The organism is Agarilytica rhodophyticola, assembly GCF_002157225.2.
GTDB lineage: Bacteria > Pseudomonadota > Gammaproteobacteria > Pseudomonadales > Cellvibrionaceae > Agarilytica > Agarilytica rhodophyticola.
In genome coordinates this window covers 2,918,528-2,976,198 of sequence record NZ_CP020038.1, presented here as the reverse complement: position 1 = coordinate 2,976,198, position 57,671 = coordinate 2,918,528, and the positions used below count along the sequence as shown (strand labels likewise).

The 57,671-nt window shown below is 42.6% G+C and carries 38 protein-coding genes (2 of these 38 running past the window's edge); 4 read left to right on the top strand and 34 right to left on the bottom strand.

Features of this window, described 5'->3' with window-relative positions; all coding sequences use genetic code 11:
* The 4 genes from BVC89_RS12615 to BVC89_RS12600 all read right to left on the bottom strand — a co-directional run.
* Positions 1–318, bottom strand: the beginning of a protein-coding gene (locus BVC89_RS12615) for an S-methyl-5'-thioinosine phosphorylase (protein ID WP_086931526.1). Its footprint begins 420 nt before the window's first position; the window shows 318 of its 738 coding nt (coding positions 1–318); the start codon lies at positions 316–318; its stop codon lies off the left edge, out of view.
* 52 nt (positions 319–370) lie between these two features.
* Positions 371–1,483, bottom strand: coding sequence for a mechanosensitive ion channel family protein (locus BVC89_RS12610; RefSeq protein ID WP_086931525.1), 1,113 nt, complete (start codon positions 1,481–1,483; stop codon positions 371–373).
* An 88-nt stretch (positions 1,484–1,571) separates the two neighbouring features.
* Positions 1,572–2,603: a beta-N-acetylhexosaminidase gene (gene nagZ, locus BVC89_RS12605; protein WP_086931524.1), complete on the bottom strand. Its 1,032-nt coding sequence runs from the start codon at positions 2,601–2,603 to the stop codon at positions 1,572–1,574.
* A complete protein-coding gene (locus BVC89_RS12600; protein ID WP_086931523.1) occupies positions 2,593–3,237 on the bottom strand; it encodes a TetR/AcrR family transcriptional regulator in 645 nt (214 codons plus the stop codon). The genes nagZ and BVC89_RS12600 overlap by 11 nt, the downstream gene beginning before the upstream one ends.
* Positions 3,238–3,641: 404 nt before the next feature.
* On the opposite strand from BVC89_RS12600, the gene BVC89_RS12595 reads away from it, so the two are divergent.
* Entirely contained in the window at positions 3,642–3,947 is a 306-nt protein-coding gene (locus BVC89_RS12595) for a DUF6763 family protein (protein WP_086931522.1), read from the top strand.
* A 181-nt stretch (positions 3,948–4,128) separates the two neighbouring features.
* Here the strand turns inward: BVC89_RS12595 and BVC89_RS12590 are convergent, their stop codons facing one another.
* The 6 genes from BVC89_RS12590 to BVC89_RS12565 form a co-directional block, all read right to left on the bottom strand.
* Positions 4,129–6,054, bottom strand: coding sequence for a ShlB/FhaC/HecB family hemolysin secretion/activation protein (locus BVC89_RS12590; RefSeq protein ID WP_158657898.1), 1,926 nt, complete (start codon positions 6,052–6,054; stop codon positions 4,129–4,131).
* A 124-nt stretch (positions 6,055–6,178) separates the two neighbouring features.
* Positions 6,179–19,471 carry a beta strand repeat-containing protein gene (locus BVC89_RS12585; RefSeq protein ID WP_086931520.1) on the bottom strand — a complete coding sequence of 4,431 codons (13,293 nt, stop codon included), beginning with the start codon at positions 19,469–19,471 and terminating at the stop codon, positions 6,179–6,181.
* A gap of 984 nt (positions 19,472–20,455) precedes the next feature.
* Positions 20,456–21,703: a hypothetical protein gene (locus BVC89_RS12580; RefSeq protein ID WP_086931519.1), complete on the bottom strand. Its 1,248-nt coding sequence runs from the start codon at positions 21,701–21,703 to the stop codon at positions 20,456–20,458.
* Positions 21,704–21,717: 14 nt separating this feature from the next.
* Positions 21,718–22,605, bottom strand: coding sequence for a hypothetical protein (locus tag BVC89_RS12575; protein WP_086931518.1), 888 nt, complete (start codon positions 22,603–22,605; stop codon positions 21,718–21,720).
* Between the two features lie 500 nt (positions 22,606–23,105).
* Positions 23,106–23,981, bottom strand: a complete 876-nt coding sequence (locus BVC89_RS12570; protein ID WP_086931517.1) for a hypothetical protein — start codon at positions 23,979–23,981, stop codon at positions 23,106–23,108.
* Positions 23,982–24,348: 367 nt separating this feature from the next.
* Positions 24,349–26,274, bottom strand: a complete 1,926-nt coding sequence (locus BVC89_RS12565; protein WP_086931516.1) for a hypothetical protein — start codon at positions 26,272–26,274, stop codon at positions 24,349–24,351.
* Between the two features lie 694 nt (positions 26,275–26,968).
* Between BVC89_RS12565 and BVC89_RS12560 the strand changes: the two genes are divergently transcribed.
* Positions 26,969–27,430 (top strand): helix-turn-helix domain-containing protein, encoded by a 462-nt coding sequence (locus BVC89_RS12560; RefSeq protein WP_086931515.1) that lies wholly within the window; start codon positions 26,969–26,971, stop codon positions 27,428–27,430.
* Positions 27,431–27,446: 16 nt separating this feature from the next.
* On the opposite strand, the gene BVC89_RS12555 is transcribed toward BVC89_RS12560, so the two are convergent.
* The 21 genes from BVC89_RS12555 to BVC89_RS12455 form a co-directional block, all read right to left on the bottom strand.
* The gene (locus BVC89_RS12555) at positions 27,447–28,430 is read right to left on the bottom strand and encodes an AgmX/PglI C-terminal domain-containing protein (protein ID WP_086931514.1); all 984 of its coding nucleotides are present in this window, start codon (positions 28,428–28,430) and stop codon (positions 27,447–27,449) included.
* A 14-nt stretch (positions 28,431–28,444) separates the two neighbouring features.
* The gene (locus BVC89_RS12550) at positions 28,445–28,945 is read right to left on the bottom strand and encodes an ExbD/TolR family protein (protein ID WP_245929391.1); all 501 of its coding nucleotides are present in this window, start codon (positions 28,943–28,945) and stop codon (positions 28,445–28,447) included.
* Entirely contained in the window at positions 28,942–29,511 is a 570-nt protein-coding gene (locus BVC89_RS12545) for an ExbD/TolR family protein (RefSeq protein WP_086931513.1), read from the bottom strand. The genes BVC89_RS12550 and BVC89_RS12545 overlap by 4 nt, the downstream gene beginning before the upstream one ends.
* 9 nt (positions 29,512–29,520) lie before the next feature.
* Entirely contained in the window at positions 29,521–30,138 is a 618-nt protein-coding gene (locus BVC89_RS12540) for a MotA/TolQ/ExbB proton channel family protein (RefSeq protein WP_086931512.1), read from the bottom strand.
* 151 nt (positions 30,139–30,289) lie between these two features.
* Entirely contained in the window at positions 30,290–30,595 is a 306-nt protein-coding gene (locus BVC89_RS12535) for a hypothetical protein (protein ID WP_086931511.1), read from the bottom strand.
* Positions 30,595–33,732 carry a bifunctional serine/threonine-protein kinase/formylglycine-generating enzyme family protein gene (locus BVC89_RS12530; RefSeq protein WP_086931510.1) on the bottom strand — a complete coding sequence of 1,046 codons (3,138 nt, stop codon included), beginning with the start codon at positions 33,730–33,732 and terminating at the stop codon, positions 30,595–30,597. The genes BVC89_RS12535 and BVC89_RS12530 overlap by 1 nt, the downstream gene beginning before the upstream one ends.
* Before the next feature lie 207 nt (positions 33,733–33,939).
* Positions 33,940–34,695 (bottom strand): Stp1/IreP family PP2C-type Ser/Thr phosphatase, encoded by a 756-nt coding sequence (locus BVC89_RS12525; protein ID WP_086931509.1) that lies wholly within the window; start codon positions 34,693–34,695, stop codon positions 33,940–33,942.
* Positions 34,696–34,821: 126 nt separating this feature from the next.
* The gene (tagF, locus tag BVC89_RS12520) at positions 34,822–35,550 is read right to left on the bottom strand and encodes a type VI secretion system-associated protein TagF (RefSeq protein WP_086931508.1); all 729 of its coding nucleotides are present in this window, start codon (positions 35,548–35,550) and stop codon (positions 34,822–34,824) included.
* Positions 35,550–39,101: a type VI secretion system membrane subunit TssM gene (tssM, locus tag BVC89_RS12515; RefSeq protein ID WP_086931507.1), complete on the bottom strand. Its 3,552-nt coding sequence runs from the start codon at positions 39,099–39,101 to the stop codon at positions 35,550–35,552. Before tssM ends, tagF begins: the two co-directional genes overlap by 1 nt.
* 121 nt (positions 39,102–39,222) lie before the next feature.
* Positions 39,223–40,158, bottom strand: a complete 936-nt coding sequence (icmH, locus tag BVC89_RS12510; protein WP_245929390.1) for a type IVB secretion system protein IcmH/DotU — start codon at positions 40,156–40,158, stop codon at positions 39,223–39,225.
* A 57-nt stretch (positions 40,159–40,215) separates the two neighbouring features.
* The gene (tssK, locus tag BVC89_RS12505) at positions 40,216–41,553 is read right to left on the bottom strand and encodes a type VI secretion system baseplate subunit TssK (protein WP_086931506.1); all 1,338 of its coding nucleotides are present in this window, start codon (positions 41,551–41,553) and stop codon (positions 40,216–40,218) included.
* Positions 41,554–41,834: 281 nt separating this feature from the next.
* On the bottom strand, positions 41,835–43,193 hold the full coding sequence (locus BVC89_RS12500) for a hypothetical protein (RefSeq protein WP_086931505.1): 1,359 nt from the start codon (positions 43,191–43,193) through the stop codon (positions 41,835–41,837).
* A gap of 17 nt (positions 43,194–43,210) precedes the next feature.
* Positions 43,211–44,224: a DUF2169 family type VI secretion system accessory protein gene (locus BVC89_RS12495; protein WP_086931504.1), complete on the bottom strand. Its 1,014-nt coding sequence runs from the start codon at positions 44,222–44,224 to the stop codon at positions 43,211–43,213.
* 113 nt (positions 44,225–44,337) lie between these two features.
* Entirely contained in the window at positions 44,338–45,135 is a 798-nt protein-coding gene (locus BVC89_RS12490) for a hypothetical protein (protein WP_086931503.1), read from the bottom strand.
* A 39-nt stretch (positions 45,136–45,174) separates the two neighbouring features.
* A complete protein-coding gene (locus BVC89_RS12485) occupies positions 45,175–45,768 on the bottom strand; it encodes an imm11 family protein (RefSeq protein ID WP_086931502.1) in 594 nt (197 codons plus the stop codon).
* 32 nt (positions 45,769–45,800) lie between these two features.
* Positions 45,801–46,751, bottom strand: a complete 951-nt coding sequence (locus BVC89_RS12480; RefSeq protein ID WP_086931501.1) for an AHH domain-containing protein — start codon at positions 46,749–46,751, stop codon at positions 45,801–45,803.
* Positions 46,751–47,923 (bottom strand): hypothetical protein, encoded by a 1,173-nt coding sequence (locus BVC89_RS12475; RefSeq protein ID WP_158657897.1) that lies wholly within the window; start codon positions 47,921–47,923, stop codon positions 46,751–46,753. The genes BVC89_RS12480 and BVC89_RS12475 overlap by 1 nt, the downstream gene beginning before the upstream one ends.
* A 9-nt stretch (positions 47,924–47,932) precedes the next feature.
* Positions 47,933–48,391 (bottom strand): DUF4150 domain-containing protein, encoded by a 459-nt coding sequence (locus BVC89_RS12470; RefSeq protein ID WP_086931499.1) that lies wholly within the window; start codon positions 48,389–48,391, stop codon positions 47,933–47,935.
* Between the two features lie 14 nt (positions 48,392–48,405).
* A complete protein-coding gene (locus BVC89_RS12465; RefSeq protein ID WP_086931498.1) occupies positions 48,406–48,894 on the bottom strand; it encodes a DUF6484 domain-containing protein in 489 nt (162 codons plus the stop codon).
* A 2-nt stretch (positions 48,895–48,896) separates the two neighbouring features.
* Positions 48,897–50,903, bottom strand: a complete 2,007-nt coding sequence (locus tag BVC89_RS12460) for a type VI secretion system Vgr family protein (RefSeq protein WP_086931497.1) — start codon at positions 50,901–50,903, stop codon at positions 48,897–48,899.
* Positions 50,904–51,142: 239 nt separating this feature from the next.
* The gene (locus tag BVC89_RS12455; RefSeq protein ID WP_086931496.1) at positions 51,143–51,622 is read right to left on the bottom strand and encodes an Hcp family type VI secretion system effector; all 480 of its coding nucleotides are present in this window, start codon (positions 51,620–51,622) and stop codon (positions 51,143–51,145) included.
* Between the two features lie 754 nt (positions 51,623–52,376).
* On the opposite strand from BVC89_RS12455, the gene lexA reads away from it, so the two are divergent.
* Together lexA and BVC89_RS12445 are read left to right on the top strand one after the other, a co-directional pair.
* A complete protein-coding gene (lexA, locus tag BVC89_RS12450; protein WP_086931495.1) occupies positions 52,377–52,982 on the top strand; it encodes a transcriptional repressor LexA in 606 nt (201 codons plus the stop codon).
* A gap of 10 nt (positions 52,983–52,992) precedes the next feature.
* Positions 52,993–53,397: a cell division inhibitor SulA gene (locus BVC89_RS12445; protein ID WP_086931494.1), complete on the top strand. Its 405-nt coding sequence runs from the start codon at positions 52,993–52,995 to the stop codon at positions 53,395–53,397.
* 818 nt (positions 53,398–54,215) lie between these two features.
* Here BVC89_RS12445 and BVC89_RS12440 read toward each other — a convergent pair.
* The 3 genes from BVC89_RS12440 to topA all read right to left on the bottom strand — a co-directional run.
* Complete coding sequence (locus BVC89_RS12440; RefSeq protein ID WP_086931493.1) at positions 54,216–54,461, bottom strand: hypothetical protein; 246 nt, start codon at positions 54,459–54,461, stop codon at positions 54,216–54,218.
* Between the two features lie 254 nt (positions 54,462–54,715).
* Complete coding sequence (locus BVC89_RS12435) at positions 54,716–55,282, bottom strand: hypothetical protein (protein ID WP_086931492.1); 567 nt, start codon at positions 55,280–55,282, stop codon at positions 54,716–54,718.
* A gap of 60 nt (positions 55,283–55,342) precedes the next feature.
* A protein-coding gene (gene topA, locus BVC89_RS12430) for a type I DNA topoisomerase (protein WP_086931491.1) crosses the window boundary here: on the bottom strand, positions 55,343–57,671 show its 3' portion. 329 nt of this gene lie beyond the right edge of the window; the window shows 2,329 of its 2,658 coding nt (coding positions 330–2,658); its start codon lies off the right edge, out of view; the stop codon is at positions 55,343–55,345.

Below are 57,671 nucleotides of genomic sequence, written 5' to 3'. Positions count from 1 at the left end.
ATCAATAATTTGATCTGGTACAACCATCGTTCCGGGCGCACATTTTTCACCAATGCCACCGACAACGTTAAAAGCAAGTACATGAGTTGCACCGAGCTGATGCAAGGCTTCTATATTTGCACGATAATTTACTTTGTGTGGAGGCGTTTTATGGCCTTCACCATGACGGGGTAAAAATAAAATTTTATTTCCATTTAAGCTCGCCTCCGCTATTGCATTTACTTTGCCATATGCGGTATCGACAGATATAACGTTTGTCTCGCCCAGCTCAGGGTAATTGTAAAATCCAGAACCACCAATTATGCCTATTGTTTTCATTGACTATAAATACCTTACTTATTAAGTATGTAAATAGCTCAAGTGATGAGAATCAAGCTCCGCTATTTTGACTAGTAACAATTTTTTCTGGAATATGTATTGTTGATGTTGGAAAGGCACATTCAGCGCCATGATCATCAATAATATCCAGGATTTTTAGCATTACATCCTGTTTGACTTCATGGAAGCGCGCCCAGTCAGTGGTTTTTGTAAAACAGTAAACGAAAAAGTCTAAAGAGGATGGCGAAAAAACATTAAAGTTTACCATGATCATTTGATTTTGATCGATATCCTCATGAGCTTGCACCATAGCTTTTACAGCGTTGACAACGCCAGACATTTTTTCGGCGTCGTCGTAACGAATTCCTACCGTCTCATAAATTCGACGATTTAACATTCGCGAGGGGTTTTCAACGGCAATTTGTGTGAATGTAGAATTTGGAACATAAAGCGGCCGTTTATCAAAGGTGCGAATACGAGTAAGACGCCAGCCGATATCTTCTACTGTACCTTCAATATCTTTATCAGGAGAACGCACCCAATCACCTACAGTAAAGGGACGGTCGAGATAAATCATTAAGCCACCAAAAAAATTAGCAAGTAAATCTTTCGCTGCAAAACCGACTGCAATGCCACCAACACCACCGAAGGCAAGTACACCAGAAATACTATAACCAAGTGATTGCAACCCAATAAGAACCGAAGTGATAACAACGGAAATACGCAAGAGTTTGCCCACTGCCATAGCAGTAGTTCTATCCATCGGTTTATGTATATAGCCTGGGTTAATTACATTCTTTTCAACACGAGTAATAAAACCATTGAAAAACCAAGTGACGATGACAATGGCGGCAACATGGCGAACAGTTTCAACAGAACTAAAAATAACCGATGCTGAAACATTAGAAATAATGGTTGCCGCATAGCTCAAGCCCATGGCCCAGATAAACCACTTCAAAGGACGGGATAGTGACTCAAACAGCGCATCATCCCATAAGTTTTTCGTTTTTGAAGCCCTTAACTCTAGTTTGGCCATAAAACGGCTCACCACAAAGGCAACAATCAATGTGGCAAATACCACAAAGAAAACTTCAATAACCCATAGGTTTTCCTTACCAGTAACGGCGATTAACCAATCGACTATGTGCTTCCACCAAGACTCCATTATTAACTCCTAACTAAGGTATATATTAACTCTAGAGAGCGACAGGCACTGTAAAAGCCCATCGCTCTTTATAAAAAATAATAAGGGTTTATTTTAAAGTAGATACATGCTCAACGATTTTAATAGCATCATGTCTGCGAATATTTTTTTCTATATCTTGCCGCTGCCATTGTCGACGTTTACTCAAATGAGCCAGGCCTGACGGCTTGTTAAAGTGGCTATCTTTCTCAAGCTCTTCAATCACTTCAATTGCGCCGTCGGGTTTGTTGCAAACAAGTACCACATCACAACCTGCGGATAATGCCGCTTTAGCTCGTTGGCTATAATTACCGCTTCCAGCCGCCCCTTCCATCGATAAATCGTCACTAAATATGAGGCCTTTGTAGTTAAGTGTATTGCGCAGATATTGTTGCAACCAAAATGGGGAGTAACTCACCAGTAGCGCATCAATTTCCGGAAAAACAATATGGGCCGACATAATGCCATCAAGTTTGTCAGCGAGTGATATGAAAGGCAGCAAATCATGCCCTTGCAGCGCATCCATTTGACGCGGATCTACAGGCAGCTCTAGATGACTGTCCGCCTTAATACCACCATGCCCCGGGAAATGCTTACCGGTGGTCGCCATACCAGCGTCATGCATACCGTCCATAAATGCAGCGGCCAATTCAATGGTTATTTGTGGATCGGGCGAGAACGAACGATCACCGATAACATCACTTAGGTCATCATCCAAATCTAATACTGGGGCAAAGCTTAGGTCAACATCGTGACTCAGCAACTCCACCGCCATCAACCAGCCTATTTCTAGAGCGAAGGTTTTGGCTTGTTGCGGATCTTGGTCATATAGCAGACCTAGATTTTGCATGGCCGGAAGTACAGTAAATTGATCACGAAAGCGCTGTACCCTCCCCCCTTCATGATCCACACAGATCACAAGTTCTGGTCGCACTTCGCGAATGCTGCGAATAAGATCAAACAACTGATCTGAACTTTCATAATTGCGGCTGAATAAAATTAAACCACCCACTTTGGGGTGGCGAAGGATATCTTTCTCTTCTACTTGCAATTCATGTCCGGCGATATCGAGTACCACAGGACCAAGTGGTTTATCTTGCATTAGGTGAGGTCAACATTTTAGCAATGGGTGGAATCATCATATTGATAGTGGCTTTTAAACTGGTATCTTCTTGATAGTCGGCATTTAAGATAGCTCTAATGGAATCATAGCTCGATAAGGTAAATACCCCAGCGCCAAGCATAAAATACAAGCGCCAATAAAACTCTACAGAATCGAGAGAAGGACACACTTTTTTGATTAACTCCACAAAACGTGTATAAGTGCTGCCAAAGGTCGCGATCATATAGTGGCGTAAATGCTCTTGAGATTGTGTATAGGCAAGGCCTAGCAAGCGCATAAAGATTTGGGGGTCCTCGTGTATCTCCTCGGTGGCGTATAGCAGAGTTTCAAACATACAACGCAATAAGTCTTCTGCCGAGGGACTCTCACCTCCAGGGGCGTTTTCTTCCAACTCGTCAAGTTTCTTATCTAGCTCTTTGCAGTAAGGAGATAAAAAGCGAAAAAAAACCGCCTGAATCAGCTCCTTTTTAGAGCCGAAATGATAGTTGACCGCAGCCAAGTTAACGTCAGCCATGCCAGTAATGGTGCGCAATGAGGTTTCAGCAAACCCCCGTTCGGCGAAGAGTAAGGTAGCAGAATGGAGAATGCGCTCTACTGTTTCGACTTGTGCCATGTTGATAGTGCCTATTGAATAATTATCATGATGTGGATCATAACGTAGCGAATACTTAACCGCATACCAATGACGCCAAATGCAACATTATCCTTTAAATGATGACTTTTTTCGACTCTCCATCTACGCCATGGAGCACAATCCCTGTAATTTAAGGTATAAATAAGCGCTTGTTATCAAGTCCTAGACTTTTTTTATATTTCTAAAGTTAATTTTATAATTTGTGATTTTATATAATCTCCCTTAGTTGGGGAAATATTCAACATAAAACAACATCTTAGGTCAACTTTTTCATGAAGCCTGTGAGACTCACAGCGAAAAGTTGTTAATTTTTTATTAGCAGATCGCTCAATTCGGTGGTAGCGTGGTTCTAGAAGCTACTACGCACACAATTGGAGCTACCTATGGCATCTTTTTTCCCTGCTATAAACTCGTGGTACCAAGAGAACTCAACCGGCCAGCTTTTTGAGGTGGTTGCTGTCGATGAAAAATATGGCACCATTGAAGTACAGTATAAAGACGGCGACCTTGCTGAGTTCGATATGGAATCCTGGGGTCAACTGGATATATTTATGTCGACAATGCCTGATGAGGGCAGCATAGGATTTGACGACTCACCTTTTGAAAAAGAGAGTTCTCAATATATCTATGGTAATCCATTAGAGGAAATAGAACCGGATACATTCACCGGTTTTGATGATGTATTCTAAAAGCTATCCCATAGTACGTTCGCGTGTTATGAAACAGCTTTTAGGCTAATTTCGCTCTGTTAGTATTATCATATTAAGTATTCCACTATTCGCTTAAATCCATGTATTTAGGCATATCTTTTTATATATCGCCATCACATGTATTTTTTTGTAAATGCGCTTTCATAAATGTAAATTCCATTTAAAAAACATATTGTAAATCAAAATAAAAGCGGCTAAGTGGCGTTTCAGCACCAGTGTCAATATCGTCGGTGGTAGGCTCAGCATAGGTAAAGCTTCCACTAAACGAGGAGTGATTGAACTTAATGCCAACACCTGCACTGGCGAGAGTACCGTTAACATCAGGTTCGCCTTCCAATCGAGAATATAAAATACCGTAGCCACTGTCCACAAACATAAAGGGTTGGAACACCTTATTAATAGGTTCACCAAAGAGGCTAGCACCACCAAATTTAGGTAGCGTAAAAATCCAATCAACGCCCAGATAAATAGAATCATCAAATTGCAAACTATTCACCTCAAAGCCGCGCACTCTATCTGGACCAGTTAAATTAAATTGGTTAATGCTATTCATGACTTTACCTGAATACTGCCCTGCACTTTTTACAAAAAAGCGTGTTTCAGCACTGGTAAAGGGGATGCGCCAAAACGCTAGCATAGATAAATCATGAGTCAAAAATACCACTTGCCCATCTTGGTTTTGCTGTAATTGATTTTGTATATCATCATTGATTTCAACATCGGTGCTCACCACCGACAAATTACCTAAATATAATTGGCGTCTTTTTTGGTTGAGGATATCGAAGTTAAAACCTAAGGAAATATTTTGCGCTTCACTTCCAGAGCCCAATCCATCACCGCCAGCATTACCATCGATTTCGATAGATGTCAGCAATTCAGTTGAGATGTTAACCGCTTTCAACTCCATCGATATATTTTTTACACGGCTACGTTTGAAAATATATCGTAGTGATGCTTCGGATACATCCGATTGACCGGTCACCACAGTTATCACACTAGAGTTAGTAGCCGAGCGATTGTTGGAAACAAAATCATTAGTAGAAAAACTCAACTGCCCTCTTATTCTCGGATTGGCAATAAATGAGTTATAACTAATAGCACCAAAAGTGGTGTTATCGGGATCAAAGGTATTGAGCACACTTACACGCAGTTCATCACCAATACCCAGCGGATTATGATAAGCAAAATCACCATACACACGATTTTCACCGGTTCGGGGAGAACCATGATTATCAACTCGAAAACTTGCAGTATAACGTTTCTCGCCTAACACGTTAACGTTTAGTCGTGTATCTCCCACTTGAGAACCCGGTTGGAAAAACCCCTGGGCAGATAAACCTGGAATATCGTTAACAAGATATAGCGCTTCTTCTGTGCGCCAGCTGGTTACAGGCTTATTGATATCTCTTTTGAAAACACTCTCAATTAACCGATCGGAAACACGTCTATTGTTTTCTGTATTAATTTCCCCTAACTCGCCTAATAAAAGTGTCAGATTAACAACACCATCTCTCACCTTTTGCTCAGGAATATAGGCCTTAGCAAGAATAAACCCCCGTTCGCGATAATAACGAGTGATGGTATCGGCCACAGTTTCGATCATACCAAGAGTTACACCACGGCGACGACGCTGTTCACGAATTAAAAATACCAGTCGTTGCACTTCTAAAGGCCCCACGTGCTGGCCTTCAGTTTTTTTCTCAATATCCGCCATTAAATCTGATATTTCACCTAATTCATCTAAGGTATAACCAGATTCCGTAAGCTTACCTTCATCCATTAAGTCGAAGCGAATCGCTTCTACTCGTTTAATAAGCTCTTCGCGCGTAATACCAAGCTTAGGAAACTCAACTAAGCCTTGTAAGCGAAACTCTCTTACATTCAAACGCGGGCCAGCTTCTGGGTCTGGATCACGATCGCGCACGGGAGGGATATCTAAGTCGAGTAATAAAGACTCCTTTTCATAATCGGGCACTTCGGTGATGTCGGGCATTTCCAAAAAGCCTTGTGCATAACCGTTGGCGGTTGCCAATCCCAATGAAGAAAACAGAAAAAAACCTAACAACCTTTTAGAGTGTTTTATCATAGAGTGTTTCATCATGTCTTTATGATTATTGTAAGTAAATATCAAGAGGCATTAATGCCGATAGCCTTCTACTATCGACATCTGCTAATAGATCCACAGTCCATATTAATAAATAACGAGTTAATTAAAGGAAAGAGTCCTCCTCCTCTTCATTTAATTCCTCGTCTTCCTCGAATAGTTGGTCGCGAGGTAGGCGAATTGAAATATTGTCATAGGAGTAGTTGCGCACTCCAGTAAATACTGCCGGGTCAATCTCTTCGGCAGCTTCAACATTTACCAACAAATCATTGCGGCCTTGAATTAAGCTCGACAAATCGGTCAAGTTACCGGGCTGAAATGGGATGTTGGGGCTAATACCATTAGCAAAAATAGGCAGAAAACCTGTAAGGCTGTTAACCACCAGTTCTTCTTTCGCCAACACCACAATAGGACGTCCGTTAACCCCAAAGCCCTGACTTAGCACTGTTACTCTAAAGCCGACTAAATCAGGTTGCAAAGTATTAAGCGGGCCTATTGCGCGCACCGCACCATCGGTCACATTTAAATCTAAGGTACCTACATCAAAATTGGCATTGGCAACACCACCGGCGACTCGCGCATCATTAGTGCCTTCAAACATATAAGGCTCATCAGGTGTGTTATCAAATACTACATCCCCGGCAGTATTGATAAATGTCACATCGTTATTGCTACGCAACTGCACAACCCGTATTTCCTGGTCGTTAACCAATGACACACTGCCAGTATTATTATTTAAAGTGAGGCTGGCGACAGATAAGCCCAGGGCATCACCAGCAACCCCAACCCCTGTTTCGGTGGTGACGGTAAGATCATTCGCACGAATATTTGTCTGTGAACCAGCAACACTGCCAACGCTACCGGTGTTGGATACAAGGGTGATATTTTCGCCATTAGCTTCCAATTCAGAGAGGGTAATATTCTGATTGGCATTTAAGCTAATATTACCAGTAGTGGTCAGGCGACTGCCATCAGCCATTGTAATCTCGCCGTTGGTCGCGGTGATATCAGCCTGCCCGGCTTGAATATTGGCTTGCAGCTGAGTGGATTGAGCACTTGTTAGGTTTAAATTACCCGTCACGGCAACATCACCACTAACTATCGCGTTGTTACCACTAATGGTGGCATCACCGCCGACTGTGGTATTGGCAGCGATGTTAACATTACCACTATCGCCACTGACAGTAAGTTGTTGTGCGCTAATTTGTCCGCTAATAATATTGCCATTGGTTGCTGTTAAATTAACACTATTGCCTTGTGTAGTGGTGCCGGCAGCCACATTAATATCACCGCTTTGTGCGAGCAGCTGAATATTTTGACTTGCGCTAATATTACCATTTTGAGCAATAATGTTAGCAGAGGTTAAAGCCACATCTCGGCCATTGATAACACTGCCACTTTGCTGAGTAATTTGCCCACCTTCGATACTAATATCACCGCCCGACGTGGTCGTCGCATTAATTTGCCCCAGTAGTTCGACTGTGTCAGCCCCCGCATTAATGCTCACGGCGTTGCCGCTGGTATTTTGCTGGACATCGATATTGCCACTTACTCTCACACCTTGGCCGTTTAAGTTAATCGTGTTCTGTGCACTTAATTGACTACCGACATCAATCATCTCTGAGTTCGATAGCAATGAAATATCCGCGCCTTCAATGGTGCCATCCGTTGTTAAGTTGCCTTCGCTTTGTACGCTAAAAGCACCTGCGGCAGCGCTTTGTCGAATAATAATATCGTTACTATCCACGATACTCACTTGGCTTGCATTAGTAATAACAATACTACCAAAGTCATTACCTGTGGAATCTAGCTCCACCGCGTTATTGGCTGCGTTAATGGTGGTCAAGCCCGAAACATCAATATTACCGCTATCAAAAAGAGCCCCTCCAGAAGTAACATTAAATGTTTGGGCCACAATATTACCCAGTTGGGTAGCTCGATTATTTGTCAGCGACACACTGCCTTGACTAGCAGCTAAATTAATATCGCCAGCAAAATTATTAGCATTATCTAAAACTATATTTCCCGCAGAACTTGTTAAATGAATAGCCTGGTTAGAAGCCAAAACACCTTCATCACTAATATTCCCACCGGCAACAATATCAATAACACCTGTTGGGTTGAGAATGGAGCTGAGCTGCACGTCATTTTCTTCGCTAATAAAGACATCACCCGCAACTGTTTGCAAAGATAGTCTTCCCGTATCTAAAGAAAGTCGGTCGCTGGCGCTGCCAATGGCATCGGTACCATTAAAAATTACCTCAGCTGCGCGAATTTGTGCATCCGCTCCCACAGCATTTACACTAGCATTAACTAACTCAAAGACATTACTTATTTGCACTGGGCCATCGACATTTACCACATCGCCAGTTTCAGCCAGAATTCGGATATTTTCTTTATTAAAATAATTGACCTGGGCGAAGCTATTTAAATTAAAACTGCCATCGGCCAAGTTAAATATATCCGCTTGGCCATCAATATCATTTACAACCAGTTGATTAGAAAAGACTTGGTCGTTAACAGTTTCTGTCTCAGAATAATTAACATCGTAATTAGTTACTGTGCTGGCGCTATTACGTGTGTATTCCAGTGTTGCACGGTTATTAGTGGGCGAGACATTGTAGTTGGTGGTGTAAAGCTCGCTGGCACTGCCACCTCTTACTGTAACTGTGTCGGTACCGTCGTTACCGACAAAACTGACATTTCCAGAAACGCCGTCAATAATATCTACCGTTAAGGTATCATTGCCGGCACCCGCGCGAATTTCGCCACTGACAGAGCCGTTGGCGACATTGAAATTGTCCACATCACTGCCACCAATTAAAATATTAAAACCTCTGAAGTTAATATCACCATTAATAACACCGCTATTATTGCCAGAGTTGAGTACCCAGTCATTGCGAACATTTGCCGCTGTTAATTCGCTGTCTCTATCATTGCCGACAAACTCTTCAATATTATTAAAGCCTTGTGTAGGATCGCCAATACGAATACGCACACTGGTTTGTGCACTCATATCTACAATATCGGCTAGCGTCTGGCCGCCACCATCAACCGCACCGTTGATAGCACCACCGTCGAGATAAACAAAAGTATCATTTTGATTACCACCAGTTAAATTGCCGAAACCAGAAAAGTTGACAGCGCTATTAATTTGCCCACTATTTTGGGCATTGATTTGCCAGGTATTATCAGTATTGGCCGCGATAATAGTGTTGGTGTTGGCAGTATTGGCGTTAATATTTTCTACACGAGTGGCATTAATATCGGCCATGATAGCCGGGTCTAAGGCCACACTTATATTATTGGCTAAGCCGGTTAAATCCACAACATCACTGGCACTGCCTGTTGCAGGTTCAGCGCCCCCGTCGATAACACCTGTAATACTGTCGTTGCCATCAAGTATGAAGGTATCGTCTTGACTACCGCCGGTAAGATTGGCAAAGCCGCTAAATTGTATCGTGCCTATCTGGCCACTATTCTGTCCATTAACCAGCCAACGATTAACATTGTTATCACCGATAATGGTGTTATTGTTAGCGGCATTAGCATCGATAGTTTCAATGCCTAGAACATTTAAATCTCCGGCATTTTCAGTACCCAGTGCAACCACCACATCGTTATTAAGGTTGGTCATTTGCAGTAGGTCATTAGTGCCGGCACCGCCATCGATAACACCGCTTATATTATCGTTGTTATTTAATCTAAAGGTGTCTTGCGCACCACCTCCGGTAAGATTGGCAAAATTACTAAAGGTCACACCATTAACTTCACCACTGTTTTGGCCCATCACAATCCATGCGTTATCGCTAGCGGTAAAACCAACAAAGGTATTATTACGCGTTGCGCCACCGATGACTTCGCCTACACCAGAGATATCAATAGACTGCGCACCATTATCGGCAACCACATCAATGGTTGAACCGTCGCCTAATGTGGCTTGAGTCAATTGACTTAGTTGTATTTGCAAGTCGATACTGGAGGCTGTTGCATCAATGGTGTCCACAGCAGATACGAAGCCGCCACCATTAATAGATCCTTCAATATTGCCAGCGCCGGTAAAATTAAAGAAGTCTTGGCCACCGCCACCTACAAGATTATTAAAGGCGGTAAACGTAAAGTCGCTGGAGCCATTAGCTTCGGTGGTAACACGACCGCGGTTAACACCATCGATAGTCCAGGTATTGGTTCGATCATCGTCTTCATCAATGCGTAAAATAGCATTGTTATTACCGGTTACCCCCTGCACATTACTAATATTTAAAGTGCCGCTAATATCATCGCCGATAGTAACAACCAGCAAATCAGTTACGCGAGAAAAATCTAAGCGATTATCACCGCCGCCACCGTTAATTCTTCCGGTGATTTCTGCATTAGCGCCATCTAAACCAAAGGTGTCATCTCCATCACCACCGATGATGGTACCAAAGTTAACAAAGTTAACAGTATTTTCAGCACTGGGATTCGAAGTAGGAAAAACTTGACCGCCGTTGCGATCGGTCACAGTCCAGGTTAAATTAATAGTGTCACTAACAGTTAACCAGTTATTAACTTCCGTGTCATTGTCGTCGCTCTCATTAGCATCGTTGGCGGCGCTTATGGTTTCAATATTATTAACATGTATATTAGTTGGCATATTAGTGGAATCGGGGTTAGTAGAAGTAACAGTGGAACCCAACTCCACCGCGACCCCGGCAGTTAAAATGCTAAGATCTAATGTGTCGCTGGCCGACGCACCGCCATCAATCAGACCGCTAATAATTGACCCTGTATCGCTAAAGGTAAAATTATCCGTACCTTCACCACCCGTGATATTTTCAATACTGGAGAAACCTGCACCCACACCAGTAACAGTACCCACATCAGCGCCGCTAATATTCCAGGCAACTATATCGCCACTGGCACTGTTAACCGTTAGCGAATCATTGTCACCGCCGCCTTGAATACTTCCGGTAATGTTGCCGCTTTGTAAGGTAAAGTTATCGACAAAGTCACCGCCGATAAATGTTTGCATGCCGGTGAAGGCAATATTGGCGTTAAGAGTATTGTCTGTTCCAATTAGCCAGTTATTGGCTCTATTAAGACTGGTTAAGGTATCGTTGCCACTACCTGCATTTAATGTGCTGGTAATAGCACTGGCAGTATCAATGGTAAAACTATCGTTACCCCCTAAGGTATTTAATTCACCAAAGTCGGTAGATATCGTGACCGTATCCACAGCGTTATTACCATTGGCCACGTCTATACCAATGAAGCTGACATTATCAACCGTATGACCCGCACTTTGAATTGTCCATGTGCTCGCTGATGCATGGCGTATAGTCAGAGTATCAGTGCCGCCATTACCATTTACTGAGGCTGTTAAGCCGTCGATAAAAATATTAATTTGATCGTTGTCGGCACCGGCTTGTATTGGGCCGCTGACATCTGCGCGTAAATTAAAGGTATCATCACCGCCTAGACTATCAATACTGCCAGCAAATGCACTATCAATTTCAAAAGTATCGACCCCAGCATTGCCCACCAAGGCATCAATATTTAAGAAGGAAGTTACACCAGTAACAGAGCCTTCTGAAACACCGGTAATGGTCCAAGTATTTACACTATTATCTGCAGTTAAAGTATCCGTGTTACCGGCACCGTCAATACTGCCCGTAATAGAACCGCCGGCTAAGGTGAAGTTATCCTGCTGACCTCCCCCTACTAGGAAGTTAAAGTCAACAAAGCGCAGGCCACTAACGGTACCTTCATTAACATCATCAATATTCCAGGCGTTAGTTTGATCAGCGGCGGTTAAACGGCTATTAATATTATTACCGACAATACGCTCGACTTCGGTAAAGTCATCACCAACGGTAATATCTACAGCCCCCACTTGGGAATAATCAATAGTGTCTTGGGTAGTATGGCCACCGCCGTTGATAGTGCCAGTAATCGATCCCATTACTGCAAAGTTAAAAGTGTCGTCGCCACTGCCACCAAATAAATTATTAAAATCTTCAAACGCTATACCAGCGACGGTGCCATCATTAACATCGTTAATTTGCCAAGTATTATCACCATTTACAGCGCGTAAATTACTTTGGTTACCGTTACCAATAATACGCTCAACACCTGCTACGCCTTGAACATTTCCTCCCAAGGTAATATCCACACTGGCTAGGGCTGAAAGATTTACCGTGTCACGGGTTCGCTCACCAAGAGCATCAATACTGCCACTAATTTGGCCAGTGGCGGTGAACACAAAGGTATCGTCTTGGTCACCACCGAATAGGCTATTAAAGCCACTAAAGCGAATACCATTAACTTCACCCGTGTCGGTGCCATCGATTAGCCAGTTGTTGTCAATATTAGCCGCTCGTAGGGTACTATCTACAGCATTAATTTGTTCGATATTAATAAGATTGGTATTAAGGGTAATATCTTGGGATGTTTGATAGGTAACCGAGTCGGCACTAGTTTGACCACGGCCATTAATAATACCGGTGATACTGCTTCCCGAGGTGATGGTAAAATCATCATCATCGGAACCACCAGTTAAATTGCTCACATTAACAAAACTCAAAGTACCGTTTGAATTTGCTAAGGTGCCGTCATTTTGGCCAGTGATATTCCAAGTATTAGCTTGGTTGGCTGCCACTAAAGTGGTATCAGAATTATTTCCAATAACACGTTCAACACCACTGACATCAAACACGGTGGTATCCGTTTGCACCACATTGGCCACGGTTAAGTTTCTGACATCCACTGTATCGCGCGAAGATTGATTCCCTGCCGCAATAGTGCGAGCAATACTGCCACCGGTCATAAAGACAAAGGTATCGTTGCGATCGCCACCGACTATATCCGTAAAGCCAAAAAAGTTAATGCCATTAACGTTTCCTTGGTTGGTGCCATCAATCGTCCAGGTATTGGTAATGTTTTGGCCGCGCAGGAAGCTGTCAGTGCCGTTACCTCGTAAGGTTTCGATATTGGCAATGCCAGTGCCGAGGGTAAGATCGACCGTCATCATGTCGATATTTCTATAGTCTGCTTCGTCGCCCGTTGTGTGGCCACCACCATTAATGCTTACAACGCTGCTGGAATTATTAGCAAAGACAAAGTTATCATCTGCACTGCCGCCGACTAAATTATTAAAGTTAACAAAAATTAAATCGCTAGAGTTTACGTTACCACTATTGGCTGCAGTAATGTTCCAAGTATTATCCGTATCAGCACCTCGTAAAGTACTATTGGTATTGTTACCGATAACACGTTCAACATTCGTCACACCAAATATTGTGCTACCTACATCTTCGTCAATAGCGCTTGTAAGATTAGATAAGTCGACTGTGTCTCGCGAAGCTTGACCGACTGCATCTACCGAGCGAGCTGCGCCGGTAATACTGCCACCATCCATAAAGACAAAAGTATCGTCGCCGGCACCGCCGACAAGTTGGTTAAAGTCTTGGAATTCAATCGTGGACACACCGTCGGAAATACTCCCGGCATTGGTAGCATTGATAGTCCAGGTATTTGTCGTGCCGCCGGTGAGAACGCTGGTAGTGTTATCACCAATAACACGTTCAACACCACTCACACCTCGAATCGTATTGCTAACCCCCACATTGACGTTGGCAATGTTACTCACATCCACGGTGTCTCTAAGGTTTTGCATACCCGCATTAGCACTGGTAACAGTACTCATGTCATTCATAAAAACAAAAGTATCGTCGTTATCACCACCGACTAAAATATTAAAATTTTCAAACAATAAACCGTTAATATCACCGCTGTTGGCACCGGTGATCGTCCAGGTATTAACAGCATCAGCCCCATTTAATCTACTAGAAGTGTTATTACCAATAACACGTTCAGCATTTGTCACACCATAAATCGTCGTACTTGTCGCAGGGTCAGCCACGTCGATACTAATATTCACTAAGGCAAGGTTTGATAGATCGACGGTATCACCCGAGGCTTGACTACCGGCATCAACCATTCCAGTAAGGTTGCTTGTAGCGCCCATAAAAATAAAGGTATCGTCGCTATTGCCACCGGTAAGATGATTAAAATTCTCAAATAAAAAACCGTTGAGATCGCCATCATTTTCGCCAGTGATGGTCCAGGTATTAACTTCATTCGCACCAACCAGTGTACTGTTAGTATTATTACCAACAACACGCTCAATATTAGTAAAGTCACTGGCCCTTACTGAGACAGCTCCGGCAACAGCGGCAAAATTAACCGTGTCAGTATCCATAGTACCCGCACCGTCAATAGTGCCGGTAATATTTGCGCCATCGCTAATGGTAAAAGTATCGTTAGCGGTGCCCCCGACAAGATTATTGAAATCGGTAAAGGCAAAACTGCCATTAATATTACCGTCGTTAACTCCGGTAATGGCCCAGGCATTAACACTATCAGTAGCGGTTAGGGTACTGTTGTTTGAACCGGCCCCGTCATTATTGCCAATCACCCGTTCAAAGCCACTAACATCAAAAATTGTTGTACTAGCAGCGATATTGACTGAAGCGAGATTAGATAGGTCGACAATATCTTCACCGGTTTGCGCACCTGCATTAGCGCTATCGATACTGCCGCCAGTCATAAAGACAAAACGATCATCCAGTGTACCACCGGTTAAAATATTAAAGTTTATAAATTCAAAACCATTAATATTACCGTCGTTGATGCCAGTAATTGTCCAGGTATTTACCGTATTTTCACCTTGAAAGGTACTGTTAGTATTATTACCAATAACTCGCTCAATATTAGTAAAATCACTTCTTGAAACAGAGATAGCGCCCGTTACGGCTGCATAACTAACCGTATCACGATTATTTTGGCTGGCGCCATCAATCACGCCTTCAATATCGCCTAGTCCATTAGCATTAAACACAAAACTATCATCGTCACTGCCACCAGTTATATTTCTAAAGCTGGAGAAAGTCACACCACCCACATTACCGCTATTAGTACCATCGATATCCCAGGTATTAACGCTATTAGCACCCACTAAGGTGGTGCCCGCCACAGCATTACCGGCAACCACCTCAATATTTGAAAAATTATCTAAATTTGCAGTAACTGCCGTAGTAACGGCAGCATAGCTGACCGTATCGTTAACGCTTTCACCTGCTCCATCTATGGTGCCAGAGAGGCTGCCACCATTAGCAAAGTTAAAAGTATCATCAAGTGCGTTGCCGGTAAGATTATCAAAATCAGAAAAGTCGATGCCGTTTACATCACCAGAATCCACACCATCAATCGTCCAGCTATTAACAACGCCAGCATCAGCAATGATTGTACTGTCAGCATTCGCAGCGCCGCTAAAGCTTTCAATATTTAAAAACTCACTGAGACGCACCATGACTGCATTGGTAATAGTTGCAGCAAAACTCACACTATCATTAACGCCGTCGGCACCATCTACATTGCCACTAAGAGCTGCGCTGCTGTTGGTAAATTCAAAATTATCCTGGCCGCTGCCACCGGTAAGATTTTCAATGGTATTAAAATTAAAAACAGAATTAAGGGTGCCGCTATTGGCGCCGGTTATTTGCCAGTTATTAAACGCTGGCGCTAGTTGATCAGGGCCAACTAAAGTATCGCCAGAACCACCTAAGCCATTAATGGTAAAAGTACCACCGCTCCAGGTAGCGCCGCTGCCAATAGTGAACGTGTTATTGTTTGCATTGCCATTAACGGTAATATTTCCTGGGTTACCACTATTTGTTCCATTTGCCCTGATAGCGCCATTAGCCGTAAAATTATCACTAACGGTAATAGTGATATTACCCGCATCGTTATTATCTGGATCTAAACCAAAAGTATGCACACTGCCTAGGGTAATACTATCGCTACCAGTAATCGAAACATCACCACCGTTTTCGCTAGGACTACTCACCCCTGAGGTATTAATATTCACCTCACCCATAAAATTAGTTTGGTCGAGTTCAATCGTAAGACCACGAGCTATTAAAGATGCAGTTCCCATTACCGTAACGGCACCATCATCCACAATACCTTGGCCACTGGGTGCATTGGACGTCGCCACTAAATTACCAAAAATAGTTGACGCTGAGCTACCACCAATCAATAAGCGATCAATATCATTGAGTGTGGCATTATTTGCAGCTTCGATAATTAACGATGAGCTATTAAAGTCATTATTTCCCGTTAAAATAATATCAAAAGGATTTCCACCATTGTCACGGTCAGTATTAAAAATAGCGGTACCACCATTAACTATTGTACCGGCTACATCCGTTTGTTGAATAAGGCCATCGGTGCGTACGGTAATTTCATTAATTGCTATGGGCCCATTAAGGGTAACCGTATTATTAAGATCGATAATTAAATTACTACCGGGTGCAGTAAATGCCCCGGTATTTGCGACGATGCCATCAAGAATAAAACTGGTGGGACGGGTAAAATTGCTGGTAAAAGTTATATCGGCAACATCATCAGGGCTTGAGATATTGGCAAGCACTTGAATTTCAGAATTCAGCTGATCAGCCGTTGGCATAGCTGGAATAGCGGCATTTCCCGCTGAGAAATTAAAAATATTGGTACCCGTTCCTATCATGCGCTCAAAATTAAAATTGCGATGAAAGGTTAAGTCGTCTCCAGCTGCAATGGTAATGGTGACATCATCACTGCCATTATAATCCCAGTTATTGACATCGGAAAAATCAAGTGCCGTTGCATCCAATCTTCCCAAGCTGATATCACCATCAGCATGAATAGTAATATCACCGGTTCTCCTAATATCACTAGAACTACCAGGAGAACTATCGCCGCTATTATTATTTTCAGAGCCATTATTAATATAGGTAAATAAGGAGGCGTTATCAAAATCGCTATTAAAATTACCCGTAATCGCTGCACCACTTGCACCAATAGTAATATCGCCGCCTTCAGTGCCAACAAAATCTCGTGTATCGCTGGGGACTGTGGCATTGCCAATGGTAAAGTTACGGGCCGAAGTTACCGTAAAATTACCACCTGTTAACCAAATATTATTACCCTGTGAATCAGATGCTTGGATAGCAATATCGCCACCCGCTGCCAAGGTAATATTTAAAACATCATTCCCACTTTCATTATCGATGTTAATGCCATTAAAGTTAATATCATCTCTGGCGCTAAGATCAAAGGTAAGATTATGTGTACTCGTCGATCCATTTTCACCATAGGCAATACTTCCATTTAGATTAATATTTTGCGCATCCACTAATAATCTTGAACTGCCTACTTCACCCATATCACTATTATCATTACCACGCTCACCTATAGCAATGGTATTTAAAGCTGTAGTGCCTGAGGTAGTAATATTAATATTTCCATCGCCAGCAAAAGAGCTAACATCAATTGAGCCTGTAGATGAAAAGCTAGCGGCATTAACGGTTAAATCGCCTGCGGTAAAAATAAAGTCAGGATCGTTATTACCGTCATTTGTACTTATAAAACCCGACGATGTAACAACACCATTACTATTAATGAGAAAATTACCGCCGTTTGTATCAATAGTTGAACTGCCTAAAATAACGTCGCCGGCGGAGTCTTCAAAGTCAGCATTGAATTGTAGATTGAGAGCATTATTAGACGAGCTTATTTCATTCCCACCAGTGTCAATATTTCCATGTGCATTTAAAACCAAAGTACTACTACTACCCGAATAAATTAAAGCAGTATTAAAAGTAATGTCACCATTCTCTATCGATCCCATAGTGTCAGCAGTTTGTAAAGTTACAGTAGCTCCTGCACCACTATTATTTAAAGCCGAGGTCAATATACCTACATCTATACGAGCACCATCTGCATTTGAAGTAAATAGGGGGTCACTATCCATTATTCCTGTAGTAACACCTAAACTATTAATAGTTATATTGTTAGGATCAATCAACCACTCGCCACCACTTCCCAACACTGAAGAAATATCCGGTGCATTTAGAATTTCAAACCCCAATAAACCCGAGGTTTCAATAAACCCACCATTCCCCCCCAAGGCTCCGCCACGGGCAGATAAATCGCCATAAATACGCGCGGTATTATTGGCAAAGGTGATCACACGGCCACCATCGCCATTGATTAAGGCATCGGCTGAAATATTGGTGTGTTCACCAAGGTAAATAAAATCGGCATTACGTATTAATGGGTTAGCGCCTGTGCGATCGCCACCTACTAATACTTGGCCGCCACCGGTGCCACCAGAAGCATTAATTACAGCCTGATCGCTAAGGCCTACCTTATCGCCCAAGGCTTTAATATCCCCCCCATGGCCGTGATTGGAAGTGGCAGACGTTAGGCTGTTTTCTGTCAGTAAGGTGGTATCTTGACTATGAACTTCAATCCTACCACCCGCTTCTGAGACAGAGGCATTAAAAGCGGTAGTATCAGCGGTAATTCTGCCGGCACTGGTAATATTTTCCCCCAGTACCACAATATCACCGGCGTTATCGCCCGAAGTGCTGATACTGCCGCTATTCACCACATCGGCACCGGCACCCAAGGTAAAGGAACCATCATCATGCACCACCACACTGCGGGCATCACTAAGACCGCCGGCATTTACTGCCTGGGAAAAAATATCTTCACTAACACTGGCAGATAATAATATCTGGCCATTTTCGGCAGTAATCTCCCCGCTATTGATTACCGCCGCATCCACACCGATGTCTTCTTGCAGCACGGCTTCGCTCACCCGCACACCTAATAAACCTGCTGCATCAAAAGTAACAACCGCTTCCTTACCTGCCGCTAGGGTGACACTGCCCAGTTGTGCGCTAATCAAGCCTTGGTTTTCCACTTGTTGACCAATCAGAGCGACACTGCCACCAGTGGCGGCGTTAATTAGGCCGGAGTTAATCACTACACCATCGGTGCCTTCTAGGGCCTTAAAGGTGTAGTCCCCATTCATAAAGTCGGCAGGGTCAATAGATAAACCACTGGCTAAAATCCCCCCGGCATTAATGACTGAGCCGGCACCAAAGACGATACCGTTAGGGTTGACCAACACCACATGACCATTGGCATCGATACGGCCATTAATTTGCGAACCGTAGTTACTTAAAATACGGTTTAAAGCCACCGAGGAACTGCCCGGTTGTACAAAGTTAACACGCTCATCACTGCCCACATCAAAGCTCTGCCAGTCAATGGCCAAACGCTCGGTATTTTGATTGATCGTGGTGGTATTACCGGAACGGTTAATATTACCTGCGCCACCGACAATCTGCCCCCCTTCAGGCCCGGCAGATGCCGTTTCCGCCAGAATTAGGCTGGAGATGGCCAGGCTTAAGGCGCACTTTTTCAAGGTCCACTTTTTCAAGGTGCTCTTGTTAGAAGATGAAGGTAATAAACGGCGAGAAACAGAAGAACCTGTAAGCACACGACGGGAAACTGCGCGTCTCATATACTTTTCCTATAGGTATGTCACGTCCCTTGGCGGGAGATTTTAACAATCAACACAGCACAGTATTTCGCCTGTGCGTTTTTTAATACACATAACCAGCAACTTAGGCACTGGCCTTAGATATACACATTTCTCAATATACGAATCGATTTACACATTTAGTTGCATTTTTTTTAGTGGCAGTTACCAACGCTGTAGCACCTTTGGTGACAGTTACCACCGCTATAGCAGCAGATATCAGCCCGTGGCACACAATGGGCTTATCATGACCCCAATAGTTTTTTTGTTATCGTAAATTTGCTCTACCCTTCCGATCTATAGGCTACGTATGCTAACGACTAGGTATTCAGACCATATCAGAACACTTAGGGGCATTTATTATCGAAGGGCGAACTGTACACAAAACAACCAAAAAAAGTAATAAAAATCTGAAATTTGTTATATTTTTGCCACACATCCAGCACTTTTAATGATTTACGCACCAAAAGAAGTGGCTCTCAGCTCCTAACAAAAGACATATCACCCAATTATTCTAGTGTGATAACCCCTTTAGGATTTTTCACCAGCCCCTGATGAATGTCACCCTTATTAACGCCGCAAAAGCCAGCACAATTATTACCAAAATGATCATTACATTAGGCTCGCACTGTGCTAGCTGCCCCAATACACAAGGCAAAGCCACCTATTATTTTATGCGCTTTAATTTTCTCAGAAATACACCATAAGTGCTATATTGGCGAGGTGAGTTTTTATAAATGACGCCATAAATATTTAGAGATTATGGCGACAAATAAGATTCTCTATGGACAGTTGCGGATTGTAAATAATAGGAAAAGATTATTTACTATTTGCCATTATCAATACCAAGGCATAACAGAAAGGGTCAAAACATATATTGTAACTGGATACTATTGGGGTAGATACATGTGTATCTACCCCAAATAAATAAAAATCAGTCTATCCTAGGTGGCCTAATTACTCCCTTTAAGCATCCGCTTCAGCCCATTTCTGATTTCCCTTTCTAAACGTAGACTCGAAAATTTTAGCTAAGGACTTTGGCTTACCAGAATGCTTCTTAAATGAATCTACAGCCGTAACACCTATTGTAATTAAGGCCGCAGCTGCGACGACATATTGGCCTGAAGTCATACTTGCAAAAAGTGTCGGCATCGCCTTAACCGCCGCTGTCATGCCCACTTCTTTAGTGGCAATTGCCACTGCTGTAGCGCCACCACCTTTGGCCGTGTAAGACGATGCTTTTTTGGCTAATTCAATCGCTGTTGTTTTCACAACCAGCTTATCACGTAAATTATAGGGGTTTCTATTAACACCTGCATAATGTGCTCCTGCTGCCTCGCAAGCTTTTTCTAACTCTTTATCTGATAGATCTAGAGGATTGGAGAAATATACTTGATGACCAGAGTCCGACAGTTGATACATTGCATTTGTCTCGGAACGTACGCCAACATTTGACTGCTGCTTAGCCGTATTAGCCGGGCTACGCTTCATTATATCGGATGCGGCCTTAAATGTATGGCAGCCTTCCCCATGCACCAACCAATTAACAGGGGTATTAGCCTTGCTTGCTTGCTGAATAATAGAGGCAAGTTCTTCAGCGGTAGTAGGGTTTTTATGTTGCTTTTTACTTACATAAAATAATGTATATTCGTCATCTTCATTGCCTGCTTCATTAATATTAAGGCTTCTGGTCTGATCATAAGCTTTAATAATATGCTCGCCCAGCTCACGCCCAGCATCTTCATGGGTATCAAATTTGCCCGACACCGCAGCGTAAATAGCAGTGGGATTACTTTTTCTTACCGCATCCTTCCAACGCTTTTGTGGTGCATCTTTAATAGCTCGAAGCTTTTCAGATTTTATCTCCCAACTACCTAGTGCTTTCCTAACTTGGTATACACCTGTTTCGCTTCGCTGAGCATCTGACAGTACTAACTTTTCAATAAAAATACTGCCATTACTCATATAGTAATCAAAACTGCTACCTTCAAATTTATAGGTGCGAAAGTCCCCGGCCCTATTTAGGGTGCGACTATTAAGAGCGTCTGCATTTAGCCCAACAACAGCTCGATAAATGGTCATCAAATTATAATCTTTCTGATAATTCTCCTTAATCCCCATAAATACGGGATAAGACGCTGCATCGACATATACATCTCGGCCTGCCCCCGCATATCGTGAATAAATTCGCTTAAACCCTGAATTACTTGCCATAATATTGTCCTTGCTTAAGAATGATATAAATTTTTAATTAAAGGGATAGATGGAGGGGGTGACCCGCGTTTAAGAATATTGTCATCGGAATCAAGCTTATGATAAACCCAAGGTTCCGGATCACGTGTTGCTGAATATGTTTTTTGATCACAAAGCTCTAGCACTTGCTGCTGACGCAGCAACATAGAATCTGTCAGAGTTAAATCCAAAGTACTTGTAATAGAATCCATCACACCTCGTAAAAAAGGAAAACAATATTCTTTTGGGGAGTAACCATAAGATAAAAACTTAACAGTGAGATATTTGTTATCATCCAGAGGAGTAAAAAGATATTTTCGTAAACCCTTACCTCCGCTAATATTCCCTGAGTTTTTGTACTTTTCCTGATCCGGATGAGCTTCATACTCTATCCACTTAACGGCATTAATAGTACGAATTTTCCAATTAATCGGAGTGATATGCTGATTGCCAACCCCACCAGGGCCAACTGCATGATAAGTGTCGTGCAGCGTGATTGCCTCAAACTGTTCTGGCGCAAAACATGAGACACCATCACCAAAAGGGGCGGCATCCATTACAAAAACAAAGCAATCGACTGCACATAAATAGGTGTCACGCCACACTACGCCATATACATTCGAACTTCGTTGCAATATCGTCAAGTAGTTTAATTGTTCTTTTCTATACTCGATTGTTCGGGTTTTTGTTAAATCTGCATAAGCCGTAGTGTCATAAATATTAATATTGGTCTGAATTTTAACTTCTCGGGTTTCGCTACTATGACAAGGCACCGATATACTAAAGCTATTGCCGGATAAATTTGTTTCTAAATAGTCTGGATTATCTAAGCCTTCTATATAAGGATGCTTACTTGAAGCCAGTAAGCGCTTTATCAATGACATATAAACTAAAACCCTATGCTAATAATTTTATATAGTAGCCTTATTGCCACAAGTTACTTGATTGTAATACACATCGCTTGGTCTATTAAGATCTTGTTTTACTTTCAAAGTATTGATGGCCAATGTTGTATAATGTAAATGGCTTTGTATCAGAACCATGTAGTGGACGTACTATATAAGGCTTTTGCTTTGGTAGAAGGAGTCTTTCGAACATAGGGGCAAATACACTTCCGGTTGTTAGTCTAGTATGACATTTATTGAATACACTAAAGAATATCCGTTTAAAAAACGATCATAATTATAGAATATGATCTTTATCTATAACAAGTAAGAAATCACATTCTTTTAGAACAAGATCTCTACTCTAAAGCCAGATTAGAGTATCCGCCCTCCTTCATTGTAATAACAAGGTAGAAAAACGCTAAAAGCTATATCGAATAACGGCTATTAGGGATTTAGCTATGTTTACCGAATACTTGTAAGTACAAGGCTTGCACCTGCTATAAATCCATTGAAGGAATAACTGGCGGTGGCGATCCTCGCTTAAGAATATTATATCTAGAATCCAATTTATGGTAGACCCAAGGTTCAGGATCTCGTGTTTCGGAATATTTTTTTTGCTTACATATTTCCAAAACTTGCTGTTGACGTTGTTGTAAGGAATCCGTTAGCGTTAAATTTAAAGTATTTGTAACAGAGTCCATTACACTCCGCAAAAAAGGAAAGCAATATTCTTTGGGAGAATAGCCAAAAGAAGTAAAATTAACGGTAAGATATTTGGTATCGTCTAAAGGGGTAAAAAGATACCTTCGTAAGCCCCTACCTCCACCAATATGCCCCGAATTCTTGTACATTTCCCGATCCGGATGAGCCTCATAGGCTATCCATTGTACGCCATTAATGGTACGTACTTTCCAATTAAGCGGAGTAATATATTGATTGGCTCCACTACCTGGGCCAATCGCATGGTAGGTATCATGCAGCATAATGGCCTCAAACTGTTCTGGCGCAAAACACGAGATATTATTGCCCAAAGGCGCCGTATCCATTACAAATATTAAGCAACCAATTGTACACAAATAGGTATCACGCCACAGTACGCCATATACCGTTGAGCTACGCTGTAACACCGTTAAATAGTCAAATTGTTCTTTGCAATACTCGATTGTTCTGGCTTTTGTTAAATCTGCATAAGCCGTAGTGTCATAAATATTAATATTGGGTAGCATTTTAACTTCACGTCTATCACTACTATGACAAGGCACCGATATACTAAAGCTATTGCCAGATAAATTTGTTTCTAAATAGTCTGGATTATCTAAGCCTTCTATATAAGGGTGCTTACTTGAAGCCAATAAGCGCTTTATTAAGGACATAAAAATTAAAACCTTATTAATATTACGATACTAAATTTACAAATATAAAAAGCTGAAAAAAAAATTTCCACTTATAAACATTTGCAAGAAGACACTGTTTAAGATTAAAGCCAATTCAGTTAATACTAATTTTCTTAAGTCTTAATATAAGGTTTTCTCTTTAGTGCAGGAGGTTTTAGGTAAAAGTAGGAGGCACAGTTCCAATTGCACGTTTATAAAATCCTTATAGGAAGAGTCTTAGCACTTTAATTGTTTGAAGTATATAACTAGTCGCAAAACATGGCTGAAAGCTTTTTATTATGACAATAAATGACGAAGTGTATTACTCACAGATACTCCGCCATTTACTTAACACATTAATACTAAATTAATCTACACTATCGCCACGAGAGATAAAAACACGTTCGCCAGAAACAATATCTACCGCTAGTACTGCATCTAGAATTCTATCAACAACAAAGGCATAACCTAGACTATCATCGTAGTGAATTTCTTCTGGTTGACTAAAGGCATTTACATTATCAGGTGTCGTAGAGTCTGAAAAAATTAAACGTGTTCCTGTATCAAGATCTACCTCAATTAAGCCATCAATAGCACCATCGTTATTAACTAATAGGCGATTTCTTTCCCTGTCTATTACCAATGTTCTAGGATCATCAAAAGCTGGAGTCATGGCATCACTAAATATTGTACGTGCGCCGGTTAAAGGATCAAGGCTATAAATGAGAAGGAGCTGACTATCTACAAGAAATAGGCGATTATCTGCATCATCAAATACTATTCCACGTGCATTTAGAATTCTATTTGAGGTATCTGTACTTGGTACAGGCCCACGATCAGGTCTTTGGCTTGAGAATACTGTTCTACCACCACCCGCTATATTCATAGTTGTAATGCCAAAATTTTGATCTGAAACTAATAACCTACTGGCATCATTTGGATCAAGAATCATTTCACGTGGCGCACTAAAAGGTAAAATACTATCAGGTACAGTGCTACTGGATTTAACTTCTCGCAGACCACCATTCAACCTTACCTCAAAAATAGTTCCAGCTAACGCATCACTTACCCATAGGATTTCGTTGGTTTCATCGATTAACAATCCCTCAGGTAAATCGAGAGGTGTCGAAATATTCTGGGTCATGTTATCAGATAATATCTCACGTACCCCTGTCATTAGATTAACAGAAAATATCGCCTTTAAATCACGATCACTGATATAAATTAGGTTCCTAGCAGAGTCAAATGCAATACCTGAAGGAAAAGACAGCGGATTATTACTATCAGGAAAATCTCCCATTGCCGTATCGCTTTTTACCATGACTGATGTGGTAGTGCTATTGCCGGCTGCATCGCTTACCACTACATTGAGGGTGTTGTCGCTATCAGCCGTTAGGGGCAGGTTTTCAATTTCCCAGGTGTCAAAAGTACCGTTGGGGCCGGTTGCGGTTGCTGCCACACCATTGACCATGACGGAACTTACACCACTGGTATCATCGCTTGCGGTGCCGCGAATATTCACCGTTGTGCCTTCTGTCATAGAAACTGGCGGCGGAAAGGCGATGGTGGCTTGTGGGTCGGTGCCATCAGCGAGGGTGGTGATGGTAAAGGTGCTGGTGACACCACCAATATCCAGTGTAGTGCTAACATCTGTGGAGACGGTGCTTGAGGAGGTGCGTCTTACTTGTACACTTTGGCCATCATCTACCGTACCGGCGCTAGTGGTAAAGGTGCCGCTGTCTATGCTGTATTCGCCATCGGTAATGGAGATCGGGGCGCTATTGTCAATGCCGGCAACGGTAATGGCATTGGACGTAACCACGGCAGATAGTGCAGCACCAGTGGCGGCGGTAAAGGTAAAGGCGTCGGGTGTGGTGTCGAGCATACGCGTGGTGATCACAAAATCGCCACTAACGCCGCCAATGGTGAGTCGTACGGTGGCGGTTTGATCAAACATGTCCGATGAGGTGCCACGCACTTGCACCATTTGACCATTGGTGACGGTGCCTGCTGCTGCGGTAAATGTGCCTGAATTAATCGAGTATTCCCCGCCGGCAACACTAATGGCCGTCGCCGCGTTTATACCTGCTACTGTAATGGCATCTGATGTAATAACAGTACTTATTTCCGCACCGCCCGATGGCGTCAGGGTGAAGGTATTGGGAGTGGTATCAGGTGGCACGGGCGTTGGTGTCGGGGAGCCGCCGCCTCCGCTGCCACCGCAGGCAGCAATAATAAAAGACGCGGAGGTGAGGATACAAATTGAGCGCAATGATTTGAGATCACATACCATCTGTGAATAACTCCATGTTGGAAAGTGTGTAAGGGATATCGTTGGATAGTAATAATTATCTATTGCCTAGCAGAATCTAATGTCTGTTATCGGCGATGTCGTATTACTTATCGTGTGTTCTTAGTTACATTGTTAATTTATGTTCTTATTTCGTCTGTAGTCTTATTTATATTGTTTATCTTGTTTATCGAATTAGTGTCCCAGTGTTGGATCTTGTGATTCTCTCAAAAAGTGTTGCTAAGTTCTATGATATGGACTTCAAATAGTTGAAAAAATATGGACAAAAAACCGCATTCCTCCCTATTGTGGCACCTTAAAAAACCTTATCAACTTTATGTTTATGAGGTCGCTTTTTACGCCCAACCGCCACACGGATTCAAAATTGTTGACTCTTATGGCATTCGTCCACGGAGAATAATAACCCTTAACAAAATCCCCATTTGTTCATTTTGTTGCAGGGCTTGGTTGTCATAATAAAGTTGGAATACAAAGCTGAATGAAGTACTTTTCATTTTTATCAATTTTTCCTTAAAAGGTATATAATGGCACTCTACTGATTCTGGCTCAGCAAGGATTAGATTTGGATATAGCTGAATACAGCCGGAAGTTAATAACACCGGCTAAAAACAGCGATATATTGTAAGCAAGACAATAATAACAAACTCACAATACACTCAAATAAGGATCTTGTAATATGTCGGATTCCGGTAAATTTTCCGACCAGACATTCGATTTAAAAAGTACTGATATTAAGGAAATAGAAAAACACTACCAAAGGATTATTACGTATCATATTGAACTTGCCCGTCTGCCTACTTTTTTTGGCTGGACAAACCGCGTGATGATGTCGCTACAGATGCGCCTTGGCAAATCGCCCCTGGAAATTGCTGATATTGCCCAAGAGCTGGATATTCCCACGAGAACCTTACAAAGCCACTTAAGCCAAGAAGGCACTAATTTTTCTAACCTGCGCGACCTTGTTAGAAAACACTACGCCATTGAATACTTATTGGAAGGTAAACGAGTGGAAGATATTTTCCCGATGTTGGATTTTAAAGATAGAACGGGATTAATCAACGCATTCAAACGTTGGACGGGGCTGCCACCCAACCATTTTCGCAAACTCTATAATGTTTATGTTAAAGGCAAGATATAAAGCCTACTAGCACACTCTATGACGGTAAAAACTCTATTGGGAAAGTCACCGTCACTGTCTCCACTTCTTTTGCTGTAAACTTGAAATTCTTAATGCGCGCAACTAAGCGCTTTTCAAGTTTCGGGTCATTGAGTTCACTAGAGGTAATTTTCACCGCTGTGACAGAACCATTGGGTGCGATGGTAATTTCCAATACAATTTTCCCTTTCAGCCCAGGCTTTTTGCGCCGCTCACGGTTGTATATGGAGTATAAGGGGCCTTTATTTTGGTCGAACACCATGGTCACTTCCTCTTCAGAGCGAACATTGCCGGAACGCTCTTTGCCCCGCTCAGCTGCACTTGCAGATGCACTACCTTCAACAGTATCGCCTTTCAATAACGAGGCATTGACTAAAGCAATTTCACGCTGAGAAAGTTGGGTGGAACTGACACCACCGACATAGTCTGAAGTATTCACACCACCGCTGCCTTGGCCAGCAGTTTTGGTCAAGGCACTGGTATCCAAAGCCGCCACTTGTTGGGCGCTTTTGGAGGATTTTTTTACCTTAGCGCCTACATTAGCACTGACGTCTGTGGTGTCGATAAGGTCGGCAATTTCAGCGCTCAAGGCTAGTAAACCGCTTTTTTGCGCTTTATCACGCGCTTGTTTTTCAACTTCGGTTAGAGGCTTCTTTTTCTCAGCTTCGGTTTCCGTGCGTCTGACCACCTTGGGTTTAGGCGTAGGTATTGGCGTTGGCACCGGTGTGGGCGCGACCGTAGGTTTAGGTGGTTCAGGTTTTTGTTGCTGATTAATAAATTGCGCTACACGTTCTGGCACCGCTTGACGCGCAACGCGCTCCTTTGGCGGTACATCGATAGATGTCACCACAACAGCAATCACGAGCATTATCGCCATGACAATGGCGATAATTGCGTAAAATACTCGCGTTTCCTGCGGTTGGCTGTCGGGAGCCCAGCTCAGCGCGAGAGTGCTGTAGTTGCGTAAGTGGCGTGCCGTCATGGTGTTATAAACAATTAGTTAACTTTATTTACCACTTGCGTGGCAGCAAAGGCAATATTGGTGTAATTGGCTTGCTGACAAGTGGTAAGAATTTTTCGCACAATATCGTAGGAGGTGTTTTCATCTCCCATGATTGTAATATTTCTCCCTGCACCGCTTTCATTGCCCTGCAATGAATTTGCCGAGAGAAAATCCAACTCCGTTTTCAATGCGGGAATATCGTCTTGGCCGTTATCAGCTAAGGCCGAAAGATCCGCCACCTTTCTACCTTGCACTAAAATATTGGTTTTAGTAATAGCAATGACTAAGGTTTCAGCTGGTGCTTTTTTGGCAATAGATGTCGGCAAGGTTAAATCTTTATTGCTCGGCAACTGCTGTGTATTAGAAGAATTCACCAATAAAAAAAACACTAAAATAGTGAAAATATCCATCAGAGACACGAGGTTTAACGGCGATTGCTTTGCTAGCTTATGGTGCCGCTCCATACGACGGACACGCCGAGACTGCTCTTTCATTGGCCGCCTCCTTGATCGCTACTTTGCTCATCGACAGCTTCTTCAAATTGAGGAATATCACCAATGGACACTTGAGGGAACAGAACCACAGTTTCCAAACTTGCTGCTTGCACCACATCGATACTGCGCACACGATCCATTACCGCAATCATAGTTTTATAACTGACACCGCGATCCATCAGCAAAGCAATATTCTGTTTTTCTGGAAAACGGGTTTTTAACGTTAATAAAATCTCGCCAAAGGGCTTCCATACTTTGCGTTGAATATCGTCAAAGGGAGCACCGTTATCATTGCGTGCAATGGTTTTAAATGGGCCAACATTAGGATCCTGGACAATCAAAGTATCTTTGGTAATTAATACTTGCAGTTGCAAATCGACTTTGGGGTTTTCTTTTTCTTCTGCTTTTGCGTCGAGTGCTGGCAAATTTAATTCAAGCACTGTCATGCGTGAAAACACCGCAGTAATTAACAGGAAAGGAACCAGTATCACCATAAGATTCATAAAAGCGGTGATATTAAGTTCTACCGTCGTCTCCATACGTTTGCGCTTACGACCAAGCTTCATAAATACTACTTACTCGTCGCAAATCAGGTTAAGGCATTTCACCGCTGCCATTTCAAGATTATCCACTAAGCGGGTGGTCCGCGTGGCTAAGTAGGAATGGATAAGAATAAGTGGGATAGCCGCAGTCAAACCAAAGGCCGTGGTATTCATGGCCACCGAAATACTGGCAGACAATAAGTCGGCTTTTTCAGCAGGGTCTGCCGAGGCAACAGCGGTAAAAGCTTGGATAAGACCAATAATCGTACCTAACAGGCCAAGCAAGGTTGCAATATTTGCCAGGGTCGCCAAATAGTGAGTACGCTCTTCTAGTTGCGGGGTAACTTCCATAATGCCCTCTTCCATTGCCGCATCGACCAGATCTCGCTTCGCTTTTGCTTTATGACGAGCAAAACCATATTGCAACACGGTTGCTAGAGGCGATTTAACTTTTTGCACAGACTCATAAGCGCGTTCAAAATCATTGGCCTGTAACATTGGGGTTAAATTTTTCCATATTTTATTGGTTTTCCCTTGGACTGAGACGATATACAAAAAGCGCTCTATGGCGATCGCCAGTCCCAATCCCATTACCACTAAAATAGCGTACATAAAAGGTCCGCCGGATTGGAAAAATTGAATTAAATCCATATGTATTGCCTCGTCTTTATACAGCCTCACGCTGTATCAATACTTGTCTTAAATAATGTGTTGTAGATTATCAAAATAATGCGCAGCGCGCTTGCTTTTGTTTGTGCTTGTTTTTTTAGTTCTTTTTTTACTACCAGATAATATATTTATATTATCTCGGTCTGGTTTTATCTTTCGTCGCATTTCTTATTTCTTGAATCTCTTGCGTCGAAAAGGTCGCAGTATTGCCTAACAGTCTAAGCCCTTCGGGCCTGTCCTTATTATCTCGTGAGTCGTGATTATTTTTCAACTGGTCACTCATATTGGCCGCTGTTGGCGAAACAGCATTATAGCCTTGGTCGATAGAGTCAAGTACCTGACGTCGCTGCAGACGGTACTCAGAAAAACTGATCCGATGATTGTAGTAGTTATTGGTGAGTTCCTGCAGTATTGCAGAGAAGCTTTTATTTTGGTTCATCAGTTCTTTTTCGTATTATCTATTTCTCGTAAAATACGAAAGCCGGTTAAGGCATCCGCTTTTCCTTGAGTGCTTTCGCTCTTAGTTACCACACAATCTTCCATGGCCGTTTCATAAGAGCCCCCCATCGCTGCATAGCCTCCACCGTCACGTACTAATTCTCTAGCGTTACCTAAAGCATTAACTAAACCCCAGGCATTTTGTTGGCCAGATGTGGCTTTAATAAGGACACCACCTTTTTTAATGCCACGTGAATCAAGACGACAATTTCGATTGGAGTCTCGCTTTGAGCTATTGGATCTGGCTGCATAAATCCACTCAGCTTTGGTGGGTAGACGATATTTATGTTTGCTCGTGCGGCTCAACCAACTGAGATAATCTCGAATGGTTTTAGCGTCGATATCGGTACGAGGGTTTTTACTGTCCAAATCAGTACGCTCTTCACACTTGCTACTTTTGGCGCAGAATTTATTCACCGCATACACCGTCACTTCATATTTGCTAATGGCAAAGGCTTTAATACTGCCTTTTGCCGGCACCACCACCATCGAAGGTCCGCTGCCAAGATTGGTGCCTTCACTCTTTAAGCTATCGCGACAAATCGCCCGTTTGCCTTTTGCGCCTAAACCTGCCAGAGATAAGTCGCAAGGGTCTTTGGGAATAATTTTAATTCCGGCTACGGTGGCATTGTTAGGAAAAATTCGTAGCGCACGTTTTTTTAATTCTTGTGCACGCTCGGGGAAAGAACGGCCGGTTCTGGCAATACAGGATGACAGCCTGTTAACAATTTCACCTTCCACCTTGTTGTAACGCGAGCGGTCGAGCCTGCGTAATTCCGAAACGGCAATATCAATATCACGCATATTCATACTGCTGCGACAAGATACTTGCTTATTGACGGTCGCCATGGCTTTATCAAAGGCTTCGCTATTTTGCTTTTGTTTGTCTTTCTCTTTCTTGAGATTTAATCTTTTATTTTTTTCATTCTGAACTCTTTTAGCTTCATCTTCTTCACGTTTAGCAATCAACTGTTCTGCATTATCAATTCTCTCCAGAATCATCACTAACATTTTTTCATCATCAATGTAGCGGGAAATATTGGCATAGATTTCTCTAGCCCGAGGGATATTTTCCTCCTGGATGAGTTCTTGTATTTTATTGCTGTATGCAAGCCCTATTTTTTCTTTATGCTCAAGATGCCAGGAAACTTGCTGGGCATTGTCACCCGTAATAACTTTCAGCTGTTCAATAAGCTTTCCAAGCTCCGAGAATGCCTTCCATAACCGTTGCTCCCAGTTTTTAGTAAATTCCAGAGATGTTAGCGCCTCTTCGACAACCTCCTTATTTGCATCAACTTTAAACTCAATTTCGATCAAATTTATATCTATAGATGGTGGATCTTTTGGATCTTTAATAATTTGATACACCAACAAAGAAGTCACTACCAATAACACAGCACTTACGCTGGCGATCAAGAATGAGGACTTACGTTTTTGCGTTAACTCTGTCCAAAATTCTTCAACACTGTCAACCCGGTTCTCACGCTCAAACGCCAGTGCCTTTTCGATAGCTCGCCATTGCCGCTTACTGATATTGGGAATACGCGCAGGCTTGAGCTTTTGCTCTTTAGCATCGTTGGCGTGCACCCGGTTGAAAGGATGGTTGCCAGTAAACATTTCATAGGCGATACACCCCAGCGCATAAATATCGTCGCGTACGTCAGGGGTTTTTCCTTCGAGCATTTCCAAACTAGCGTAAGCCGGTGTCAACGCGCCAAGATTACCGGCATCAAATACGGTTTTGTCATCGACACTTTCTTCAAATTGCTCCGCTTTCGCCACCGCTCTGGCAATACCGAAATCAAATACCTTGGCTAAACCTTTATTGGTAACAAAAATATTACCGGGTTTAAAGTCGGAGTGAATAATACGCTGCTCGTGAGCATAGATAAGCGCTTTACTAATCCCCTCAAGTATCTGCCAAGCATCATCCTCGGGCAAACCCGTCGACTTATACTGGCTAATTAATTTATCTAGCGGCTTGCCTTCTAAAAACTCCATGGTCATGAAGACATTGTCGCCATCACGATCAAAATCGTGCACATTTACAATATTGGGGTGGGCGATTTTTTGTGTTTTACGGGATTCTCGCTGAAGCGCAATAAAAGCTTCTGGGTGAGATTTAAAGTCATCCCCAAGGACTTTGATCGCCACGTAAGGATCGCGGTCTTGAGCTTCAATTTTAAGTAAGTCCTGGGCTTTATATACCACCCCCATGCCGCCGGCACCTAGCACGCTCTCCAATACAAAGCGCCCTTTCAATAACTCTTGGCCGCTGTCGGTATATTGTTTGCGGTCTACGGGAACAAAGCCGCCAGTAATAGGGCTTGACTCGTGAGGTAAAAACTCGGAGGGAGAAGTTGCCACGGTGTGTTCACCATCAACAACTTTAGTGGCGTCCATTTTTGTTTTAGCCGGCTGGCTTTTAATGGGCTTAAACTGGGTCTTACTATTGTCTTGGTTGTCGGCAAAAGCGGCTGCCACATTTTCGGGTGAAGCTAGATTCGCACTGGCGCTGGCCTCTGAGGTGCCATCTGAGCTTTCAAGGGCGCGTGCCGAATTCAAGGGCGCAATGCGAGTTTTACTGTCGTCGGGGTTTTGGCTGGTAAAAGCACCTTCAATAGGTAATGGGCTTTCTAAAGGCGGCACGCCGGCAGGATTTATCGGTTGGCTCGCTTGCTGTGCACCTGCTCGACGATTATCAAAACGTGTTCTGTCATCTGCTTGACTGTCACCTACGCCCTGTTCAGCTTGCAAAGTATTGTGTTGCGCTGAGGGCTCTTTATACTGCGCTAAAGGCTCTTCTTGCAGAGGGTTGGTTTTTTTGGCGGCGATACTGGCCAGTCGTTTTTCCAGTTCACGGGCTTTTTTTTGTGCCGCTTGTCGCCGCAAGAGTTCTGCGTCTTTGCTCTGTGCATTGCTGCTGTTATTACTCGCCTGAGCGCCCTTAGCGTTATTGGCCCCATTAGAACGTGGACTTATTCTCGTCTTGTCATCAGTGTTCGCGGCGGAAGTGTCAGAGAGGGAGTCTGACGACAACTTCACGCGTGTTTTATCGTTATCGTTCGACTCAGTCATAACAATTTTTTAATGTCCTTCTTCAACAGCATAAAGTTCATTTAAAACATATAGTTTCGTAAGCAGCGGGCCTGCATCAGGATTATTTCATATACGCCGGTGGCAATAAATGCATATCGTGTTTTAACAATATTTTCCTTCAGGGATTTAATGAAACGCTCCATAAGCCCTTTTAATAAGGCCTATATAAAACTAATCAGAGTCTCATTAACTTAGCATTCCAGGTTCCCCTTTCACAATGATCAAAGAAACATTGTCTTCAGCACCATTTTCAAGAGATGTTTTCATCAAATCAAGGGCGCAGGCTTCAGCATCTCGATGAGCAAGTTTAGCTTCTACATCGGATTTTGAGACTGAATTGTAAAGGCCATCACTGCACAACAAAAATGTGTCGCCTACTTGGGTACTAAACACGTTAACATCAACGAACAGTTGTGGCTCAACACCTACAGCTCGGGTAATGACATTTTTATTGGGATGGTTTTCCGCTTCTTCTGGTGTAATCAAACCCAACTGCACCATTTCCTCAACTTGGCTGTGATCTCGCGTTAACTGCTGTAACTGTCGATTACGATAGCGGTATAAGCGCGAATCCCCCACCCATAACACAACGCCCACATGCTGTTTGATCACCATACAGACAACGGTGCTACCCATGGTTTGATTTTCGAACATGACATTGGCATATTCAATAAGCTGTTGGTTGGCATCGAGTAAGGCGTTCTCGATAGCATCTACATAATCACTCAAACTCTCAGAGGGCTCTACCGTTTCCAATAGTTCGACGATTTTCTGGCTAGCCAGATCGCCCACTTGATGGCCGCCCATACCGTCGGCAACCGCCCAGAGATAATAGTTGGATTCTTCAAAGAGAGAATCCTCATTCACTTTGCGAACACAGCCCACATCTGATAGCCCATAGCTTTTCCATGCGATTGGTCGTCTAAATGTAATATCTGTCATTTATTTTATCTGCACCCTAGCCGTGCACCTTTATGAATGTCCATCTTTGTCACTGTAGCATACCATCTCTTCACCACGATATTGAATATACCTTTAGTCCAGCCCTTTGTTTTATCCACCATCACACTAAGCTCTAGTATTTAGTGTGAAAGGCTCTTGCCAACGCCAACCCGCCCAGTTGCCATCCATCATCGCGGCAATACCTGATAACTGCGGCAGACCTTTGCTAACGAACATACAGGGGTTGATAACCGACGAACCAGCAGTACTCCACATACTAAAGGTTTGTAAACTACTGGCCAAACAGGCGTCGAGCATAAACGGCAAAATAGCCGTGGCCGAGTGATCGCTGCCAACATTCTGCACCACCATTTTTGACGGCGATTCAATCCCATTACCTCGTATATACGTCGCCTTTTTCATTGGGTTGCTGTCATTGAGTTCTTCGATTAAATCGTCGATTTTCAGCTGACCGTCAAGCGCCCTAAGGGCGGCATCTTCCATACTCTGATACCAGTTTAAGCGCGTACTGATAAATTCAGTCACATTAGTTTGGGCTGGCAAGCGGGTGGCAATGGAAAAAGGGAAATAACGACCGACACGATCAACACTTGGCAAAAAAATACCCGCCCAAGCATTGTTATCAATAACGCCTTCGGTAAAGGCAAAACGCCATATAGGGCTGGTCATATAAATTTCCAGCCACGCTTCTCCCAATTGCTCCTGAGTACTGCCAACATAACCTTGTAGCCATTGATCCCAGACATTAATAAATGTACTCGGCAAATCGCGGTAGATAAAATCTCCGTGAGCTGGCAATTTACCGAAAAGGCCGGTGAGGTTGTTATTATTCATTACAATGACTCCGGCACCTTAAATGATGATAGCAACGTGTTGCTCAGAGGATTGTTAATACTCTTGGTTTTAGCTTCGTAAACAATTTTATGTGGATCACTATTCGTGCGATTAGCCGTGAATGTAATGCGATACACGTTGGATTTACTGGTACGCTGAATATTCGAAGCATCCATCAATCTAAACCAGGCCCATGGACCTGAATATGTGCGCTCGTGGACGTTGCCTTCCAAATCTTCAATGGCAACACGAATACGCTTGCCTTCATCAGCACCAGACCAGGCCACCGCTTTCCAAAATTTAGGCCCATGGTTGTAGGTGATGCGAGTATCGGCCACATCCAAGGTAAAGCGCGCATCTTTTTCATCCATACTAAAAGGTTTCAATTCAACGCCGATGGTAGGCGATTCTGGATTGGTTCTGAAAAATACTTCTTTAATAGTCAAGCCTTTGCGCATTTGTCTAATGGCGCTATTAGAAAAGCCTATGCTGTAATTATCTACCACACGATTGTTCCAGCCGTTGCTAGAGTCAACAAAGGGTTTGATAAAGCTACTGTAAAAAGAATCTATAGTGCCTGCGGGTTTAAAAAACTCCACAAAATCAAACAGGGCTAATTCATCAGCAGCGCGGCGATTTAATGGGTAACGGCCTGCCAAGGCTTGTCGGTAAGGACTGTAAACGCGATTACGCCATTGAGTGTTCACATATTGATAAGCCGTGCCCATCACAATACGCCAGGACTCATCGGCAAGAGATGTTAACCAACGGTTTAAGGGGTCGGGTGCTGTCTTAGCGAAATTTTTTAATTCTGCTATCGGATTAGCTGCACCGTTTTGATAACGCTCTTTGGCGATTTCAAAGGCTTTTTTTCCAGGATCAGGTGAGATTGATATTTCGGTAACAAACTGCTGCACCTTGGCAATACGTTGCACCCATGTATCAAACGATGATCCACCTTGTGAATCTTCAGACATGAGAACATGTAGCTGATGAAAGCGTTTATCAACTTTGGTAGTTTTACGTCTTTCCAGAAGGTTTTGTCCAAGATTAATCGCTTTTCCAGTTTTACCTGAGGCTTTTTGACCAACAGTGTTTACCACTTTAATGGGCGGCGTTAGCTGCGTATTGGACACGGCAACTTGTAATGCAGTGCGCACAGGGGAATAAACTGGATCGGTAATACTTAGCAATACATCGTTCGCATGGCGAAGATCTCTAAATTCTACTACTTTGAGATTATTAAAAATGTTCAACCATACGTTGATATAGTCGGCATAATAATGTTCTTTAACTTGTTCACTAATCTCATCGAGATCATCTTTGACAAAGTCGACGCGCTCAGAGTCATCATCGTCCAAAATCCAATCTTCATTTTCTACATCGGTCAATACTGGAGAATTAGGAGAGAAATCCACATTCTCATAGCCATCCATGGTATACAGCACGGGCAATGACAATTGTCTTTGAGTTTGCGCATCGACTTTAAATGCGGTTCTTGCGGATTCACCTAACAAGTTAAAGAAATTCACTTCCTGTGTATAAATAGGGTTAGTTTTAACGCGTGCATAAATACGCTGAGATACAGGCACTCGCAATAAAGTTTCGCGGGTTTGTCTGACCACACGCGGGTTGAGTTCAACAGGTTCAAGATCGAGATTAAGCAGCGAATCAAGGTGAGTCACCAATTCTTGTCTGCGAGTAGCTTCACCAGGATATTTACCATCCCACAGTTCTTTATACCAAGCCGCCAGTGCTTCAGTGTCTAATTTATCGCGTTTGTTAAGCATCATATAAAGACGGAAATTATTATAAAGGTCGCCACCTTGGTGACCTTTATCCAACTCGTCTTCCAGCACTTGCACAGCACGGGGTAAAAATAACTTTTTCAAATAGGATTCATAAGCATCGTTCGCAGCGCGATCAACGCGGCCATCATAAAGACCAATGCCCGACAACCAGGGGTGCTCTTCTTGATCGTAGACGATACTGGCGTTCGCTAAAGAGTTAAGTGGTGGCAAGATTGCACGAATGTCTTTATTATAGGGGCTAATTTTTTTGTTTTCTTCTTCAAACTGAGCGACATGTTCAGACACATCAGACATAAACATTTTATGCCGCGTAATACTGCCGCTCCAGACGACAATAATCAGTATGGTAATCGCCGACAAACCAAATATTGCTGCGCGCTGCCCCCAACGCATAAACGCTTCATAACGAGTATTACTGCCCACCAATTCCGATTCTGGAAAAATAACTTCTTGGAATAGTCGGGTAAGAAAATAACTTCGTCCTTGCTGGTAAGACGCTTGGCTGCTTTCGCGAGAAAAACCAAAGTTGGAGGAAATTGAACTCATCAAACGGTCAATAGGAGTGCCGTCTTGAGTACCACTTGAGAAATAGACACCACGCAGATAAGGTTGGAATTTATAGCGGTTTTTAATAAAGGTTTGCTTAACAAAAGATTCCGCAATACCTTTTAGATTTTCCATCTGAGGTGGAAAATCGTAAATATTAGCGCGCCGTTTTAAATTGCGCTCTTGATGCACTCGCCAGAGTACACGATCGTACAAACGCGACACCAACTTACCAAATTCATCACTAAAGTATTCAAGATTCGGCCCTTCCGTGGGCTTGGGAGCATTAGGCAATGACACCCCCCAAACTTGATCCCTCTCTTCTTTACCAAAGTCTTCAAAAAATTCTCTAAAACCAGACACCATATCCACTTTGGTGAACATCAGATAAATAGGAAAACGAATTTCTAATTTATCCATTAGCTCATCTAAGCGCATGCGGATGGTTTTCGCATGTTGCACTCGTTCTTCTTCAGTCTGTGTCAGTAAGTCTTGTAAGCTAATGGCAACAATTGCACCGTTAATGGGACGTCGGCGACGGTTGCGCTTGAGTAAATTTAGAAAGCCTTCCCAGGCTGAGCTATCCACCACGCGATGGCTGTCTTGTGTGGTATAACGGCCAGCCGTATCGATTAATACCGCAGAGTTAGTAAACCACCAATCGCAATTACGTGTACCCCCTACCCCTTGTAAGGCGCCTTTACCAAATTGCTCTGCCAGTGGAAATTCGAGACCCGAGTTCACAAGCGCTGTGGTTTTGCCTGAGCCTGGAGGCCCCACAATGATATACCAAGGTAATTCATATAAGGCTTTTTTACGACCAGAGCCACTGAACTTTAATTGCTTTAAAGTCCCGAGCGCTTGATTAAAGCGCTGATTAAGTTGATGTATTTCTTCGGCCGCTTGACCACTTTCTGCATTTTTTTGCAATTCTGCTTGGTTTTCTTCCAAGTCTTCAACCAGATCGTTATTGCTCTTTCTGGCTTTTAGCTGTACCCGTAAATTATTTAACCCCCACAGAATAATAATCACCATGATACACAGCAGTCGTGTCACAGCACTGGCTAGAGGAGCGGTATTGTCCTCACCAAATTTTATATAGGGGCCACCAAACCAGATGAGCAAAGATATGAGGATCAGCCCAAATACAGAAACAGTGATTGGGTGTAACAAAAAATTTAGAATTTTTTTCATAGGTTTTCTCGTTCTTACTCCTTGGTAGATATCGGCAAAGCATGACCCATCTTATTGCGGGTATTTCCTGCCAAAGGCTTTGCCAATAAACTCAATGTGTCGCGTATTTTTCTATAGCCGATTAGTTATTGAGTAACGAATTATTTTTTTCTTCTTCTATTTCTTCCAGTGCTTCTGTTGAGATCTCGTTTAATTGATTCGCAACCGGATCCGAGGTTTTATACAACCACCAGCGAAAGCCTGAAAAGCTGAAAAATAAAATAGCAATCACTGCCACTACAATGACCCACATGGGAATGTATTGCGCCAAGGTATTGCGCGAGCGACCAAGCCCCTGCCAGCTGTCTGCCAATGAACGCTCGTAATCCCCCCGGTGGCGACGTATGATGGAAAACACATCATCGCGGATATGCTCGATCGCCTCACGTCCCCGATCGAGTAAACGGTACTTGCCTTCAAAGCCCAAACTTAAGCAGATATACATAAGCTCCAGCACATAGAGGTTATCCGCCGGTGCTTGACGCATTCTGTCAAGAATCAAAAAGAATTTTTCGCCACCAGATGTTTCTTTATGGAAAACGCTCAATAGTGTTCGCTGGGCCCATGCACTTTCACTTCCCCAGGGCGTGTTAAGTACCGACTCATCCAAAACAGAGCACATAATGTAACGCACGGACAAAGTTATCTCAGGCGCCAAACCTAAATCGCGCAAACGGTTTTCGAAAGATCGTATTTCGTTAGTCAAACGCTGATGAAGCCCGCCAATATCGGAATGACTGGCAGAGCCATGGGTTTTTTCAAATACCGCAATTAACGAGGCAGCAGCGTTGACAATGGGATTTAAGCCCTGAGTTTTTTGAAAAAAGGCAGCGCCCTCTTCACTCATTTGCATTTGCGGCGCATATTGTGGCGGTGGCGGCGCTGCTGCTGGTCGTGCGGCCCCTGGCTGAGGCCGCGCCATACCTCGGCCACCTGGCATGGGGCGCATTGCGGTGTGGTCAGGGTTGCCTGATGCAGCCGGTTTAAATACCGTCTTATCAGAATCATCTGTCGACATAGTCTAACTCCTAGATAAATATTGGCCTTGGCCATCAAGCCTAGTGTTTAAAGCTCCCTAATTTTGACGAATAGACCAAAACTCCAATTCTAATCCGGGGAAATCGCCTCCCACATGCAAAGCAAAGCCACCAGATGTTTGCAGTTCCTTCCAAAACGGGCTATTTCTTTCTAGCTCAAAATAAGAATAGCCAGAGCGGAAAGGAATTTGCCGGGGCGCCACAGGCAGAGGCTTTAAGGTAATACCCGGCATTGCCGCATTCACTAACTTACGAATACGCTCCACCGGGCCAATCTTAACCTGGGAAGGTAATCGTGTTCTTATCACTTCTTCTGGTACATCTGCACGTGCTGCTATCACGAAAACACAGGTAGTTAGCATACTGCGATCGGTGATTTGTGATACACGAATACCATAGCCTTTTTCCTCCAATGGCAAAGACGTAGCATTCTGCTCAATAACCATGGATAGACAATCGCGCAGAGAGGTCATGATAGGTGTAAACGTGACAGTTAAATCATCATGCAAATAAGGGCCAAAGCTGGGCGGCCTTTTATCTTTTGTCACAAACGTGGATAACTCCCCTACCATTTGCAAGGTTTCAGCGTACATGGTGATAGGATGCAGTCCCTGCATAGAAGATAAATGATTAGCAAAGGGTTCAATACGATTGATCAGCTGCAGCATCATATAATCGGCTATTTCTGCAGAACCACCCCTTCTAGCATCTGCTAAACGCCCTGCCATAGACTCGGCCCGATGATGAAGTAAGCCCACCAGCTCAGTCAAAAACCCCGCCAGTCGTGGGGACACATTAATATCGATGCATGTGGGAATATATTGATCGTCGAGAATAATATTCTTATCTTCTCGCGTCTCGGTAATCTTCATGACACCAATACAGGTATAGCCGCTAAGATCATCTGTCTCCAGCAGTAACTTGGTGCGAAGTTTCGCCACATCCACCTGTAGGTTTTCACTCCCCTCTTCTGCCACATCTCGCACATTCATCTCAGACAGATAATAGCGCGCCAACCCTTGTGATTGCTCTTCACGCAAGACATCCACAGCTCCTGGGCGTCTCACGGGAATTGCTAAATATACTAAGACATCATGCAGGTTTTCAGGCAGATCGATAACCGGTGGCGGATCATTGAGATCGGGCACACTAAACGGCGTGCCATCTGGAAAAACACCTTTGGCGTTAATAACAGATAGCTTACCCAATTTGAGCAGCTGTTGGTCAACTTCAAATTCACTTACTCCCCAGCCATATGCTCCATATGCTTCACATTTGCCATTAACATAGCGTTCAAAATAACGCTCTTGTTGCTGAAAATGTTGGGGATTAAGAAACATCCCCTCGGACCAAACGACCTTGCTTTCTAATGACATATCGTTAATTCCTAGCGCTGCAAATTGTTACTTCATTATTATGCTCGAATCTTACTCCATAATGAATAAATTGGGGCATAAAACTTTCATTTTACCCTCTGATCACAGCACTCTCAGAGGGAAATAAGGTATTCATTTATTTTTGTCAGATAAAAGGCGGATTTCGTCGTTCTAAATTTCCATTAATCGACACATAACTAGAGGCTGTCCGTGACTCATCCTATTTTTTCTGGGCGTTTTTTGGTCGCACTAAGCGTAAAGAATCGCTACCTGAACCACCATCAGCTTATTATTTCTTTGCTATCAAAATACCATTTTCCATCAACAAATACCTGCTGATTACTTTGGGCCCAAAAATACATCTTGTTAATACAATCCTGCTGTCTGTATATAAGTTCGTCTGGCGCAAACGGGATGTCGATACCATAACGGATAACTAGCTCTTCGTAAGCGCACTGGCGCAAAGAAAAGGGGCTTTGGTTATCGATTAAATTATTGACCAACTCCATGGGAGAAAATGGTCGTCCATTACGATAGCGCAAACCTTTTGTAAATTGGCTCTTATGTTGATCAAGCCATGCCGCCCAGGGCGCTTTTTTTGTAATTAATTGCCTAACTTCAACGCCAAAGGGATGACCATCAATATTTTTTGGCAACTCGCCCTTTGCAAAGTCTTCCAGCTCGTGCTCAAACAGTTCATCCTGTTCAACCTCGTCGGCTTCATGCTTGTCTTCGTATAAACCAGCGCCAGTTATTAATTGCATGGCTTGGGCAGCACTTGCTCCCAGCTCTTCATGCTTAAGGTAGGCCAACAGTACAGGCACTGCATCGAGATTACCTGCTACGCCAAGCGCCATCAAACACTGTTCATCTGCGGCGTCGGTTTTAGCTAAAGCGATCAGCTTTTCACTGTCTTTAATACTGCCCCCAATCGCAAACATCATGGGCATGCTGGTGAAGTGGGCGTGACTTTGATTAAGTACCTTAGCGTCTCCCATCATCATAAGCGCCAGTACTGCACGAGCAACAATTTGTGCATCATCGTGTTTACTAAATGGCAGCAGTTTTGTCGTCGCCTGTTTTTGAATATTCCTTTCGCAACGTGAGATCGCCCACAATATTTGGGGTAAATTTTCCTCTTCGGCATTATCCAGTGCTGTTAAAAGGTGCTCACCTGATTGGCGAGATTGATAAGCAATACTGGGCACTAAAACCGGGAACATATTGGCTTTTCTTTTTTTGCCGAATACTTTTAGTAATGATGGAAACCATTGTTGTGGACATTCCCATTTTAGGGCGTCTGCCACGGCACTTACTTTGTCTTCGTCATCAAAATCAAACAGCGTCCATAAATGAGAGAGACGATCAATTAATCGATAACGACAAAACACTCGAACGATAACATGTAAAGTACTGGCTTCAGCATCGGCAAGGCTTTCCACACATACCTTCAAACCCAACTTTTCGCCCACTAAAAGTGCATCAATATGCATTTCAATGGCTTGATCGATATCTTCCAGATCCTGCCAGCCTATTTGCGGATCATGCAGCCAGCTTAAACGAGTTTCATATTGAAATGCCGCTTCTTCCAAATGTTCGATATACAACTCTTCACGAAAAGCTTGATAGTGAATAACCATAATATTTTGTTTTATCCTTAATTAATGGTCATGGCTTCAACATCATGAGGGCCGCGCTGTAATAATAGGTAATTACGCCAGATAAGCTGCAATTGCATACTACGCGTATTAATAATCACCGTATCTAGGTGTGTTGGCAGAGTTTCAATGCTGTCTTTTAATTCAATTTCGCAAACCGGAGGGCGCCCAATAGGTAATTGAAATTGGAGATGACCTTCTGGTGTCATATTTTTAATGACGACCTGCTCTTTGCCACTGAGATATTGGGAGGCAATGAACCCCGGGCTTGCCGCGTTAAAATAGGCGCGGTTAAAGTCCTCAGGCAATAAAGGGCTGCGTGTTTTTTGCCAGTTTTCGTCATAGGTTCCCGCCAAAGCAGCGCGAGGTTGCCAGTGAGGTAAGGTAAAGCCACAACCAACTGGCTCAGGCTTATCCTTGATATCGCTTATTAGGGCGTTAGGGTTTTCGATATTGGGCAAGGGCATTAGCGCATCAGTATGTTCAACATCGGTGCGGAAATAGCCTTTGCCAACGGTGTTTCTCGCTTCAAACCCTTGTTTAGCAAGATCATCATGGCGCCGATCCCAGCCACCGAAGGCATTTTCATAGGTAAGCGGCATAGTTTCGAAGGGGGTAGTGCGAGACATTTCGTAGCCGATGGTTTGCTTTATCCAGTGGCGGTCACCAAAGACAGCCATTTGTTTATGTAAATCCCCCACATGAATATCCACTAATAAATGTTGCACTGGGCCGCGCGAGGATATTGCATCTCCAATTATCACAACATCCGTGGTTAATTTGATAAAGGCGGTTTCAGGCTCAACAAGGTAGCTGGATGTTTCTGGATCAGCCGTGTATTTGCCTGCAAGATCAACGGGCATTTGTTTTTCGGCAAACTTGAGTTTACCATCGGGCGAAATATCAAAGGTGGCTTTTATAATAGGCGTGACAAGTGGGTTAAACTGCTCGTCATTGGCAAACAGTGTTGCAAATTCACATACGGTATTATTGTTAATTTTTGCTTGAGCCATATTAAGTGCTAACCGCTTTTATCCACTTGATACAAATTAAATTATTTATCTATTACTACCTAGGCTATTAAGCCAAAGTCTGGTGCTGACGAGTACGCTTTATTTCTGGCTCGCTAGTGAACAGGTAACGGAACTAGCGGCCAATCCCCCTGATACTTATCTGTCACTGTCATTAATGCTTCATCGGGACAAAACATAATAGAGTGAGAAGGCAAAACAAAGCCCTTAATTAAGGCTAAACGCAAAAGCGCAAGGCCCTCAAACCAAATAAAACGATGAGCGATAAAACGCGGGGTATCTGTCGATACCGAGTTTATACGCTTTTCAATATCCTCTTCATGAGCATATAAGACACTATTAAACTGATTCCAAAAATCCGCTTCTTCTAGCTCTTCTAATCCCAGCAAGGCCTTATAAAGCTCACAGCGCTCTGGTTCTGCCTCTTCCAATACTTGTAAGTGCGTTTCTACATTATCATCCACTTGGCAACCGTTTAACTGCAACAAAGCGGATAACCAAGTTAAGTGAAATTGATCGGGATATTCTTCCCCTTCTTGCCATTGCTTTGGCAAAGCCTCACATATTCCTGTCAACACGCTTGTATCTTGCGCAATAATTGCAGCATATACGGGTGTATTAAAAATAAGCGAAGGCCGCTGCTGAAAATGCTCTTGTGCAGAAACCATAAAGCGACGCCAGTTTTCAGCACAGCGACACAAATTCATAAAAAAAAGTGCTGGCTTCATATCGGCTAGCAGTGACGCTGCCGCTAGAGTTAAAAAATGATCACACACTTGCCGCGATTGCGCGCTAAAAAGCTTCCAATCTTTACCTAGCACGATGGTACCCTTAGCTTCATCGAGTTGATACGATGCGCTTTGTTGAAAGCCTTTAAGGTCGTAAGTAGACATATTGTTATTCGTGCTAAATATTTAAATGAAAACGGCGGATTAAAAATCCATACCATCCCAGCCTTGTGCTTCGATCGCCTTCCACCCACTTAAACCAGCCGCTTCTAGCGCCTGTTTAAGCGGGTCACTGATAAAAATCTCATTAAGTTTACTAGAGGCACGAAACACCTGAGCCTCCTCTGGGATATTGTCGTTATCTAAAACGAGGTGTTTGACTCTATTAATTTGAGTTTTAATAATGCGCCCCATACGATATTTTGATTTTTCCATGTCTATCGCGTCCACAGAGCCTAGAACATTGAGTATCGTATAGTCTTTTGAGGCAATTTCGCCTTGATGATTCATCAACCATACGGGCAAGTATTCGACGTTTTCAATCCCTAATTGCTCAAACACATCTCTCACGCGCTTATTGCCTATCAGAACTTCATCTAAATTAGAAACAAAATCAAACAGCTTAATACGATCTGGGAAATCCGTATCAAAGCACATGACTGATTCACTATCTTGCGGGTGTTGTGCTTTTAAACTCTCGCCTTTACTGTAAAGAAAATCTTCTGGGCCTGCAGTGGGTAAAGTGGATAAATGCGCCCCGTCGTCTTGTATTGGCGTTTTTAAGATCCAATAATTCATTTCAATACTCGTAAAGTTAGATGGTTGTAAGATTAAATTAATGCACCATAGGATGCATTATCCCCTACAATTTTTTGCTCGTCAGCAGAAAGATTGGGTGCAGTATTAGAGAGCGTCGAGGACACCATGGTTTTACCCAGTTTAACCAGTAAATCCCATAGATCATCTTCTAAGTCTTCTAAACTTAGCTTCACTTCCATAGAGGCATCTGGATGGGGCTTATCCGCCTCCGATTCCAATTCTTTCAGGTCTTTGGAGATTTTCTTCATCTCACTTTTAACCTTAGAGGTATAATTGGAATGGCTAGAGGGATGCAAAATCATCGCATGCACCGGCTGGTAAAAATCCATGCCTCGATCGGGCAAAGGTATCAGATTATGACCATTATTGAGATTGTAATCAGACATTAATAGCAAAGCATACTGAGTCGGCGTGAATACAGGTTTGCCGCCACCGCTAGTAGTTACCTCAGAATAGAAAGCCTCGGCAGGAATCATATGGTGACCATTCCATTTATAAGGCTTAGAACAACCTGCAAAACGTTGATTGCCGCCACTGCCTTTTTTCTTATTCTTGGCCGTTGTTTTTCCCGCCAGTTCAGCACCCGGATTAAAATTACACTTCATTTTCCCAGGGAAGCCGTAATATTCCTTAAACATAGCAGGCAATTTGGGGTATTTAGCTGCATATGCAGCATCGACAAACTGAAATTTTTCAAACACGGCCTTACGACCACCATCCGAGGCGATATGATCGTAACAGTTTTGGTTGTAAGTGCTGTCTTTCCAAAGTACAGCTTTTACTTCCCCATTGGAAGGCGTGTGTTTTTCACCTTTCTTTTCAGCTTTTTCCTTTTCTTTTTGATCTTTTTTCTTAGTCTTTTTAGCTGCTCTCCACTCGCCTTTAAAAACGGCTCTTAATATCTGAGGCTCTGACAGTGATCCCTTGCCATATTTCTGTAAAACTTTGTGTAGCCTGGCCATTATTCCTCCTCCTTCGGCGCGCTAAATAGCAATTTAATTGCCGCTCTCTTACCACTTTCATCCGAAAGCGTTATAACAAATTCCCGTTGTGTGGCATAACCTCGTTGTACTGCGGCCGCTACCGTCATGAGCGCCAAAGGCCCCATCACAGCACCTACTTCACCAAAGCCCAAGGCAGGTACTTGCACTTCTGAAAATGAAGCACTAGGACATTGGAGTCTTAACTTAACAAGTGTATTACCTAGTTCTATTGCACGGTGCTCTTCGCCATTAATATCACTTATATGTTGTGGAAAAGATTGTTGTTCATAGCTATCGCCCAACAAGTCTGTTAACACATTAACCAATTTTTCACCATGCCAGGAGGCCCGTTGTTGCTGATCAATAAGTTTATCTAGCTGCGCCTCATCTTCGATCTCTGGGATTTGCTCATCGACAGTTCGATTATCAATTGATACATTTATATTAGCTGCAAGAGGCTCTCTATTTTTATCTGATTTAGACAGCGCTTCGCTAGATAATAAAATAGCAGCAGCCCCTTCGCCTGGAATATAGCCAACGGGGTTATCTTCCGTTTTTAATCGATTTTCTTGTAATTGAACTTGCAACATGTGATCGTCTAGCAAACTATCAGCGACCATTACCAAGCAGTGATCTACTTTACCGGTATTCAATAACGTAATAGCCTTCTTTAGTACTCGAGCAAATGCAGCACGTTCGCCAAAAGAACACTGCATTGGTATATCTTTAAGGCCTGGACAAATAGTAAAGAGTGGGACTTTAAGTGCATCTACATATTCTTGTAAGCGCTGCTCACGGGCGAATTCTTCGTCAATATCTAAGTTTTGCTCTCGTTCAAGCGGATCGGGCATTGTAAATAACAGAGCAATATTTTCCTGGGGAAGGTCCTGCTCAATATTATCGAGTAAGTCAGCGTAGGCGAACTGAAATAATTTAACCGTACGTGCTAATCCTTGATAAGCAAAGATATTACAAGCTGCGGGGGCAACCGTTAACGGTGCAGGCTCTTCATTGCCGGGGAACATGGTCTTGACTTCAGTATGGGCAGAAAAACGATTAAGACCCGCGCGATAGGCAGCACAAGCATCTTTATATCCACCCAAAGAACTACACAAGCCGAAACCAGAAAACATTATCCGAGAAGCATTCATGGACGAGTACTACAATTTTTTATTGCAAATAAGACACTTAACATCTTCCAGCATCGGAATGCTGATGATTGGCATCTGGATAACAGGAAACGGTGGCGTATTTTTATCATTGTGCAACATCAGATCAAAGGCTCGTGGCACGTTTTTGCCTTCGATCTTAGTATCAAAAGAATAGTTGATATATTCGGCCTTGCCCTTGGTTTTGCTCGATACCACGCCCTTCGCCGTACCAGGCTCATCGCCGGTACTGGTTTTGAAGTTAGATGTTTTCAATGACACAGGCTTACCATCACAGGTGACTTTCTTAGCCGCCTTATCTGTATCCGATGACATCGCAATATTTGGATAAGGGATAGGCACGGGGCCAGCCGGAGAAGGCGTTTTACATACATCAGGAAAACACGGCGAAATGCCACTACTGCCTTTATGCACAACAGATAAATGATTAACACCTACAGTAACGCCCATAATTATTGCTCCATTTAATTAATATTAACGCTGCTGCCTTTGATTTTATTTCCACCGGTGGAACGACTGACAAGGTTAGAGCCTTTAATCACTACCTTTCCATCCCGGCGCAATAAAATAGAGCTTTTCCCACAACGCAAATGAATTTCATCCTTGGCGTCAAAAGTAATTTTCTTACCATCGATACTCACATCAGTAGGTATCTTTTCAGAACCAAAATGTGCAGCATCACTGGCTACACTAAAGCCACCTTCGTTAACAACTGCTGTGATAACAGGCATAGCGGGATCACTGTCCTCAAACATCAGCATAACAGCGGCAGGTAACTCACTGATAGAGGCACGTTCGCTTGCGGATAAAGTTGAGCGCGCCGCTATAGGTTCACCTATGTTTTCCTGGAAATCCACCAAAGCTGTGCCGTTAGCCGTTATATCAACAATCTTACCTAGAGTGCTGTGTAATCGCGCCGAGTTAGCTGCCGATAACTTTTTCAATGCGGGCATAATTAGTTCTCCTTAATCTTGCTGCCTTTAATAATGACATCGCCAGATCCTTTGACATTAATTTTCTTACCTTTAATGGTAATGTCGCCATTTTTTTTCATTAAAATACTAGCTGAGCCTACTTTAAGACTAATTTCATCCTGTGCCGTCATTTGTATTCTCTTGGCTTTGAGGATGGAGTCTTTTTTCACCGTTTCCGTGTGATTTGCCCCAATATCTTCGGTGAGATCCTTACCAATCTTCGATTTCTTATTGGCATCCACGTCTTCCGTATAATCAACTTTGATGTTCTCCATTAGGTTTTTATCGATGGTAATATTCATATTACCGCCAATAGTCTCAGAATGGTGCTGACCAACAGTGGTGGTTTTATCCTTGCCTATACTTTCTGTTTGATTTTTGCCAATGGTTTTATCGCGATCGTTGTCAATATTGTACTTTTCATTATTTTTAATGTGCTTAGTACGATTATTATCAACCGTCAGACTCTCATCATTTTCGACTTCAGTATCCATATTTTTTTCAGCATGGATAAAGATTTGCTCATCGTCTTTTTTATCGTCAAAAATCAATTCATTACAATTAGCCGCACTGCCGCTCTTGGTAGATCGTGTGCGAATACCACTTTTAGTCTTAGTATCAAAAGGCGGTTTGTTTTTGCCATTGTAAACAGTGCCAGTAATAATCGGACGATCGGGATCACCATCGATAAAATCTACGATCACTTCATGACCGATGCGAGGGATAAATGATGCCCCCCACTGAGCGCCCGCCCATACCTGCATAACACGGATATAGCAGGTAGTATTTTCATCTTGCTTGCCGTCTCTATCCCAGTAAAATTGTACTTTTATTCGCCCCAAGTCATCGACATAAATTTCTTCACCACTAGGGCCTGTAACAAGTGCTGATTGTGGGCCACGCATGACCGGTTTTGGGTGTGTTTGCTGTGGTCGAAAATGCACATCGGAGGGAATACAAACGAAGTTATTACCATAGCCAGAACCACCACTTTCACCAGAAAAATAGGTGTGGTCATAGGCACTGTGGTGGATACTTACAACAATATATTCGCCCTTCTCGTTGGCATTATCATGTTTTGCCAACTTAAATTTACCACCAGCATTAAAGGTTGAACAATCACTGGAGCCTGCCACGGTATTAATAGTGGCTTCTTCTGCGTCAAGGCGAATTTTGACTAGATCGTCTCCGGCTGCAAACTCGTACATGCCAGGATATTCGTAATGTTCGAACTTACTATTATTGACGAACTTACTGGTGGTCTTAGTATTGGAAAATAACTTTTTAGTAGGTTCTTTAAAATTGTAATCGCTAAACGACCACTGACCTTTTTTAAAGTTATATAAATGTTCCCATCGGCTTATTTGTTCATTGGGAGAACTGCCGTTGGAATACTCTAAATCAGTTTCTGGAAATTCATCATAAGCATTCTTTTGATCAACAATAATCATTTTATGCTTACTTTTATCGTGCTTGAAAAAATATGCGAACCCCTCTTCTTCTAGAAGACGGGATACAAAATGCAAGTCACTCTCGTTGTGCTGAATACAGTATTCTCGAACTTTTCCGCCGCTGGCACGAAAATCAAAATCAGTAAAACCTAAATCTTTAAATATGGTACTGATAATATCTTTAGCGTTCTTGTTTTGAAAAATTCGATGGTTATTGGTTTTTGACAAAAACCATAACCAAGGCACCATAGTCATTTTATACTGACGCAGGTTATTGGATTTTACTTCACCATAGGTGAACGAACGTATGTAGCCGTGGAACACACGCTTGTGCTCGTTTTGGACAGTTATGGTAACGTCTTTCCCGATGATACTATCAGGCTTAACATTGAGATCTTCTGAAATAACATCTATCTGATACTCGAACAGATCAGAAATATATTCACTTCCTTCAAAGTCAGTAAGTAAAAACGTATCTTTTCCTAGGGAGAAATCACTGATTGCTATAAATCTATTTTCTTGAGTTAGGCTACTCATAACACAAAGATCCGCTCTTCAATTTCCGTAAAGTTGGCAGGCTTGGACTTCCTTGATAGCAAAAAAATATAAACTGCATTATTTATGATAAAGAAAGCTGTTTTATCGCGATTAAAATTATTTTTATAACCGTAAAAAAATAATAACCTAGAAAAAACTATCACCTTAAAAAAACAAAGGAGCGCTAAGCCTTTAAAATGCTAAAGCACTCCCTAGTTTTATCGAAAGCTAATAACTAATTAAAGTGGCTTAGCAGTCGTTAAGTCATAGCCAACACGTTGTGGGCTAGCGCTCTTATTGCTCTTATCGTAGTCGTTGTAGTTGACTAAGATTTTTGCATAGCTTAAAGAAACAGACTCAATTGGATCGTTGTCGCCGTCAGCAGAAATTGAATAACCACTTACAAGGCACTCTTCCAAAGTGTAAGTCATAAACTCAACAAGTTTGTCAGCACCAGTTTGAACAAATTTAATTGTTACTTTCTTACCAGCAGAACCAGTTACAGCTTCTTTAAATAAAGCAGTAGCAGAGTTATCAGTTTTGTGAGTGAAAGTTACTTCACTTAAGCTTGGGCGAGTAGCTTCACGGTTAGCTAGGTTTCCTGGCTCCATGCTGATACCACGGCCTACACCAAACTGTAAAGAATCTACACGGATGTGGTCTTTATAACCGTCAGCAGTTGCATTACCTTTGATACCATCATATTCGATAAAAATCATCTCTTAGTTCCTTTTCTATAATTTAAGAATGTTTGTGACAGAGCCGGTAAAATTTTTCGACTCTTTAAACTTTTGCTTTGTTTTATCAACGCCCCTAAACAAAAGATTGTAAAGAAGCCTGACTCTGACCCAACCGCTACTCAATCATTTAATTTATTTAAATTGATCCGCGGTAGTGATCTTATTAAAGCAGGGTTTTTACAAATATTAAATAGCTGAGGGCAAAATAAAATGGAGAAATTGATCACATTTTTAAATAACGGCGTTTTCAGGCCTTTTTTTGTATAAATTTGACGTTGTTTTCAACCAAAAAAAATACTTAAAAAAAATTTTTTGTAATTTCCCAAATATAACTAAGTTACTGATAGTGAAAAGAATTTCGACACACGTAGTCTGACACGCAGAGAGATTTTTTTTGTCAATGTTGACAATCTTTCGCGCAACAAAAAAGCAAAAATAAAAGCGGCTTTTTGTCCAAAAAGCGGCCTCAAATACGACATATTCAACAGCATCTTGCTTTTAAAAAAACACTGTATATAATTACAAATACTGTACATGTATCCACACGACTTGATAGGCTGCTTGGAAAGCGGTCATGACAAGCTCACGATGACTTGTGATCGGACAATAATTCGATGGCTCATTCGATGGATAGATAACCAAGTGGAACGATGATTCGAAGACTCGATGAATCAATAAAGAAAACAAAACAATCAGATCAAAAAACAAACAGTCCTGATACGGAAAACATACCATGATCAAACTGACAACCAGGCAACAAGAAGTTTTGGATTTAATCAAGGGGCATATTGACGAGACGGGCTACCCCCCTACCCGAGCAGAAATCTCCAAGATACTGGGCTTTCGCTCAGCTAACGCCGCAGAAGAGCATCTCAAAGCTTTGGCACGAAAAGGCGCAATAGAGATGGTAGCAGGTGCTTCTCGCGGTATACGCTTACCTGAGAGCCATAATGGCCTACCTATTGTTGGTAGGGTTGCAGCGGGTAACCCTGTACTAGCTGAACAAAATATCGAAGATTACTGCCAAATGCCTGCAGATATGTTCCGCCCTCGAGCCGACTATTTGCTGACAGTCCATGGTATGAGTATGAAAGATGTGGGTATTCTAGATGGTGACTTACTTGCAGTGCATAGAACAGATCAGGCAAGAAATGGAGAAATTGTGGTTGCTAGGATTGAAAACGAAGTCACGGTAAAACGATTCAAGCGTGAACGCAATAATGCCGTCGTTGAGTTATGGCCTGAGAATAAAGATTTCGAAGTGATTAAAGTTGACTTAAGAGATGAGAGTTTTTCTATAGAAGGCCTTAGTGTTGGTGTTATAAGAAGAGAGATTTAGGAGAAATGCTATGTTACAAGCGCACAAGCAAGAAACAGCTCAGGAGAATATTGGCATTACAGAAGTAGTTTTACCTGGTAACGACATTGAAAGCCATGCAATGGTGCTACCTATGATTGCTTACTTAAGCCATCAAAATCAAGATAAATGGCTAACATGGATTGCGCCTCAAAATATCTCTAAGGCAATACTTAAACAGTACGACTTTGCAAACCACAATATTCGACTCATTCATCCTCATGATCATGAAGAGGGTTTGAGAATATTTTGCAATGCTCTTGTCAACGGCAATAGCAATACTGTCATAGGTTCTTTAGACTTTTTCACCGAAAAAGATCGAGCCACTTTAGAGCTAGCATCACGACATGGCCATACGCGCGGAATAGTGCTTAGGACAAGAAACTCATCAGAGTAATCCACGTAAGTGCAAAGTCATAGCGAAATCCGCTAAGTACATAATCATTTAAAAACTTATACACATTTGTGATTAGTACCTAGTAAGCCTATATAACTCACAACCTTGATGAAACCACACATGGTTTGGACATTAAAGTATGAGGGGGTAGTATTTATAACACTTAACAATATAAAGTTATTTGTGCTGTTTTTTATCTGCCTTCAAACACCTATGTAAAGCGAGTGGCTAGTGTGAGTAAATAGCAACGTAAGTAAATAAAAAACAGATGGCTAAAGGTTGAATCTTTATAATGTACACACTTTATAATTTAAACGTTTTATGATTAAAACAAACATATAACTTTGATAAATATATGTGACCTGAAGAAATACATATGATCTGAAGAAATAAGTATCACATAAATTTTTCAATAAAATGACTAATAGGAGTATCTTAGGCAACTTTACATTAGTTTAGAAATTGACTTGGTGTTTTGCATAGTGAACATCACTACATTGAAAGAGAAATATATAGCGGGTTCAAAATAGATGTAAAGTATTTTACATACGGTGCAGAATTTATGGGGTAACCATTAGCAACCAGTTGATATTGTTAGCATAGATATTCGCAACAAGGAATATCGAGCTAAGCTTTATAAAGTGATATTTACTTTGTTCAATTTGCTTTTAAAAAACACTGAGAAATATAGCCAATATTTGAAAGCGGCATACTTATAAATGACTGGAGGCAGATATAAACTCACCTAGGTATAAACATATGCCTTGAGTAGGGTTTAAATAAACGGGTTGGAAGTAATTGTATGGGTGAGAACACAGTTAATGCACGGTGTGGCTATCTTCAGTCACAATAGCAGGCTCTTCATCTTTTAGCTCCTGAATTTCTCCAGCAGCCTCTAAGCCGGCTTCGATCATAGCCTTAGCAATATCTATTTTAGCTTCATTAAGGAAATATAGAGATTCTTTTGAAAATCGGATAGACACCAAAGGTTCCCCACTCTCGTCTGCGCGACGTAGGGCAATTTCCCCGTTTGGGAGCTCGATAATTTCAAAAAGCGTTGTCATGTAATGTAAAGTGTCCTATGCGTATTACTTTAATTCTATCATCTGTCAGCGTATAAATCTTGTTAATACTACAAAAACTTGACACTTTCGCTTATTTGCAATGACATATGATTTAAAAAGGTTAAATAAGCCCTAAAACTGGTCGTTTATCGCAGGAACAATGGTTCACAATAGCTGCATAAACATACTTGCCTGAAAACAATACTGTTAGAGCAAAATAGCATAACTATAAGAATAAACTAAGACCAAAGCGATTAATACTCGATATCGGAGGCAATATGACGCTCCAAAAGCTCCCGTGCACTGTCGATGCAATCACCAATAAAGTCCTTTTGCTCTCGCCACCCTAGCTCATTAGTAGAATGGGCAGATGATGTACTTACTATAAGATCATCGGCTTGATATGGAGTTTCGGAATTGGGGCTATTATTTGAATTCTGGTCAACCGCAGCAGTATACGATGCAAAGGCTTTAGAGACATGAGAAGAAGAAAGCGCATAAGAAGGTGAAGCGATAGATAAAACAAGACGATCGAGTCTAAATAACCAGCTTTCCTCGTTATCAATTAAAGCGATAATTTCTTCTTGCTTATAGTTCGCAGTAGCCAAGCGTTGCCGCATGGCCACCAAAGAACCTCTTACTTCCACAAGCCCCAGCACAGCTCCAAAATAGTCTAACAGACCACGATGGAGGCAAAGCATGCTGCCTTGCAAGTTCGCTAAGCGCTCAACACGAATACTGGAGTCTATACACCTACTCATGAGCAGCGACGCAAATGTCAGCTGCTGGCGGAATATCTTTTGTGCTTCTTGCGCGCTCATATCACCCTTTAGCAATAGGATCTTACATATGTGTCTGCAATCAAAGCTTGTTAGCAGACCCTATGCTTTTTTCTTTTTACTTGCTTTTTTAGTCGCTTCTGTAATTTGCCATTTACCATCTTGGTAAAAAGCCTTCCAACCTGTCGCTTTACCCTCTTCCTCTGACTGAACGTATTGCTCTTTGGTTTTACGACTGTATCTAACAACCGTATCGCGCCCCTCAGAATCCTCACTAGGCGCCTTTAATATATGTGCATATTTAGGATCTAGAGCTTCTTTAACCGTAAGCAGTTCTTTCACTAGAGGCGCCCTTGTCTCTCTATTCTTAGGGAATTGACTGGCAGCCAAAAATAAACCTGAAGCACCGTCACGTAACACGTAGTGATCATCGACCTTCAAACATTGTAGGTCAGGCATCTGAATGGGATCCATCTTAGGCGGCGCAGCTTCACCATTGCGCAATAACTTACGTGTGTTTTTGCACTCTTCATTGGTACAGCCAAAATATTTACCAAAACGACCAGATTTAAGCTGCATATCACTGCCGCACTTATCACACTCAATTACCGGCCCATCGTAACCTTTAATTTTGAATGTCCCGGTTTCCACTTCATAGCCGTTACAGTCAGGATTGTTACCACAAATGTGTAGTTTGCGCGTTTCATCTAGCAGATAACTGTCCATCGCGGTATTACAGATTTTACAGCGACGTTTTTGCCGCAGTTGCCTCGATTCAGCTTCATCATCTTCATCAACATTTACTGCTTCGTCACCAGCAACCAAGTTCATGGTAGCTTTACAACGCTCTTTAGGTGGCAGTGCGTAACCAGAACAACCAAGAAATACACCTGTTGCTCCCGTCCTTATTTGCATATTACGCGAGCATTTCACGCATTCGATATTCGTCTCTACCGGCTCATTGCGACGCATACCCGCTTCGCTGTCTTTCGCCACTTCAAGTGTTGCAGAAAAGCTTTCATAAAACTCATCGAGCAACTCGATCCAGTTTTTATTGCCTTCAGCCACACCATCTAGCGACTCTTCCATACTAGCGGTAAAACCGTAGTCCATAAGGTCACTAAAGCTTTCAACCAGGCGCTCGGTCACGATGTCGCCCATTTTGTTAACATAGAAACGTTTATTTTCTACATGAACATAGCCGCGATCTTGGATAGTTGAAATGATAGCTGCGTAAGTAGATGGACGACCAATTCCGCGCTTTTCCAATTCTTTTACCAAGGCGGCTTCAGTAAAACGTGCCGGCGGCTTAGTGAAGTGTTGCGTTGGTTGAACTTCGTGCAAGTTTAGAATGTCGCCCACTTTAACGTCGGGCAGAATAGCATCATCTTCTTTTTTCGCTGGCTGAGGCATAACCTTAGTGTAGCCATCGAAGCGGATAACTCGCCCGCGCACTCTCAATTCATAATCGCCAGCCATCACCGTTACTGTTGTACTAGTGAACTTAGCTGGTGTCATCTGACAAGCAATAAACTGTTGCCAAATTAAGGTATAGAGACGCTCTGCATCTCTCTCCATACTTTTCAGCTGGGTAGGTTTGCAAGTAACATCAGAGGGACGAATTGCCTCATGCGCTTCCTGCGCGCCCTCTTTACTGCTATAGATATTGGGCTTTTCCGGCAAATATTTTTGCCCGTACTCATCTAAAATTAAGTCCCGACAGGTCTGAATTGCTTCTGCACTCAAGTTGGTAGAGTCAGTACGCATGTAAGTAATATAGCCGGCTTCGTACAAACGCTGAGCCAGAACCATGGTCTTTTTAACACCAAAGCCTAATCGTGTTGAGGCTGCCTGCTGCAAGGTAGAGGTGATAAAAGGAGCACTTGGCTTGGATGATGTGGGCTTATCTTCACGATTAGATACGCGGTATTCTGCTTGTTTTAGCGCCGTGACGGCAACATTGGCCTGTTCTTCATTGGTCGCTTTAAAATTTTCACCTTGAAATTTTTTAAGCTCGTATTTGGCTTGCTCGTCTTTTGGCGATTTCAGTAGCGTACTGATACTCCAAAATTCTTCAGGAATAAAGGCGCGGATTTCGCTCTCACGCTCACTGACAAGACGAACAGCAACAGACTGTACCCGCCCTGCAGACAAACCCTTAGCGATTTTCTCCCACAATAGGGGCGACACCATATAACCCACCACACGATCCAGGAAACGGCGAGCTTGCTGGGCATGAACGCGATCCAAATCGATCATTCCTGGGGATTCAAAGGCTTCCTGAATGGCTGTCTTAGTAATTTCGTTGAACACCACACGACGATAGCGATCGTCATCTCCACCGATAGCTTCACGTAAATGCCATGCAATAGCCTCTCCCTCTCTATCCAAGTCCGTCGCGAGGTAGATCAGATCAGCATCATCAGCGAGT

Coding starts and splice junctions, on each gene's coding strand:
- BVC89_RS12485 (WP_086931502.1), bottom strand. CDS start 45,768: ATGAATTATTGGATCTTAAAAACGCCAATACAAGACGACGGGGCGCAT.
- BVC89_RS12540 (WP_086931512.1), bottom strand. CDS start 30,138: ATGGATTTAATTCAATTTTTCCAATCCGGCGGACCTTTTATGTACGCT.
- BVC89_RS12530 (WP_086931510.1), bottom strand. CDS start 33,732: ATGACTGAGTCGAACGATAACGATAAAACACGCGTGAAGTTGTCGTCA.
- BVC89_RS12525 (WP_086931509.1), bottom strand. CDS start 34,695: ATGACAGATATTACATTTAGACGACCAATCGCATGGAAAAGCTATGGG.
- BVC89_RS12470 (WP_086931499.1), bottom strand. CDS start 48,391: ATGGGCGTTACTGTAGGTGTTAATCATTTATCTGTTGTGCATAAAGGC.
- BVC89_RS12545 (WP_086931513.1), bottom strand. CDS start 29,511: ATGAAGCTTGGTCGTAAGCGCAAACGTATGGAGACGACGGTAGAACTT.
- BVC89_RS12460 (WP_086931497.1), bottom strand. CDS start 50,903: ATGAGTAGCCTAACTCAAGAAAATAGATTTATAGCAATCAGTGATTTC.
- nagZ (WP_086931524.1), bottom strand. CDS start 2,603: ATGCAAGATAAACCACTTGGTCCTGTGGTACTCGATATCGCCGGACAT.
- BVC89_RS12490 (WP_086931503.1), bottom strand. CDS start 45,135: ATGTCTACTTACGACCTTAAAGGCTTTCAACAAAGCGCATCGTATCAA.
- BVC89_RS12565 (WP_086931516.1), bottom strand. CDS start 26,274: ATGGTATGTGATCTCAAATCATTGCGCTCAATTTGTATCCTCACCTCC.
- BVC89_RS12570 (WP_086931517.1), bottom strand. CDS start 23,981: ATGTCCTTAATAAAGCGCTTATTGGCTTCAAGTAAGCACCCTTATATA.
- BVC89_RS12555 (WP_086931514.1), bottom strand. CDS start 28,430: ATGACGGCACGCCACTTACGCAACTACAGCACTCTCGCGCTGAGCTGG.
- BVC89_RS12440 (WP_086931493.1), bottom strand. CDS start 54,461: ATGACAACGCTTTTTGAAATTATCGAGCTCCCAAACGGGGAAATTGCC.
- BVC89_RS12610 (WP_086931525.1), bottom strand. CDS start 1,483: ATGGAGTCTTGGTGGAAGCACATAGTCGATTGGTTAATCGCCGTTACT.
- BVC89_RS12495 (WP_086931504.1), bottom strand. CDS start 44,224: ATGGCTCAAGCAAAAATTAACAATAATACCGTATGTGAATTTGCAACA.
- BVC89_RS12465 (WP_086931498.1), bottom strand. CDS start 48,894: ATGCCCGCATTGAAAAAGTTATCGGCAGCTAACTCGGCGCGATTACAC.
- BVC89_RS12535 (WP_086931511.1), bottom strand. CDS start 30,595: ATGAACCAAAATAAAAGCTTCTCTGCAATACTGCAGGAACTCACCAAT.
- BVC89_RS12480 (WP_086931501.1), bottom strand. CDS start 46,751: ATGGCCAGGCTACACAAAGTTTTACAGAAATATGGCAAGGGATCACTG.
- lexA (WP_086931495.1), top strand. CDS start 52,377: ATGATCAAACTGACAACCAGGCAACAAGAAGTTTTGGATTTAATCAAG.
- BVC89_RS12580 (WP_086931519.1), bottom strand. CDS start 21,703: ATGGCAAGTAATTCAGGGTTTAAGCGAATTTATTCACGATATGCGGGG.
- BVC89_RS12500 (WP_086931505.1), bottom strand. CDS start 43,193: ATGGTTATTCACTATCAAGCTTTTCGTGAAGAGTTGTATATCGAACAT.
- BVC89_RS12560 (WP_086931515.1), top strand. CDS start 26,969: ATGTCGGATTCCGGTAAATTTTCCGACCAGACATTCGATTTAAAAAGT.
- BVC89_RS12455 (WP_086931496.1), bottom strand. CDS start 51,622: ATGATTTTTATCGAATATGATGGTATCAAAGGTAATGCAACTGCTGAC.
- BVC89_RS12550 (WP_245929391.1), bottom strand. CDS start 28,945: ATGAAAGAGCAGTCTCGGCGTGTCCGTCGTATGGAGCGGCACCATAAG.
- BVC89_RS12600 (WP_086931523.1), bottom strand. CDS start 3,237: ATGGCACAAGTCGAAACAGTAGAGCGCATTCTCCATTCTGCTACCTTA.
- tagF (WP_086931508.1), bottom strand. CDS start 35,550: ATGAATAATAACAACCTCACCGGCCTTTTCGGTAAATTGCCAGCTCAC.
- tssK (WP_086931506.1), bottom strand. CDS start 41,553: ATGTCATTAGAAAGCAAGGTCGTTTGGTCCGAGGGGATGTTTCTTAAT.
- BVC89_RS12435 (WP_086931492.1), bottom strand. CDS start 55,282: ATGAGCGCGCAAGAAGCACAAAAGATATTCCGCCAGCAGCTGACATTT.
- BVC89_RS12445 (WP_086931494.1), top strand. CDS start 52,993: ATGTTACAAGCGCACAAGCAAGAAACAGCTCAGGAGAATATTGGCATT.
- tssM (WP_086931507.1), bottom strand. CDS start 39,101: ATGAAAAAAATTCTAAATTTTTTGTTACACCCAATCACTGTTTCTGTA.
- BVC89_RS12475 (WP_158657897.1), bottom strand. CDS start 47,923: ATGAATGCTTCTCGGATAATGTTTTCTGGTTTCGGCTTGTGTAGTTCT.
- BVC89_RS12585 (WP_086931520.1), bottom strand. CDS start 19,471: ATGAGACGCGCAGTTTCCCGTCGTGTGCTTACAGGTTCTTCTGTTTCT.
- BVC89_RS12595 (WP_086931522.1), top strand. CDS start 3,642: ATGGCATCTTTTTTCCCTGCTATAAACTCGTGGTACCAAGAGAACTCA.
- icmH (WP_245929390.1), bottom strand. CDS start 40,158: ATGTCGACAGATGATTCTGATAAGACGGTATTTAAACCGGCTGCATCA.
- BVC89_RS12575 (WP_086931518.1), bottom strand. CDS start 22,605: ATGTCATTGATAAAGCGCTTACTGGCTTCAAGTAAGCATCCTTATATA.
- BVC89_RS12590 (WP_158657898.1), bottom strand. CDS start 6,054: ATGATAAAACACTCTAAAAGGTTGTTAGGTTTTTTTCTGTTTTCTTCA.